Source organism: Streptomyces sp. NPDC051582 (assembly GCF_040681715.1).
GTDB lineage: Bacteria > Actinomycetota > Actinomycetes > Streptomycetales > Streptomycetaceae > Streptomyces.
The window spans coordinates 1-57671 of sequence record NZ_JBFAZJ010000036.1 but is presented as its reverse complement, the minus strand read 5'-3'; the positions used below and the strand labels follow the sequence as shown (position 1 = coordinate 57671).

The following is a 57671-nucleotide window of genomic DNA, read 5'->3' as shown; positions in this document are numbered from 1 at the left end:
TCCAACGTCCGCGACCGCGGCATCCGCACCACCGACATCTTCCTCTCCGGGCTGCTGGAGCACGGCGGCCTGCCCGAGGGCCTCGTCCTGACCCTCCCGAAGGTCACCTACGCCGAGCAGGTCAGCGCTTTCGTCAAGCTGCTGGAGGCCTTCGAGGCCGCCCGCGGCCTGCGCCCGGGCCGCATCGGCTTCGAGATCCAGATCGAGACCAGCCAGTCGATCCTCGCCTCCGACGGCACCGCCACCGTGGCCCGGATGATCGAGGCCGCCAAGGGCCGCGCCACCGGCCTGCACTACGGCACCTTCGACTACAGCGCCTGCGTGGGGGTCTCCGCCGCGTACCAGTCGAGCGACCACCCCGCCGCCGACCACGCCAAGGCGATCATGCAGGTCGCGGCCGCCGGCACCGGCGTACGGGTCTCCGACGGCTCGACCAACGTCAAGCCGGTCGGCACCACCGAGCAGGTCCACGAGGCCTGGAAGCTGCACTACGGCCTCACCCGGCGGGCCCTGGCCCGCGCGTACTACCAGGGCTGGGACATGCACCCCGCCCACCTGCCGACCCGCTACGCGGCGGTCTTCACGTTCTACCGCGAGGGCCTCGAAGCCGCTGCCGCGCGGCTGAAGGCGTACGTCGCGAAGATCGAGGGCGACGTGATGGACGAGCCCGCCACGGCCAAGGCCCTGGCCGGCTACCTGGTCCGTGGCCTGGACTGCGGCGCGGTGGGCGCCGAGGAGGTCACCGCCCTGACCGGCCTGACCCGCGCCGAGCTGGACGCGTTCGCGATCCCGCGCCGCTCGGCGACGCTGACCGCGACCGCCTGACCGCTCTCGCGCCGGCGAGGCCCGCCCGGGAACGCCCCCGGCCGGGCCTCGCCGCGTGTTACGGCGCGTGTCACGCCACGTGTCGGGGCGCCCTCTTCAGAGCGGGCCGATCACCCACCGGTTCAGGGTTCCGTCCCGGCCCGCGGTGAGGAGCAGGCTCCCGTCCGGGGAGAAGGCCACGGCGGTGACGGCGTCGTCGTGGCCGGCGAGCGGAGCGCCCACGGACCGGCCGGTGGCCGGGTGCCACAGCAGGACGAGGCCGTCCTCGCCCGCCGAGGCCAGTAGTCGCCCGTCCGGCGAGAACGCCACGTCGTACACCGCCGAGCGGTGGCCGGTCAGCGGGTTGCCCGCCGGCAGGCCGCTGACCGGATCCCACATCCGTACCGTGGCGTCACCGCCCGCCGTGGCCAGCAGGGTCCCGTCCGGTGAGAACACCGCCGACCACACCGCGCCCCGGTGGCCGAGCGAGGCGCCGTCGAGCAGCAGCGGCCTGCCGGGATCCCGCCACAGCACCCGGCCGTCGGCGCCGGAGCTGACCAGGCGCCGGCCGTCCGGGGCGAAGGCGAGCCCGACGACCTCGTTGGTGTGACCACCGAGGGGCTCACGGAAACGTGTGCCGGTGGCCGGATTCCACAGCTCCACGGTGCCGTCCGTGCCTCCCGTGGCCAGCAGTTGCCCGTCAGGGGAGAACGCGAGCCGCTTCAGGGGGCCGCGGTGGTCGGTCGCCAGCTCCCGGACCCTCGCGCCGGTCGCCGGATCCCGCAGGTACACGGTCCGGTCGGCGGATGCCGTGGCGAGCACGGTCCCGTCGGGAGAGAAGGCCAGGCACCAGGGCTGGGTGGCGAGTTCGGTCGGGGGCGGACCGACGGCCCGTCGGGTGACCGGGTCCCACACCTGTACGGACCCCGCACCGGTGGTCGCCGCGACCAGGCGGCCGTCGGGGGAGAGGGCCATCCGGATGAGGGGGGCTTCGGCCAGGACGGGCGGCAGCCGGACCGGCTGACGTTCCCGCAGGGCGACGGCCAGGGCCTCGGCGGCGAGCAGCGTCGTACGGCGCGTCCCGGACCGCTCGTACAGCAGGACCGTCTCGTCGGCGGACGAGGTGGCGAGGAGCCGTCCGGTCGCGGAGAACGCGATGTCCTCGATCCGTCCGGCGTGGTCGCTCAGCGGTGGACCGACGGGCACGCCGGTGGCCGTGTCCCACAGCCGTACGGTCGCGTCGTCCGAGCCCGTGGCGAGCAGCCGGCCGTCGGGAGAGAAGGCCAGTGTGCGGACCGGGCCGGAGTGGGCCCGCAGGGTCAGCGCCTCACGGCCGCCGGCCGCCTCGTACAGACACGTACGGCCGTCGCGGTGGCCGAGGGCGAGCACCAGCCCGTCGGGGGAGAGGGCGACGGCCTCCGCAGCGCCGTCGGCCGCGGCGCGGGGCGCGCCGGGGACGCCCCTGTCGAGCAGGTCCCAGACCCGTGAGCTGCGAGCGGCGGCGAGCAGCCGGCCGTCCCGGGCGAAGGCCACCGCGTCGATCGGGTCGGTGCCGCCGCCGTGCGTGAGGACGAACGGGAGGCCGCCGTTGGACAGGTCGCAGAGCCGTACGGTGCCGCCGCGTTCCAGGGTGGCGGCCATGCCACCGGTCGGGGAGCAGGTGATCTCGGTGACGGGGGAGGCGTGCCCGGTGAGGGGCGGACCTTCGGGGCGGCCGGTCGCCGGTTCGATCCGGTGGAGCACGCACGGGTCCCTGGCGTCCGCGGCCAGCAGCTGCCCCCCGGGGGTGAAGGCGAGGGGGTGCGTCGCGGTGAAGGGGGTGATGGTGCCGAGGCCCGTCGCGGTGTCCCACAGCTGGACGGTGTCGCCGCCGGCGGAGGCCAGCAGGCGGCCGTCGGGGGAGAAGGCCACGTCCCGGACGGGGGCGAGGTGCCCGACGAGGCGGCGCCGGAGGGCGTACGGGGCCCGGCCGGCGGGTGGTCCGGCGGGCTGCGCGGGGTCCGGTCCGGCATCGGGTCCGGCACCGGGTCCGGAGGTGGTCCGGGGAGCCGGACCGGGAGCGGGTTCGACAGTGGGTTCGGGGGCGGGCTCGGGAGTGGGTTCGGGAGCCGTACCGGCCGTCGGTTCGGCCGTGGCTTCGGCCGTCGGTTCAGGATGCCGGGGCGTGCGGGCCCGGTCGGCCGGGCCGGGGAAGTCCGCGGGTCGGTGGGGCTCGGCGGGGGCCCGGTGGCCGGTGGCCGCTTCCCCGGGGGCCTGTCGTGCCGCTTCCCCGCCGGCGGTGGCGCTCCGGGCGACGCGGGCCGCGCGGGCACGCGACTGCCCGGAGGACTGGAGCGCGGCCAGTTCCCGCCAGCGCCGCCGCCAGACGTCGAGTTCGGGCGCGGTGTGGGCGGGGACGGCGGTCGGGCGGCCGTACTCGTCGTACGACAGCAGGACCCGGACCAGCGCCATGAACGTGTCCAGACGGACGAGTCGCTTGCCGTTGAAGATGTCGCTCTGGGTGGCCACGGCCAGCCGGATCTGCGTCATGGATCCTGCCGCGCGCGCCCCCAGATCGCGGTACGAGGGCATGCCCCGCTCGATCCGTAATCGCGTCAGGTCACCGGCGAGCGCGGTGAGCGCCTCCTCGAAGGCGGCGCGCGGCTGCGGCTCCATATCCCCCATGTCCCCCCTCGGCCATGCGTGGCCGCCCAGGTTAGAACGCCGCGGGCGGAACAGTCCCGAACTTTCCCGAACAAGCGGGAACAGGCGCGGCGTTCGGCCGAACAACCCTGTCGTTCAAGGGAATTCCGGGGCGATCCGCCCGGACCGGATCCGTTCCGTACGTGCTGGTCGGCGGCCCGGGCGGGGGTGCAATCGAGCCATGACCACTCCACGCGAAACGCAGCAGCCGTTCCTGTCCCTGCACACCGCCGTCGTGCTCGTCATCGCCCTGTTGATCGGCGGCGTGGTCGGCGGGCTGAGCTTCCTGGGCGGGGTCCCCCTCGCCCTGTCCGTACTCGCCGGGCTCACCGCCGCCGGCGGGGCCGTGCCCGTACTGCGCGGGCTGATCCTCTGAAGCCGGACCCCTATGCGGCCGGCGGGAGTTCGCCCGAGCCGCGGGGGATCAGCCGCGTCGGGAGCTCGATGCGGGCCGGGGGGAGGGCGGCGCCCGCCAGGCGCTGGAACAGGCGGTCCGTGGCCACCCGGCCCAGGGCCGCCGCGTCTTGGGCCACCACCGTCACCCCGGGCCGCAGCAGGTCGGCCAGCTCGAAGTCGTCGAAGCCGACCAGGGCCACCGGCCGCGGGTGTTCCGCCAGCACCCGTACGAGCGTCACCGTCACCCGGTTGTTCCCCGCGAAGACCGCGGTGACGGGGTCGGGGCCCGCCAGCATCGCCCGGGCCGCCTCCCCGACGCGGTCCGGGGTGGTCGTGCCGAGGGAGACCCAGGGCTCGGCCACCGCAATCCCCGCGTCCGCCATCGCCGCCCGATAGCCGCGCAGACGCTCCGTCGCCGTGTGGATGTGCGGCTGGTCCCCGATGAAGCCGATCCTGCGGTGGCCGCCGCCGATGAGGTGCGCCACGCCCGCTCGGGCGCCGCCGAAGCTGTCCGACAGCACCACGTCCGCGTCGATCCGGCCCGCCGGGCGGTCCACGAACACCGTGGCCACGCCCGCCCGGATCTCCGGCTCCAGGTACCGGTGGTCGTCCCCTGCCGGGATCACGATCAGCCCGTCGACCCGGCGCGCGCACAGCGCCAGCGCCAACTCCCGCTCGCGGTCGGGGTCCTCGGCACTGGACCCGTTGATGAGCAGCGCCCCGTGGGCCCTGGCCACCTCCTCCACGGCGCGGTTCAGCGGCCCGTAGAAGGGGTCGGCGAGGTCCTCCAGGACCAGCCCGACGGTGGCCGTACGGCCCTTGCGCAGCACGCGGGCGCTGTCGTTGCGGCGGAAGCCCAGCGCCTCGATGGCCTCCTGGACCCGCCGGACGGTGTCGGGGGTGACCCCGGCCTCTCCGTTGACCACGCGCGAGACCGTCTTGAGGCCCACGCCCGCGTGGGCCGCCACGTCCTTCATGGTCGGCCGGTTGCCGTAGCGGGGGTCGGACGGGCGGCGGGTCTGCGGCACGGGACGGAAACCTCCGGATGTGGTGGTGGGCGGGGCTGGGCTGACCTTTCCGACCTTGAGGATAAGCACTGGGCCGGGCGGCGGGTTTCCGTGGCAGGGTGATGCGGGCAAGCCACTGGGGGCTCCGGACGAGCCATGGGGAGAGGGGTAGACGTGATTGTCTGGATCAACGGCACATTCGGCGCCGGGAAGACCAGCACGGCCCGCGAACTGACCGGGATCCTGCCGGACAGCACCCTGTACGACCCGGAGCTCGTGGGCGACTCACTACGCCAACTGCTGCCGCGCAAACGCCTCGCGGAGGTCTGCGACTACCAGGACCTGCCGAGCTGGCGGCGCCTGGTGGTGGACACGGCCGCCGCGATGCTCGCGGAGCTGGGCGGGGTGCTGGTGGTGCCGATGACGCTGCTGCGGCAGGAGTACCGGGACGAGATGTTCGGCGGGCTGGCGGCCCGCCGGATTCCGGTGCGGCATGTGCTGCTCGCCCCGGAGGAAACGATCCTGCGCGAGCGGATCGCGGCCCGGCAGGAGCCGGGAGACCCGGCCGACGCGGACGTGCGGGTGCGGCAGTGGGCGTACGACCACATCCCCGTCTTCCAGCAGGCGCTGGGCGGCTGGCTCGCGGCGGACGCGCACGTCATCGACAACGGCGCCCTGACCGTACGGGAGACGGCGGAGCGGATCGCCGAAGCCGTACGCACGGACGCGGCCCGGGTCTGCGACATCGTGCAGACCCCGGAGCCGACGCGCGAGACGGTCGCGGCCGGGGTGCTGCTCTTCGATGACGAGGACCGGGTGCTGCTGGTCGATCCTACGTACAAGCCCGGCTGGGAGTTCCCGGGCGGGGTCGTGGAGGCGGGTGAGGCACCGGGCTGCGCGGGGGTGCGAGAGGTCGCGGAGGAACTGGGCCTGGAACTGGAGGCCGTACCGGGGCTGCTCGTCGTGGACTGGGAGCCGCCGGTGCCTCCGGCGTACGGGGGGCTGCGGCTGCTGTTCGACGGGGGCCGGCTCTCGCCCGCCGCCGAGGCGGGGCTGCGGCTGCCCGGTCCGGAGCTGCGGGCGTGGCGGTTCGTCACGGAGGAGGAGGCGGCGCACCTCCTCCCGCCGGTCCGATACGAACGCCTGCGCTGGGCCCTGCGAGCCCGGGAACGGGGCCGCCCCCTCTACCTGGAGGCGGGCCGCCCGACGCCTTGACCGGGCGGGGCGGGGCCGGGCGGCCGGGGCGGGGGGACGGCCCGCGCGGGGGTCGCCCGGGGCCGGCGGCGGGGAGACCCCGCCCCGGCCGCCCGGCCCCGACTTCGGGCCCGCCCGCCCGCAGGCCGGCCGGTCCGCCGCTCAGCGGCGCTTGGACTCCGCGTAGTTGACCAGGAACAGGGCCTCCGCGATCGACAGCCGCTCCAGCTCCTGCGGAGAGACGCTCTCGTTCACCGCGTGGATCTGCGCCTCGGGCTCGCTCAGCCCGATGAGCAGCATCTCCGCCTCCGGATACAGCGAGTTCAGCGTGTTGCACAGCGGAATCGATCCGCCCATGCCACTGATCTGCATGTCCTCGCCCGGGTACGCCGCCTGCAGCGCCGCCGCCATCGACGCGTACGCCGGGCTGTCCGTGTCCGCACGGAACGGCTGGCCCTGGCCCACGACCTCCAGGCCGAGACGTGCCTGCCACGGGGTGTGCGCCACCAGGTGCGCCTCCAGCAGCTTGACGGCCTCGGCCGTGTCCACGCCCGGCGGCACGCGCAGGCTGATCAGCGCGCCGGCGCTCGCGTGCACCGAAGGGGTGGCGCCGACCACCGGCGGGCAGTCGATGCCGAGCACGGTGACGGCCGGGCGGGCCCAGAGCCGGTCCGCGACCGTGCCCTCGCCGATCAGCTCGACCCCGTCCAGGACCCTCGCGTCGGCGCGGAAATCCGCCTCCGGGTACTGCAGGCCCTCCCACACGGCGTCCGAGACCAGGCCGTCGACGGTCGTCGAACCGTCCGCCGCGCGCAGCGAGTCCAGCAGCCGGATCAGCGCGGCCAGCGCGTCGGGGGCCGCGCCGCCGAACATGCCGGAGTGCAGGTTGCCGCCCAGGGTGTCGATCTTCACCTTGATCAGGCACATGCCGCGCAGGGTCGCCGTCACCGTCGGCAGGCCGAGCCGGAAGTTGCCCGTGTCGCCGATGACGATCGTGTCGGCGGTCAGCAGCTCCGGGTGCGCCTCGGCGTACTGCTGGAGGCCGCCGGTGCCCTGCTCCTCCGAGCCCTCGACGATCACCTTCACGCTCACCGGCACCCCGCCGTTGGCCTTCAGCGCGCGCAGCGCCAGCAGGTGCATGATGAACCCGCCCTTGCAGTCCGCGGCCCCGCGCCCGTACCAGCGTCCGTCGCGCTCGGTCAGTTCGAAGGCGGGGGAGATCCAGGCCGCGTCGTCCAGCGGCGGCTGCACGTCGTAGTGCGCGTACAGGAGGACGGTCGGCGCACCCTCGGGCCCCGGCAGGAGGCCGTACACCGACTGCGTGCCGTCGGGGGTGTCGAGGAGCGCCACGTCCTGGAAGCCCTCGGCGCGCAGCGCGTCGGCCACCCAGTTCGCCGCGCCGTGGCTCTCGCTCTGCGGGAACTGTGCCCAGTCCGCCACCGACTGGAAGGCCACCAACTCGGTCAGCTCCTGCTTGGCGCGGGGCATCAGCGAGGCGATGGTCTCGGCGATCGGATTCTGGGACATGGGCACGCTCCTCTTGGGTGCGACGTTGTGTAGGTGTACGCCGTGTACGCCTACGCCGTGTATGTGTACTCGGCGGTACGTGTACGCCGCCCGCATCCGCGTGGTGGGCGCATGCCGGGTACGGCGAAAGACAGTCCCGATCCTCGCACAGCAGAACGGGCCGGACTCGCGCCGTAGGATTTGCCTGCATCGGAGCAACCGCATGATCAGGAGCAGCAGCACATCGTGAGCAGCGACGACAGCACCGTCGGGGGACCCGACTCAGCAGCAGGGCAGGCCGCTCAGGGGGCGGAGGACGGGATGGCCGAGGTGTCCGGGAGCACCGGTGACGTGTGGGACGTGGTGGTGGTCGGGGCCGGGCCGGCCGGTGCCTCGGCCGCGTTCGCGGCGGCGACGGCGGGGCGGCGCGTACTGCTGCTGGAGAAGGCCGAGCTGCCCCGGTACAAGACGTGTGGCGGCGGGATCATCGGTCCCTCGCGCGACGCCCTCCCGCCCGGGTTCGTCCTGCCCCTCCAGGACCGCATCCACGCGGTCACCTTCTCGCTGGGCGGGAAGCTGACCCGGACCCGCCGTTCGCGGCAGATGCTGTTCGGGCTCGTCAACCGGCCCGAGTTCGACGCCGGGCTGGTCGCCGAGGCCGAGAAGGCCGGAGCCACCGTCCGTACGGGCACGGCCGTCTCGCGGGTCGAGCAGCACGGGACGGCGGTGCCCGACCGGCGCACGGTCGCCGTGGTGCTCGCCGACGGCGAGACCGTCCTGGCGCGCGCGGTGGTCGGCGCGGACGGCAGCGCGAGCCGGATCGGGGCGCACGTGGGCGTCGAGATGGACCAGGTGGACCTCGGTCTGGAGGCGGAGATCCCGGTTCCGCGAACGGTCGCGGAGGACTGGAAGGGGCGGGTGCTTCTCGACTGGGGCCCGCTGCCCGGCAGTTACGGCTGGGTCTTCCCCAAGGGGGACACCCTGACCGTCGGGGTCATCTCGGCGAAGGGCGACGGGGCCGCGACCAAGCGGTACCTGGAGGACTTCATCGCCCGACTCGGCCTCGCCGGCTTCGAACCGGCCATCTCCTCCGGGCATCTGACCCGCTGCCGCAAGCCCGAGTCTCCGCTGTCGCGGGGCCGGGTCCTGGTCGCGGGTGACGCGGCCGGACTGCTGGAGCCGTGGACCCGGGAGGGCATCTCCTTCGCACTGCGCTCGGGCCGGCTGGCCGGGGAGTGGGCCGTGAAGATCTCCGAGGCGCAGGACGCGGTGGACGCGCGCCGCCAGGCCCTGAACTACGCGTTCGCGGTCAAGGCCGGACTGGGCGTGGAAATGAGCGTCGGCAAGCGGATGCTGACCGCCTTCGAGGCCCGGCCGGGGCTGATGCACGCGGCGATCACCGGCTTCCGCCCGGCGTGGCTGGCCTTCGCCCGCATCACGCGGGGTGCGACCACGCTGCCCGACCTGGTGCGGACGTACCCGCTCGCCCGCAAGGCGCTGCACGTCCTGGACGGGAAGCAGGCGCGGAACCGGACCGAGGGTCAGGAGCCCGAGCAGGGGCAGGGGCAGGGGCAGGGGTAGGGGTAGGAGCCCGAGAAGGAGTAACGGCATCCGGGGTCTGCGGTTCCTGGCCGGGCCGGGGTCGGGGCCGGGGTCGAAGCCGGGGCCGGGGTCGAAGCCGAAGCCGGGAGAACGGCAGGGGCGCGGGCCGGGCGGGTAGGGCCCGGGCCGGGGTGCGGGGTGCGGCGGCGGGGGGTTCTCCCTGGCCGGCGTACCGGTGCAAGGGGCGGTCTTGCCGGGCGTACGGGCAAGGCCGCCGCTGCTTTCGCACGGGGCGGAGCGGGTCGTACTGGCCGGCCGGGAGCCGGAGCCGGGGCGGTCCGCAGTGGGGGCCGGGGTCGGGGCGGGGCCGGGCGGGCGTGGATCGATCGGGCACGGCACGGGATGCCGCCCGCGGGTGGACGGCCGGACGGCCGGACGGACTCGGCCGGTGGCGCGATGCGACGCGGTGCGAGCCGGTCGTGGGGTGCTGCCTGCGCCGGGTGCGGCCGTGCGCGTCAGTTCGACACCGTGATGCGGAAGACCGGGTGGTCGCCGGCGGTGGCCTGGAGCTCAGCGTCGGAGGACTGGGCCGTGACGCCCTGGAAGAACCGGTTGACCTCCCAGCCCCACTTCTCCAGGTAGGTGCGCAGGAGGGCGGCCTTCATCACCGGGTCGGTGATCTCGGTGACCGTGAAGGTGCGCACCTTGCGGCCCACGCGCAGCTCGCCGCCGCCCGCCACCCGCATGTTGCGGACCCACTGGGAGTGGCCGCGGGCCGACACCAGGTACTGCTCGCCCTCGTACGTGTGCGGGTTGACCGGGATCCGCTGCATCTGGCCGGACTTGCGGCCGCGCACCGACAGCTCGGCCGAGCCGGCCAGGCTGATGCCGAGGCGGGCCAGCTTCCCGAAGAGCGAGTTGAAGCGGGTGGCGAGCGGGCTGGCCTGCACGTAGTACGGGGCGGGCGCGTTCATGACTTGCTCCGGGTGGTTGGGAGAGCGGTGCTCTCGCTTGAGATCAGTGTGCACGCATTGCTGCTCCAAAACAAGAGCAGTGCTCTCTAAATGGTGCGGCGCTCTGATTTTGGGGCGGTGCTCTACCTTCTGGCACACTGCTCGTATGAGTACCGTGCGCGGGGCCCGGGAGCGGGCCCGTATCGAGGTCACCGCCGCCATCAAGGACGAGGCGCGCCGCATGCTCGCCGCCGAGGGCGCCGCCAAGCTCTCGCTGCGCGCCGTGGCCCGCGAGCTGGGCATGGTCTCCTCCGCCCTCTACCGCTACTTCCCGAGCCGCGACGAGCTCCTCACCGCCCTCATCGTCGACGCCTACGACAGCGTCGGCGCCGCGGCCGAGCAGGCCGACGCCCGCGCCCTCGCCGCCGGCGCCGCGCCCCGCGAGCGCTGGACGGCCGTCTCTGAAGCAGTGCGCGCCTGGGCGCTGGACCACCCGCACGAGTACTCCCTCATCTACGGCTCCCCGGTTCCCGGCTACAGCGCTCCCATGGACACCGTCGGCCCCGCATCCCGCGTCGGCAACACGTTCATCGGCATCGTGCGCGCCGCCCACGCCGGTCGAGGCCTCGCGCTGCCGCCGCTGCCCGCCGTCCTGCGCCCCGAAGCCGTCCGGATGACCGAGGACTTCGCCGAGGGGTTGCCGCCCGAGGTCACCGCGGCCCTGGTCGCCGCCTGGGCGCAGCTGGTCGGTCTCATCTCCTTCGAGCTGTTCGGCCAGTTCAACCGGGTCGTCGAGGACCGCGCCGCCTTCTTCACGCATGCTGCGGGCCAACTGGCCCACGGGGTCGGGCTGCCCGCCGTATGACGGCTCGCGCCGCCGTGCGTATGACGGCCCGTGCCGCCGTGCGCATGACGGCCCGCGTGACTGTCCGCGGTCTCACGGCGCGCGTGATTCACATGATGAGGTGACGGATCGCTTGTCTGTTCCTCGCATCAATCCGAGTGGTTCGGCTTTCACCGAACGGGCGCCCGTCTAGTGTTCGTCGGGTCGTGCTCCCGCCCCCGCCCCGCCCCTCGCCGGAGGAACAGCCGTGGCCCGCGCCGTGAAGGCCCTGTACGCCGTCCTGGTCACCTCCTTACTGGCCGCACCGGCGCCCGCCGTGACCGCCTCGGCCGGCACCGCCGCCGAGGAGGCGGCCCCGGCCCCGAGACCCCGGGCAGCCGGCGTACGGGGTCTGGAGATCGGCGTCCCCGCCTACGCCTGGGCCGGGGACGACATGCTCGGCGACCTCGTCGCCACCACGCCCGCCGCCTCCGTGGTCGTCCTCAACCCGGGAAACGGTGACGCCCCCTTCGACGGCCGCTGGCAGGCCCGCGCCGATGAGCTGCGGTCCGCAACCACCGCCACCGGGGAGAAGACAAAGGTCCTCGGCTACGTCCACACCGACCACGGCGACCGCGACATCGCCGCCGTCAAGGCCTCCGTCGACAACTACCTCAAGACCCGTGACGGCCGCCTGCACGTGGACGGCATCTTCTTCGACGTCGTCAGCCGCGACTGCGGCCCCGGCAACGCCACCCGCGACCACTACGCCCGACTGCGCGAGTACGTACAGGAGGCCATGAGCGCCGTGGACCCCACCGCCGCCGACCTCGTGGTCGACAACCCCGGCACCGCCATCGCGGACTGCTACCTGGAGCCCGGCCACCGCACGGCGGACGTCTTCGTCACCTTCGAGGACACGTACGCCGCGTACACGGGAGGCGGCTGGCTCGGAGGGAACGTTTTCGCAGACTCGGGCGGCTATCGCACCGGTACGGAACTCGACCCGAGCGGCACCGCGTTCTGGCACCTCGTCCACGCCGTCCCGAACGCGACCGCCATGCGCGCCACGCTCCGTACGGCCTTCGGGCGCGGCGCGGGGTACGCCTATGCGACCGGCACGCGGATGCCCAACCCATGGGATGAGTCACCGAGTTGGAAGTACCGCAGTCAGACGCTGTACGCCGCCACCCTGGGCTGACGGGCGCGGCGGTCGGAGGGTCGGCCGAGGGCAGCCGACCACCGAGGGCAGCCGACCACCGAGGGCAGCCGACCACCGAGGGCAGCCGACGGCCGCCGACCGCCGGCGGCTGGTGGGGCCGGGGCACGGCCGTCAGGGGCCGCCGTTCTCCGGGCGGTGGGCGAAGCGCCACAGGACGTGCGTGATCCGGAGCAGGAACACGGCCCCCGCCAGGACTCCGGCCGCCAGCCTCAACGCGGCATCGGCGGTGGGAGAGACGTCGAACACCAGGGCGGGTCCGTACACCGCTCCGAAGACCAGCGCGGCCGCGAAGCCTCCGCTGACGAACGCGTAGCCGATCTCCAGCGTGATCGCGTCCCGGTCCGCCTGCGTGCGTCTCCCCATGCACGCATTGTCACAGTCCGTACCGCGCTGTCACAAGCGTGCCGGGAGCCGGCCCAGGCCGACCCACGGCGCCCTCCGCGGGCGGGCGCGCACCCCCGCCCGCCGGTCCCGCCCGCCGATCCCGCCCGCCCGCGGAGGGCGCCCGTCGGTGGACGCCGCCCGTCAGCCCACGCCGGCCGTCTCCACCCACCGGCGCGCCAGCGACTCGTCCCCGCTCACCCCCGGGCCCATCAGCGGAAGTCGGTTCCACAGGGCCTCGTACAGCCACGAAGCCGTCCCGATCACCTCGCAGTCCGCCGGGTCGCCCGTGTCCCCCGACACCGTGCGGGGCGGCTCCGCCGACAGGTGCACGGTCCACACCGCGCCCGTGTCGGCCGCGCGGACCCGCAGCACCCGCGGCTCCTCGGTCCGCATCCGGCTGCGCGGCCGCGCGTGGAAGCCGGTCAGCAGCTCGTCCACCCCGTCCTCAGCGAACTCCGGTGCCACCGGCGAATAGACCGCGCCGAGCGCCGCCTCCGCGTCCATCCGGTGCACGGCCGTCTCGTGGGCCTGCCGGCGGGCCCAGAACGCCAGTGGAGACGGCGCCGCCGTCGGCAGGAAGGTCCAGCACTGCACGTCGGCCGGAGCCTCTGTCAGTACCCGGACCAGGGCCTCGTGACCCTCCCGGTACCAGGCCAGCAGCTCGGCGCCGGCCAGCTCCGGGGCGTCCGGGAACGGGCCCGGCTCCAGGACGGCGTCCCCGACGTATCCGGCGGCCCAGCGGTGCACCGCCCCCGTGTGCCGCAGCAGGTCGGATACCCGCCACCCCGGACAGGTGGGCACGGGGGCCTCCGTACCCGTCCGCTCGGCCGTCTCGGCGAGCAACTCGCCTTCCCGCGCAAGGGTCTCCACGTACTCCGAGATCTTCATGCGGGCAGTGTCGCACCGGCCGCCGACAATGCCGGTGAGAATGGAGCCATGGACGGGGAACTCTTCCCGCGCGAGCGGACCGAGATCACCCCCGGCGCCGTGCACGTGCCCGACTGGCTCGGACCCGAGCGCCAGCGGGAGCTGCTCGACGCCTGCCGTGACTGGGCGCGCCCGCCCGCGGGACTGCGCACCGTACGGACACCGGGCGGCGGGACGATGACCGCCCGCCAGGTGTGCCTCGGGCTGCACTGGTACCCGTACGGGTACGCCCGCACCGCCGTGGACGGCGACGGGGCACCGGTCAAGCCGATGCCCGGCTGGCTCGCCGAGCTGGGGCGGGAGGCGGTGATGGCGGCGTACGGGCACCCGCCCTCGCCCGGAGCCTGGGAGCGCCCGGGCCCGGACTCGGACCCGGGCCCGGACTCGGACCCTGGCCGGAATCCAGGTCCGTACCCGTACCCGTACGCCTACGACATCGCGCTGATCAACTTCTACGACGGCGACTCCCGCATGGGCATGCACCGGGACGCCGAGGAGAAATCGGGGGCTCCGGTGGTCTCCCTCAGCCTCGGCGATACGTGCGTCTTCCGCTTCGGCAACACCGCCTCGCGCGGCCGTCCGTACCAGGACGTCCGGCTGCGCAGCGGGGACCTGTTCGTCTTCGGCGGCCCGGCGCGGCAGGCCTACCACGGGGTGCCGAAGGTCCTGCCCGGCACCGCCCCGCCGGGGCTCGGGCTGACCGGGCGGCTGAACATCACCCTGCGGGTCGGCGGCCTCGGGACGGCCCCCGACTGACCGGCGGCGCCGCGCACCCCGCCGATCATGCGAGGATCGCTGTCATGAACGGCAACGGGGCCCCGCCGCGGGTGGGGGATGCGACCACGGTGTCCGCGGCGTCTTCCGGTCCGGCCACGTCCTCCGGTCCGGCCGCGTCCTCCGGCTCGGCCGCGTCCTCGGCGCGCGCCAGGCTGGAGCGGGGCCGCGGCGCACTCGGCCCGGCGCTGGAACTCGTCCACACCGGCCGGGCCCCCACCCGCGCCGTCCTGACCGCGGAGCTGGGCGTCACCCGCGCCACCGCCGGGGCGGTCGCCGCCGAGCTGGAGGCGCTCGGACTGATCCGCGTGGACTCCCGCCCGGGCGGCGCGGGCGGCACCCAGGGCCGCCCCTCGCACCGGCTCTCCATCGACGAGAACGGCCCCGTGGCGCTGGCCGCGCAGGTGCACTCCGACGGGTTCCGGGCCGCACTGGTCGGCCTCGGCGGCCGGATCGTGGCCACCGCCCCCGGCAAGGTCACCGTGTCCGCCGATCCGGCGCAGGTGCTCGGCGCCGTCGTCGAGGCGGGCGCGGCGCTCCTCGCCGAGACCGGCCGCCGATGCGTCGGCGCGGGGCTCGCGGTGCCGTCGGCGGTCGCGGAGCCGGACGGTACGGCGCTGAACCCGCTGCACCTGGCCTGGCCGGCCGGGGCTCCCGTACGGGACATCTTCACGGAGTGCGTGGAGGCGGCCGGGATCGAGGGCCCGGCCCTGACCGGGAACGACGTCAACCTGGCCGCGCTCGCCGAGCACCGGCACGGCGCGGGGCGCAGCGCCCAGCACCTGCTGTGCGTGGCCACCGGCCACCGCGGGGTGGGCGGCGCGCTCGTACTGGACGGCCGTCTGCACAGCGGGAGTTCGGGACTGGCACTGGAGGTCGGCCACCTCACGGTGAACCCGGAGGGCCGCCCCTGCCACTGCGGCAGCCGCGGCTGCCTGGACGTGGAGGCCGATCCCCTGGCCTTCCTGACCGCGGCGGGCCGCGTCCCGGGGCCCGAGGTGTCGCTGCTCCAGCAGGCGCGCGACCTGCTGCGCGAGGAGTACGCGGAGCCGGCGGTGCGGGCGGCCGCCGAGGAACTCATCGACCGGCTGGGGCTGGGCCTCGCGGGGCTGGTCAACATCCTGAACCCGGACCGGATCATCCTCGGCGGGCTCCACCGCGAGCTGCTGTCGGCGGACCCGGAGCGACTGCGCGCGGTGGTCGCGGACCGCAGCCTGTGGGGCCGCAGCGGGGGAGTTCCGATCCTGCCCTGCACCCTGGACCACAACAGCCTGGTGGGCGCCGCGGAACTGGCCTGGCAGCCGGTCCTGGACGACCCCCTGGCCGCCCTGGGGGCGGCGGCGTAATCCCGCCCCGCCCCGCCCCGCGCCCGACGCCGGGTCGGGCCGGCGGGCGGGCCGGCGGGCCGGCGGGCGCCGGGCCGGGGGTGCGGCGGCCGGAGCCTACCCGGGCCTGGCGCCGACCGAGGCCGCCACCGGCATCGCTGTCGGGACGGCCGTCGGGTCGACGGCGACCACCACCGCGGGCGCGGGCTCTCGTACGGGCTTGGATCCGTTGCCCACCGGGGCGGCGCGGAGTGAGAACCACACCACCTTCCCGGGGCCGTCGGCCTGGTTCCGCGCGCCCCAGGCCTCGCTGACCGCCGCGACCAGCGCGAGACCGCGCCCGCACGTCTCCAGCGCGTCCGCGGCCGCCTCCCGCAGGACGGGAAGGCGCGGATCGCTGTCGTACACCGAGACGGTGAGCCGCCCCAGCCGCAGCTCGATCTCGACGGTGCACGTCTTGTCGGGCTGCGCATGGCGGTGGACGTTGCTGAGCAGCTCCGTCACGCCGAGCGCAGCCCGGTCTATGAGCGGATCGAGCTGCCAATGGCGCAATTGCGCTGAAACGATCCTTCGGATCTGTCCGATCCGGGACGGCAAGGCCTGCAGTTCGACGACGCAGTGCCTGCGGGAATGACTGATCACGGCTGCGACTCCCCGACATGAGTGTTACGGGTGCTGCACCCTCGGTAATGCTCCACCAGGGTCACCCACGGTGCCCGTGTATGCAACCGAACGCGATCGAAAGCGATCCGCATGGATACCCAAAGTGACTGTTTGTGCAGGTGGGGGAGGTACATTGCGAAAGCAGGGGGCGAAGAAACGCACGAAGGAGCCAGTCGCATGAGCACCACCCGTACCTCCGGTACGACGGCTACGACAATCGACGTCGACCGTAGCGACGCGGACTACCGCGCCTGGCTGAAGGAGGCCGTCCGCAAGGTCCAGGCCGACGCCAACCGATCCGCCGACACCCACCTGCTGCGCTTCCCGCTCCCCGAGGAATGGGGCATCGACCTCTACCTCAAGGACGAGTCCACGCACCCGACCGGCTCCCTCAAGCACCGCCTCGCGCGCTCGCTCTTCCTCTACGCGCTGTGCAACGGCTGGATCCGCCCCGGGCGCCCGGTCATCGAGGCCTCGTCCGGGTCCACGGCCGTGTCGGAGGCCTATTTCGCGAAGCTGATCGGCGTTCCGTTCATCGCCGTGATGCCGCGCACGACCAGCCCGGAGAAGTGCCGGCTCATCGAATTCCACGGCGGCGAATGCCACTTCGTGGACGACTCGATGAAGATGTACGAGGAATCCGCGGACCTCGCCGCCCGTACGGGCGGGCACTACATGGACCAGTTCACGTACGCGGAGCGGGCGACCGACTGGCGCGGCAACAACAACATCGCCGAATCGATGTACCAGCAGCTGCGGTTGGAGCGCTACCCCGAGCCCGCGTGGATCGTGGCGACGGCCGGTACGGGCGGTACCTCCGCGACGATCGCGCGCTACGTGCACTACATGCAGCACGACACCCGGGTGTGCGTCCCGGACCCGGAGAACTCCTGCTTCTTCGACGGCTGGACCAACAACGACCCGCACGCGAGCAGCGATTGCGGCTCGCGCATCGAGGGCATCGGGCGGCCGCGGATGGAGCCCAGCTTCGTGCCGGGGGCCATCGACCGGATGATGAAGGTGCCGGACGCGGCGAGCGTGGCCGCGTGCCGGGCGCTGGAGCAGGCGATCGGCCGCAAGGCGGGCGGCTCCACGGGGACGGGCGTCTGGAGCGCGCTGAAGATCATTTCGGAGATGGTGGCCGAGGGCCGCAAGGGCAGCGTGGTCACGCTGCTGTGCGACCCGGGCGACCGCTACCTGGACAAGTACTACTCGGACGAGTGGCTGGCCATGCAGGGCCTGGACATCGCCCCGTACACGCGGACCCTCGACACCCTGCTGGCTACGGGCGTCTGGCGCGAACCGGCCGCCTGACCGGCCGCCTGACCGGCGGCCCGGCCCGCGGCCCCGACCGGCCGCCTGACCGGCCCTCCGCTCCCGACCCGTGTCACTGACCGGCCGGGCGGCGTGCCGTCAGGCGGGCGTCCAGCGCCCGGACCGCCGACCGGAACGACCGCCCCAGGAGCGGACGGGCCGCGGTGAGGGCGAGCCGGAGCGGCGCCGGGGCGTCGACCGCGAAGGTCCAGCGCACGAGCGTGCCGGAGCGAGGGTCGGCGGAGGTGAGCAGCCACTCCTCCAACAGGGCCCGGATCCCCGGAGCGTTGGTCTCGTCGACCCGGTACGCGTAGCGCCGATCCGGGTCCGCCGCCATGATCGTCTCCTCGAAGCGGGTCCCGCCGACCAGCCGGACCTCTCGGCCCGCACCCCCGTGCGTCGGCCGGGCCAGGGTCACCGCCCCGAACCACCGCGGCCATCCCTCGACGTCCTCGGCCAGAGCCCGGTACACGGCCTCCGGCCCCGCGGTCGTCCGGGCGGTGAAGATCAGGCGGATCGGGGCGTTCTCGATGAAGTCCAGCCCCACCGGGCGGAGTCGGCGAGCCATGGCGGTCCCTCCTGGGGGTGTGCGATGGAACGTACGTCCGCGTACCCTAGCTGTCGCCCCGTCAGATGTCCGCCGCCCGGCCGCCTTCACATCGGGCAGGCGTACGGGGCCGGGGTACGGGGCCGGCGGGGCCGGAGTACGAAGCCCGAGTGCGAGCACCGCGTACGGAGCCCGCGTACGGAGCCCGCGTACGGGCCCGCGCACCCGCCCCCGGCTCCCAACGTCCCCCGGACAGGCCTAGGCAGGGGGTTCGGGGCGCGGGATGCTGGAGCGCGCCGATCCTGCCCCCGTGAGCGGAGGCCGATGTGCCGGACCCCTCCCAGCCCCCGCAGCCCTTCCCTCCCCTGGCCCTCGAACCCCTCACGCCCCCACGCCCCCTGGCCCTCGAACTCCGCGTGCACGGGGTCCACGGCGCACCCCCCGACGAGCTGCTCGGCGACCCGCGCACCGTCCGGATCACCGGGGACTCCACCGCCGCCGTCTTCCGTCGCGCCGCGGACGTCGACGCCGAAGCCCACCCCGAGCGGTACACCGGCCGGCCCGTCGTCGAGGCCTACTGCTGGTCCCGGCTCACCTCCGGCAACGGCGCCCGCGCCCTGTGGCTGCTGCTCCTGCCCTTCATGGTGGTCAACCTCGCGCACTGGGCCCGGCCGGCCGCGCCCGCCACCGGTCCGGCACCGTGCGCGGTGCGCACGTACGGGGTGCTCGTACGGGTCCTCGCGCTCAGCCTGACCCTGCTGCTGATCGCGGCCGCCTGCGAGGTCGCGCTCGACCTCCTCGCCTGGCAGTGCGCCGGTTCCGGCGCCTGCGCCGGCTCCCGGCCCTGGCTCGGATTCATGGAGCCGGGCCGGTGGTGGGGCCAGCCCGGCCGCCGGCTGGCGCTCGGCGCACTGGTCCCGGCCGCACTGACGGGGCTCCTGTGGTACCTGTCGAACCGCACGTGGAGCGCGTACGAGTCGCAGCCCCCGCCCGCGGGCGCGGCCGTGCCGGCAGCCCGCCCGGACGGTGCGCCCGCCCTCGGCCGGCCGGGATTCTGGTACGGGCGGCGCATCGTGGCCCGGCTGCGCGCCGCGCACACCGCCGCCGGACTGCTGATCGTCGCGGCCGCCGTCGCCGCGCCCACCGCCCGCCACGACCGCCGTGCCGGCGTCCCCGTGCTCGAAGCCCTCGGCTGGGCGGTGGAGGTGCTGCTGGCCGCCGGTGCCGTGGCCGTCGCCTGGGTCGTCTGCCGCCGCGGCCGCACCGAGGAGCGCGCCGACCACCGCCTCGACCGGGCCGCCGTCACCCTGCTGCCCGGCTCCGCCCTCGCGCTGCTCGCCGCCGTCCTGCTCTACGCGGGCTGGTCGCGCCCCGGCTGGACCTCCGCCGGGCGGTTGCCCGGTGACTTCGCCTTCGGGGGGCTCATGCTCGGCCAAGGCTGCTGCGTGCTGCTGCTCGCGGCCGTCGCCGTCCGCCTGTACCGGCTGGCCCCCGACCCGGCGACCGCCCTGTACGGGCTCGGCGGTCCCGCCATCGCCATGCTCGGCTGCGCCCTCGGCGGGGTGATGTCGGGCGGGGTCGCCCAGCGGATCGCGGACTGGCTGGGCGCAGCGGGAGGGGCGGGAGGAGCGGGCGGGGCGGCGGCTCCCGGGTCCCCGGCGCCCGCGCTGCCCGCGGTGCCCGCACCGCCCGTACTGCTGTCCTGGCAGGCCGCCGTACTGCCCCCGCTGCTCCTCGTACTGGCCCTGTTCGCCGCCTGCTTCGCCGTACGCGGGATCCTCGCCCGGCGCCGGCTCGCCGCGGGGGTGGCCGCCGAGTACCCGGGGGAGCCTCCCGACGTGAACCGCAGCCGCCGGATCGCCGGGGCCCGGGCGGCCGCCGCGCTCACCGACTCCGCGCCCTGGTTCGTGGCCACCGTCTCCGGGATAACCCTGCTGCTCGGCGCGGGCGCCCTCGCCGGAGCCTGGCTCAGCGGGCAGGTGCCGGGCGAGGCGGCGCGCGGCGCCCACCCGTTGCTGGAGTACGCCGCCCGGGCGGCGCAGGACGCCGGGTCCTGGCTGATCGGGCTCGGCATCGCCGCGTTCATCGCCTGGGGCCGCCGCGCCTACCGGGATCCCGCGGCCCGCCGCACGATCGGCGTGCTGTGGGACGTCGGCACCTTCTGGCCGCGGGCCGCCCATCCGTTCGCTCCGCCCTGCTACGCCGAGCGCGCCGTCCCCGACCTGACCTGGCGGATGACCGGCTGGACCGGCCGCACCGGCGGCCGCCTGGTCATCTCCGGCCACTCCCAGGGCAGCGTCCTCGCGGCCGCCGCCGTCTGGCAGCTGCCACCACAGGTCCGCCGCCGGGTCGCCCTGCTCACGTACGGCTCCCCGCTCCGGCGGCTGTACGGGCGCTGGTTCCCGGCGTACTTCGGCCCGGGCCCCCTCGCCGCCCTGCACGCCGACATCGACTGCTGGCGCAACCTCTGGCGCGCCACGGACCCCATCGGAGGCCCGGTCCTCCCGGGGGCCCAAGCAGCCCCGGCCCCTGAAGCGGCTCCGGCGGCCACGGCCCCCGCCCCCGCAGCCGGCTCCGTCGACCGGGGACCGCTCGCCGATCCGCTCGCCTACGGGCGCAGCGCCCGCCACCCGCTGCCCGCGCCGATCCTCGGGCACTTCGACTACCAGGCGGACCCGGCCTTCGCCGCCGAACGCGACGCCCTCCTGGTCCGGCTGGCCGGTCCCGCCAGCCGCCGCGCCCGGTCCGCCACAGCCGCGTCTCCCGCACCCGCCGCACCCGCCGTACCGGCCGCACCCGCCGTACCGGCCCCGGCGCCACCGGTCGCACCCATCACATCCGTCACACCAGTCCCGGCCCCGGCCATCCCGGCCGCGACCGCCCTGCCCGCCCCCAGGATCAGCAAGGAGCCGGCAGGACCGGAAGGGTCGGGAGATCCTCCGGGAACAGGAGAGTGAGTTCGTCCGTGCCCGGGTCCGAGAGCTGGGCCACCCGGCCCGCGTGGCGCTCGACCATCGACTCGAAGGTCTGCCGCGCCGTGCGGCCGTTGCCGAACGCGGGGCCCTTCGGGAGTTCGGCGAAGTACGTCAGCAGCGCCTTCGCCGTGCCCTCCCCGAGCCGGTATTCGTGCTCCTCGGCCTGCTGTTCCACGATGCGCAGCAGCTCCTCCGGCCCGTAGTCCCCGAACGTGATCGTCCGGGAGAACCGCGAGGCCACGCCCGGGTTGACGGTCAGGAAGCGGTCCATCTCCGCCGTGTACCCGGCGACGATCACCACCACCGCGTCCCGGTGGTCCTCCATCAGCTTCACCAGCGTGTCGATCGCCTCGCGCCCGAAGTCCCGCCCCGAGTCCTCGGGGGCCAGCGCGTACGCCTCGTCGATGAACAGCACCCCGCCGCGGGCCCGGTCGAACGCCTCCTGGGTGCGGATCGCCGTGGAACCGATGTGCTCGCCGACCAGGTCCACCCGCGAGACCTCGACCAGGTGGCCGCGCTCCAGGACCCCGAGGGAGGCCAGGATCTCCCCGTAGAGCCGGGCCACCGTCGTCTTGCCCGTACCGGGGCTGCCCGTGAACACCAGATGGCGCCGGACCGAGGCGGCCTTGAGGCCCGCCTGCTGACGGCGCCGGCCCACCTCGATCATGTCCGTGAGCGCCCGCACCTCGCGCTTGACGCTGTCCAGGCCCACCAGCGCGTCGAGCTGCCCCAGCACCTCGCCGGAGCCGCGCGCCGCGCCCGCAGGCTCCCGGTCCGCCCCCTCCGCGCCCCGCGGGGCAGGCACCGGAAGCGGGGCCGCCTCGGCCGCCGCACCCCGGACCGCGCCGACCGTACGGATCCCCGTGCGCTCGGCGGCGAGAGCCCCGGCCCCGGCCGACTGGGCGGCGAGCCGCGAGCCCGACTCGTCGCTGGTGCAGTCGTCGGCGACCGGGCCGTCCTCCGCGAACTCGTACCCCCCGCGCGCGCAGCGCTCGGTGTGGCAGCGGGTCAGCGTGGTGCGGCAGCCGTCGATCACGTGGAAGCCGAAGCCCGAACTGCCCGTCACCCGGCAGGACTGGAAGCTGCCGCGGCCGCCCGCCGACACGTAGAAACCCGCCTCGGACGGGGAGCTGACCGTGCACCGCTCCAGCGCGGGATCGGCTCCCTTGGTGACGATCACTCCCGTCTGGACGGCGTCGATCGTGCAGTTGGCGAGGGTGCCGCCGCTGCCGTGGTCGCGGAACCAGGCCCCCGTCGCCGCCTCCCGGATCCGGCAGTCGTCGACCTGTGCGGTGGCCCCGTCGCTCACCGACACGGCCGTGTTGCGCACCTGGGACAGATCGCTGTCGACGACGTCGGCGCGCGAGCCCCGGTCCAGGACGAACACCGCGTCCGGCACGTCGTGCACCCGGCAGGAACTCAGCGAGGCGGTGGCCCCGTCGCTGATCCACACCGCCGGATAGTCGCCCGTACTGTCGTGGATCTCGCAGGACTCGGCGTCCACCCGGGTCCCCGGATCCCACACCGACAGGCCGTTGCGGCCGAACCGGCGGACGGTGGTCCGGCTGAGCGTGAGCACCGAACGGGAGCGCAGGTCCACCGCGTTCTCCGGGATGTCGTGGATGTCGCAGCCGGCGAGCGTGAGCACCGCGTCGGTGTCGAGGGTGACCCCGTCCGCGGACGTGCGGTGCACGGCGCAGTCCGTGAGGCGGGCCGCGGCCCGCGCGGCGATCTGCACGCCCGTGCCCTTGATCTCGTACACCTCGCAGCCCAGCGCCTCCAGGCCCGAACCCTCGCCGGTGACCGCGATGCCCGCGCCCGACGCATGGTGGATCCGGCAGCGCTCCAGCCGCGGCCGCCCGCCCCCGCGCACGGAGACCCCGGTCTGGCCGGCGGCCACCACCTCGCACTCCTCGAACACCCCGCCGCCGCCGTCCAGTACGGCGATCCCGACTCCCGCCGGGTTCTCCACCGTGCACCGCCGCACCAGGGGGCGCGCGGCCCCGCCGCGCACCTCGATGCCCGCCGCCGACCGGGTGCTGACCCGCAGATCGGTGAGCTCCGGCGAGCCCTCCTCGACCAGCAGCGCGGGCGCGGCCCGGTCCTGACCTTCCAGGTGCAGGTCCTGGACCACGGCAGAGGCGCGCACCGTGAGCGCGACGCCGTCGAGCGGGGCGATCCGCACCGAGCCCACCGAGCCCTCCGGCCCGCGCAGGGTCACGGCATGGTTCAGTACCAGGTTCTCCCGGTAGGTTCCGGGAGCGATGGACAGCACATCCCCGTCGCCCGCGACGGCGAGCGCGGCGGCCAGCGTCGGATACTCACCGGAGCGGCGCCGCCACCGCGAAGACCCGCCGTGCGTCACCTGGACCGTGCCCTGTGCCATGGTGCTGTCGTGCCCCCGCCCTCGTGCTCGTGCCGTCGAAGCGGCTGAAACCACCGCCGCCGCCCACCGCCTTGCCGGCGACCGACTCTGGCCGCTCCACCGTAGCGCGCGCGGGCCCGGTGAGATGCCAGGTCAGCTGCCCGCGCCCGCCCGGCCCCAGTCCGGCCCGGCCGCCGCCCACGCACGGTCCAGCCGTATGTACCGACGATGCATGAGCCTTCGTACGACGAGTCGGCGGACCGTCTCCGCCAGCGCGGCCGCGCCGAGGGCGGCGGCCAGGCCCACCACCGCCGCGTGGGCACTCGCCGAGGAGGCGTCGAGGGGACGCCCCACCAGCCGGCCCCGCGTATCGGTCCATATCCGGAACCGGTCGCCCGCCCGCGGCGGTTCCTCCGCGGCCGGAACCGTGCCCTGGTGGTTGCTGCCGTCGGGCGCCGTCCAGGACGCGACGATCTGCGTGCGCTGCGGGGCCTGCCGCTGCGCCGACGGATCGGCCTCCGTCCCCGTGGGCGGGGCCGCGGCCGGCCGCACCACCACCGCCGGTACGAGGTACCGCTCCTGCCGCTGTTCGCGCGCGGCCCGCTGCAGCGTGCCGTCCACCTCCAGACCCGCGACCGTGCCGACGGCCGGAGCCACCAGCAGGACGCAGATCAGCGCGGCGAACGCCACCCATGCCTCGAAGAGATCAGTCGGCCGGCGCAGTGGATTGCGCCGCCAACGCCACACACCCGTTACCGTCCACACGGTCCGGCACCCCCTTTGCCTCCGTCTGCCTGCGGTCCAAGCCTCCCGCACCGCCCGGCGACACGCATTCCGGGAAGCGCGGCAGCCGTGTCACCCGATCCGGTGCATGAAGTCCTGGCAGCGAGACCGTCGCCTTGGTCGTGGCATCGGTCCCGGCCTCGGTCGTGGCCTTGGTCCTGGCCCCGGCCGAAGCCGCGCTCGCTCCCGCACCTTCCCGTCACAGCCGTCGAATGCTCCAACGGCCCGCTCACGGTGCTTGGTTCCAGCGTTCCCCCACAGCCCCTCGAAGGTGTCATTCCGAGGGGCCGGTCCCGCCCGCTACTCCAGGATGCGGACCTCGTCGCCCACCCGCACCGTGCCCGTCCGCACCGGCACCAGCTGCCGCCCGAAGGCCAGGGACTTGCCGATCCGCCGGTGCCGGGCCAGGGTCTTGAGGGGCTCCTTGCCGCGCTCCGCCGTCGCCTGGTCGGTGGTCGTCACGATGCACCGTCCGCACTCGCGGACCCCGCGGAAGACGGCGTCGCCGATCGCGATGCGCCGCCAGCCGTCCTCGGCCCACGCCTCGGCGCCGGCGACCACGACATTCGGGCGGAAACGATTCATCGGCAGCGGACCCTCCTCGGGATGGTCCCCCTGCGCGATCAGCGAGTTGAGCGCGTCCAGTGACGCGAGGGTCACGAGCAGCACCGGATAGGCGTCGGCGAGGCTCACCGTCTCGCCCGGCAGCGCGTACGCCGGGTCGACGGGCCGCCGCACGGCGGGATCGTCCATGTGCACCAGCCGCGCCGGCACCCCCAGGTAGGTGCTGAACCAGTCCGCCGCGGCGCCCGCCGCGACCACGGTCTCGACCTTCTTCCCGAACAGGGTGACCGGCTCCAGCGGACCCGGCTCCGGCACCTCCACGGCCAGCTCGGCCATACCCGGCGCCGACAGGGCGACCGCGCCGCCCCCCAGCGGACGCGCCGCGGCCAACGCCAGCCGGGGCTGCTGGCGTTGGGTGATGACCGTGCCCTCGGTGTCCACCACGGCCCACCGCCGGTCCCCGGACAGGCCCCAGGGCTCCACGGCCATCTCGTCGGGAGCTGTCCCCGCTACCGACTTGACGGGATGGACGTGGAGCGCCTGGACATACAAGTTCGACATGGGAGCATCCTGCCAGGACCCCCCGTGCCCGCCCTAGTGGGCGTTCCCGGATCTGTCAGTAGCCGCGCCCCTGGTACGGGCGGCCGTACGGGTCCTCGTACGAGGCGGCCGGAACCGGAGCCGGAACCTGCATCGGGCGCGGGGCGGCCGGCCGCATCGCCTCGTACCCGGTGCCCGTGGCCATCGGCCGGGGCTGCTGCGGCTGGGCCTGCTGCATGTAGCCCGCACGGGCCACGGCCGGCTGCTGCTGCGGGATGTACGGAGCGGGCGCTTGCTGCAGCGGCATCGGCGCGGGCGCCGCCTGCTGCTGGTACGGGTACCCGTACGCCGGGGCTTGCTGCTGCTGCGGCATGGCCGGGGGCAGTGCGGGCAGGGAGGAGGCGAGGGCCGGGAGGTATCCACCGCTCGAATAGCCCGAGCTGGGGGAGTCGTAGGCGGCCGGAACGCGGATCGGAGCGATCTGCGGGGTACCCCGTTCGGCGACGAGCGAGTCGTAGATGGGGGTGTCCGGGAAAGAGGGCGCGGAGTAGTAACCGCCGCCATAAGTGGAGCGGGGGGAGGTCATGGGACCTAAGTTAAGCCCACGACTTCACCGGGTCCATAGCGAGGTGTGACGAACACCGCGCTGACCTGCATATTCCCAGGTCAGAGCCACACCCTTCACTTCTCGTTCACGTGCACGTTTTAGTCCCTTCCGCACCGTGTTGTTCCTACTCGTACTCACCGGTTGGCTGTTGCACCGACTTGGCGCTGACGTAGCGTCACAAGGCGGTGACCTGGGATGACATCGGTGAGGGGGGGCGGTCTGGGGTGACCATTCGTTTCACGCGTCACTCGGGCGGGCATAGGTGCGGCCCTTCCACGCCGCGCCGCGCCCGCGGTAGTGCTGAAGGGCGGAGTCGACGGTCATCAGGAGGTACAGGAGGGCCGTGAGCGGAAGGAGTGGCGCGAGTGCCATGGGCTGGCGGTAGTAGCGCAGCATCGGCAGATAAGTGCCCGCCATCAGCAGCCACGCGAGCCCGCCCGCCCACGCGGTCGCGGCATGCCCGGTCGCCAGCCCCGCGAGCAGCGCGGCCGGGGGGACCAGGTAGACGAGCACGAGCCCGGCCACCGTCCCGGCCAGCAGCAACGGCTGGTGGCGCAGCTGCGCGTACGCGCTGCGCGAGACCATGCGCCACAGGTCCCCGAGCGCGGGGTAGGGACGCACGCTGTCCACCCGCTCCGCGAGCCCGAGCCAGATCCGCCCGCCCGAGCGGCGGACGGCGCGGGCGAGGGACACGTCGTCGATGACGGCCTGCCGGATGGAATCGGGGATGCCGGCGCGGACGGCGACCTCGGTGCGCAGCAGGACGCAGCCGCCGGCCGCCGCCGCGGTCCGGCCGGTCGGGCGGTTGATGCGGCGGAAGGGGTAGAGCTGCGCGAAGAAGTACACGAAGGCCGGTACGACGAGCCGCTCCCAGACGCTGACGGCGCGCAGACGGGCCATCTGCGAGACGAGGTCGAGTTCGGCGCTGGTTGCGGCGGCGACCAGCTCGCGCAGGCTGTCGGGCTCGTGCGCGATGTCGGCGTCGGTGAGGAGCAGGTACTCGGGCTCGGTGGCGTGGGCGGTCCGGGCGAGCGCGATGCCGTGGCGCAGTGCCCACAGTTTCCCGGTCCAGCCGGGGGCCGGCTCGCCGGGGGAGGTGAGGGTGAGGGGCAGCCCGGGGTGCTCCCGGGCCAGCCGCAGGGCGAGCTCGCCGGTGCCGTCGGTACTGCCGTCGTCGACCAGGACGACCTCGGCTTCGCCGGGATAGTCCTGGGCGATGAGCGAGGGCAGGCTGCGCGGCAGCACCTCGGCCTCGTCCCTGGCCGGGACCACGATGGCGACGGACGGCCACCGCCCGGGATCGCTGCGCGGCGGGAGCCGCACGTCGGTCCGCCAGAACATGCCCTGGGCGAACGTGAGCCAGATCCAGGCGAGGAGGGAAGCGCAGGCGGCGCAGAGAAGGCCCATGCGGGCAGTGTGCCGAAGATGGCGGGGGGTGTGGTGGATTTGGGGGGAGTGGGGGGGAGTGGGGGGATGGCGGGTGGGGGCGGGGGCAGAGGCGGGGGTGGGTGGCGGCGGGGGTGCGGTGGGGCGGGGTCTGGGTTGGGCGGGGTCTGGGTTGGTCGGGGTCGGGAGGGTTGGTCGGGGTGGTGGGGCGGAGCCTCGGTTGGCCGGGGTCGGAGTGGTTCGGGGGTTTCCCGGCAGTCCACTGTCCTTCCGTGTCGGTCCGGGCCGTCAAGGGCGCTCCCTGCGGTCGCGTCGCTGCGCGATGTCGCTGCGCTCCACCCTTGACTGCCCGGCCCGCCCCGGAATGCCATAAGACTGCCGGGAAGCCCCCGAAGGAACGGTCAGGGGGACAGTCCTCCACACGGGTGCGTCAGGGATCCTGACCTCCCCACCCGGTCCAGCCACCCCCACCCCACCGGGCCCACCGAGCCGGACCAAGATGACGCCCGGGGAGGCCGCAGTCTCCGACAGGGCCCTGGCGAAGGCCTTTCCGCACCACACTGGCCCACCCCACACCAGACAGCGACCAGGTGCCCATCCCCCTACCCCTGCGCACCGGATCGCTGTGTGCTCCTCACCTCTCGGCGTCCGACGATCGCCTGTGGCCGGACATGAGCCGCCCACCACCCACACAGACACCTCACGGCCCGCGACAGCGGACTGTTTGTCCCTTTCATCCCGCGACCGAGATCCTCAACAAGCCCTGGCGGAGTGAGAGGTTGAGACACCCGGCATCAGGCTCCACCTCGCCCCTCCTCACCCGCTCTTCGCCCTTCTCGGCCGCCGCCTGCTCCCCTGAATGGGCCGCAGACGCCCGAAAGCAGCCCCGGAACATCGTCTGGGCGGCTTATGTCCGGCCACAGGCGGTCGTCGGGCGCTAAGACGGGAGGAGCGCACAGCGATCTGGTGCGCAGGGGTGGGGGACGGGGATCTGGTCGGCGGCTGATGCAGGTTGGGCGCACCCGTCCCTGGCCGGGCTCGGTGGGCCTGGGGAGTGGGGGCGCCCGACCGGGGCCCCGATCGGCATCGCTGAGAGGCCCTTCCGGGACACGAACCCCCCGGCCATCCTTCGGGGGCTTCCCGGCAGTCTGTTGTCTTTCCGGGGCGGGCCGGGCAGTCAGGGGTGGCCGAAGGCCATCGCGCAGCGACGCGAACGCAGTGAGCGCCCTTGACGGCCCGGACCGACACGGAAGGACAGTGGACTGCCGGGACGCCCCCGGACCCATCCCGACCCCGACGACGGGGATCCCGCCCCCCGAAGCCCCCGCCAGCCCATCCGACCCCGCGTCGGCAGCGCCTCCTCGCGGCGCCCCCGACGGCTCCCTCCGGCCCCGACTCGGCGAGTCCCGTCGCCGAAGCCTCGGGTGGGCTCCCGGCTCCGAGTGCAGGAGCCCCGTCACCGAAGCCCCGCCCCGCCCCGCCTCGCGGCCCCGCCCCGCCCCCGCCCTTTCCGACCCCCGTCCCCCGACCCGTCGGCCTCCCCCGAGCCCCCGCGGGCTTCGCTTCCATTAAGGTGACCAGGTGAAGATCGCCCTCATGGACTCCGGAATCGGCCTCCTCGCGGCGGCTGCCGCGATGCGGCGGCTGCGGCCCGACGTCGATCTGGTCCTCTCCTCCGACCCGGTCGGCATGCCCTGGGGGCCCCGTACCCCCGCCGATCTGACCGGGCGCGCCCTCGGCGTGGCCCGGGCCGCCGCCGAGCACCGGCCGGACGCGCTGATCGTGGCCTGCAACACCGCCACCGTGCACGCCCTGCCCGCCCTCCGCGCCGCACTGGAGCCCGGCATCCCGGTGATCGGGACCGTGCCGGCGATCAAGCCCGCCGCCGCCCCCGGCGGGCGCGTGGCCATCTGGGCCACCCCCGCCACCACCGGCAGCCCCTACCAGCGCGGGTTGATCCGTGACTTCGCCACCGGGGCCCGGGTCACCGAGGTGCCCTGCCCCGGACTGGCCGACGCCGTCGAGGCGGGCGACGCCACCGCCATCGCAGCGACCGTCGCCGCGGCCGCCGCGCTGACCCCGGCCGACGTCTCCGACGTCGTCCTCGGCTGCACCCACTACGAGCTCGTCGAGACGGCCATCCGGGCCGCCCTCGCCGAGCGGACCGGTGGCGCCGAGCTCCGCTATTACGGCTCCGCCGAGCCCGTCGCCGTACAGGCGCTGCGCCGCCTCGGGGCACTCCCCGAGCCGGGCCTGCCCCGTACCGGAACCCTGACCGTCCTGCTCAGCGGGCAGGAGGGCGCGCTCCCCGCCGCCGCGCTCGGTTACGCCGAAGGGCGGCTGCTGGCCGCAGAGGGCGCTCCCGTCGGGCGCTGACCCCGCGCCCCTCTTCCCCTCGTCGCGGTCGCCGACCGCTACGTCCGGGCGCCCGCCAGGGACCGGGCGAGCGCGCGCAGCCCGTCCGCGTCCAGTACGCGATCCCCGAACCCGGGCAGCGGTACGTGCAGCGGAGCCGTCCACTGCGGGGGGATCGCGGCCTGGCCGTAGAGGGCCCCGGCCAGGGTGCCGGTGACCGCGGCCACGGTGTCGGTGTCCCCGCCCAGGTCCACGGCGGCCCGCACGGCCGCGGCGAACCCGGTGGTGGTCCGCAGGGCCCACACCGCAGAGCCGAGGCAGGGCCAGACGGCCCCGTTGAACTCGGTGGCCTGCCCCGGATGCCAGTGGGGGCCGAGGACGACCCCGTACCGCTCGCGGTGACCGGGGTGCACCGCGCCGAGCGCCTCGGGGAGCGCGGCCAGCGGATCGCCGCCGTCGAGTGTCACCCGTACGAGCTCGTGCAGTACGGCCGTACCCTCCCAGGCCGCCCGGTCGCCGTGCGTCAGGGCCGCGATCCGGCGGGCGGCGTCCATGGTCCCCTCCCGTCCGGCGGGGGCGAAGTACACGGCCGAGGTGGAGGCCCGCATCAGGGAACCGTTGCCCGCCGCCCGCGCGTTGATCTGGAAGTGCAGTGCGGCGGCCAGGTCCCAGGCCTCGCCGTTGGTCAGCACGTCCTCCGTCTGGAGGCCGATGTCCTTGGGCTCGGCGGCAGCCCAGCGCTGGAACCGCCCGAATACGTCGGCGGGTTCGAGGGCGCCGTGATCGAGCAGGGACTCGCCGACCAGGACGGCCATCTGAGTGTCGTCGGTCGCCTCGCCCGGATCCCAGCCGCCGCCCCCGCGCATCTCCTCGCCGCGCGCGGTCAGTTCGCCGGCGGGCCCGAACTCGTACGGCGCGCCGAGCGCGTCGCCGACGGCCGAGCCCAGTACTGCGCCGATGGCGCGGTCGAGTCGAGTGATCACGAGTCCTCCTCGGGCGGTTCGGGACATGCGCACGCCAGTCCATCGACACACCGTCACACCGTCACACCGCGTGCGCAGCCGTCGCGGTCGTCGAGGGCCGGTGGCGGCGAGGGTATCCGGTGACCTGGAGACCCCGTGACCCCGTGACCCGGTGAACGACCTAGGCGTCCGTCGGCCGGAGGTCGGACAAGGGAACGTCCTTCAGGTGGGTCAGCAAGACCCAGAGGTGGCCGAACGGGTCGCGGAGGACGGCGGTGCGGTCGCCGTGGAACTGGTCCGCCGGGGGCTGGAGGAGTTCCGCGCCCTCCGACACCGCGGTACGCACGACCGCGTCCACGTCCGGTACGAACACGTGCAGTGCCGTCGACGTGCCGCCGAGCGCGGTCGGGGCCGTGAAGGGGCCCTCGGAGACGTCGCCGAGCATCAGGACGGCTCCGGCGATACGGATCTCGGCGTGCAGCACCCCGCCCCCGGGGTGGTCGAGGCGGAAGTCCTCGACGGCGCCGAAGGCGCGGCGGTAGAAGGAGAGTGCGGCGGGCGCGTCGGACACCATGATGTGCGCCACCACCGCCGTGCGGTAGCGCTCCGGGACGGGGCGGGGCGCGGACGGGTCTGCCTCGTGATGCGTCGTGTGCCGTGTCGTGTGGCCGGTCGTGTGGCCGGTCGTGTGGCGTGTCATGTCCGCGACCGTAGAAACTCAAGTTTGGTTGGGGTCAAGGGCGGGCAGGGGCGGGTTGCCGGAGCGGGGCGACGCGCTACGAGAGGCAGTGGCGCACATGCGTAACGTGAGTACGCTGCTACACATGACGGTTCACCCCCCGGGTCCGCTGTGGACCGGACGGGCCTCCAACCGCGCCCAATGGCTGCTCGCAGCGGCCGGCGCGGCCTGCCTCGCGCTCGGCGTCCAGCTCGCCGTGGACTCGAACTGGACCTCCGGCATCGTCCCGCTGCTCATGTCCGTGATCGGCTGCCTCGCCGTCGGACTGCTGATCCTCTTCGGAACCCTCGCCTTCGTGCACGTCGCCGTCACCGTCGACGCCGAAGCGCTGGAGGTCCGCTGCGGCCACATCGGACTTCCGCGGCGCAAGATCCGGCTCACCGAGGTGGCCTCCGCCGAGTTCGTGCCCCGCATCACCCCCCAGCAGTGGGGCGGCTGGGGCTACCGCTGGCGGCCCGAAAGGGGAACCGCCGTCATCGTCCGGCGCGGCGAGGGAGTGGAGCTGCGGCTCGGCGACGGCAAGGTGTTCACCGTCACCGTCGACGACGCCGAGAACGCGGTCCGCGTCATCCGCACCCACCTGCGCGCCCTCGCCCGCTGAGGGTCTCCCGCCGGCCGCGGCCGGGCACGTACACTCCGGCAAATGAGCAGCAGCATCACCGCAGAGCCCGGATCCGGCGTCGCCGGAGAAGCGGAACCCGCAGGCCCGGACACGTCCGCCGGCTGGAAGGGGTGGCCGCTGCGCGCGGCCATCGCCGTCGGCTCCGGCGCGCTGCTCTACCTGAGCTTCCCTCCGCGTCCGCTGTGGTGGCTGGCCCCGTTCGCCCTCGCCCTGCTCGGCGCCTGCCTCCGCGGCCGCCGCGCCCGCGCCGGCTTCGGCCTCGGTTTCCTGCACGGCCTGGGCTTCCTGCTCCCGCTGCTCATCTGGACCAGCGAGGGCGTCGGCCCCGTCCCGTGGCTGGCCCTCGCCACCGTCGAAGCCCTCCTGATCGGCCTCACCTGTCTCGGGATCGCCCTCGTCAGCCGGCTCCCCGCCTGGCCCCTGTGGGGTGCGGCCGTCTGGGTCGCGGGCGAGGCGCTGCGCGCCCGGGCCCCGTTCGGCGGCTTCCCCTGGGGCAAGCTGGCCTTCGGCCAGGCCGACGGCGTGTTGCTGCCGCTCGCCGCCCTCGGCGGCACTCCGCTGCTCTCCTTCGCCGTCGCCCTGTGCGGATTCGGGCTCTACGAGGCGGTGCGCGTGGGCGCCGACACCCGGCGGGCCGCCGCCGCGCTGCTCGCCGCGACCGCCGTGGTCGCCCCGCTCGCCGGGGCCCTCGCGTCCCGGCCGCTGGTCTCCGACGCCGCCGAGGAAGGGACTGCGGTGGCCGCCGTCGTCCAGGGCAACGTTCCGCGCGCCGGGTTCGACTTCAACGCCCAGCGCCGCGCGGTCCTCGACAACCACGCCAACCGCACCCTCCAGCTGGCCGCGGACGTCAAGGCCGGCCGGGTCCCGAAGCCCGACTTCGTGGTCTGGCCGGAGAACTCCTCCGACATCGACCCGTACACCCAGCCCGACGCGTACGAGGTCATCGACAAAGCCGTCAAGGCCATCGGGGTCCCGGTCGCGATCGGCTCCGTACTGGCCCCGGAAACCGGCCCGCTGCGCAACACGATGATCTTGTGGGACCCGGTCAAGGGGCCCGTCGACACGTATGACAAGCGCAAGATCCAGCCCTTCGGCGAGCGCATCCCGATGCGGTCCTTCGTCCGGCTCTTCAGCGCGGACGTGGACCGGGTGCAGCGCGACTTCGGCCCCGGCAAGGAGCCGGGAGTCTTCGCCATGGCGGGCAGCGGGGTCGGCATGGTGACCTGCTTCGAGGCCGCGTTCGACGACGCCGTGCGCTCCACCGTCCAGGACGGCGCGCAGGTGATCGCCGTACCGAGCAACAACGCCACGTTCGGCCGCTCGCAGATGACGTACCAGCAGCTCGCGATGGACCGGGTGCGGGCGGTCGAGCACAGCCGTACCGTGCTGGTGCCCGTCACCAGCGGTGTCAGCGCCGTGATCCGCCCCGACGGGCAGATCGTCCAGGAGACGAAGATGTTCACGGCGGACGCGCTGGTCGCCGAGATCCCGCTGCGCTCCACGCAGACGCCGGCCACCCGGTTCGGCCCGCTGCCGGAGTACGCGCTGCTCCTGGTCGCCGCGGGCGGCCTCGGCTGGACCCTCGCCCGCCGGATCCGGTCCCGCCGCACCGCCGCCTGACCCGGGCCCGGCGGACCGCCGGCCCCGGACACCGCCCGCGGCCTCGTAGGGTCGGGGCATGACCACACCCGAGTTCATCCGCCAGATCCGTGCCTCCGCAGGGAACCAGCTGCTCCTGCTGCCCGGGGTGACCGCCATCGTCTTCGACGACGAGGGGCGGGTGCTGCTCGGCCGCCGCTCCGACACCGGCCGCTGGGCGGTGGTCGGCGGGATCGCGGAGCCGGGGGAGCAGCCCGCGCAGACCGCGGTGCGCGAGGTGTACGAGGAGACGGCGGTGCACTGCGTCCCGGAGCGGGTGGTGCTGGTCCAGATGCTCGAACCGATGACCTACCCGAACGGCGACGTCTGCCAGTTCCAGGACATCACCTTCCGCTGCCGCGCCACCGGCGGCGAGGCCCGCGTCAATGACAACGAGTCGCTGGAGGTGGCCTGGTTCGAAGTGGACGACCTGCCCGAACTGGAACCCTTCGCGGTGGACCGCATCCTGCGCGCCCAAGGCGAAGAATCGACCTGGTTCGCGCCGCCGGCGGGCCCGGCGGGGGACGAGGCGCTGACGGCCGAGGGCTCGGGCGCCCCGGGCACGGAACTGGAACGGACCCGCGCCGAGCGCGACGCGGCCCTGAGGGACCTCGCCCGGCTGCGGATCCAGGTCGAGTCCCTGAAGGGGGCGAGTGACGCCACGGCGGCCGGCTGGTCGCGGATCGATCACCTGATCCTCGGGGGCCGCAGGATCCAGGCCGTGCAGAAGATCCGGGAGGAGTTCGGCAGCAGTCTTCCCGAGGCGGTCGGACTGCTCGGCAACCGCGTCGCACGCCTCCAAGAGGAGCGTCCGGACGATTTCCACACGGACGGGGTCGGCCGGACCGACGACCGCGGGGAAGGTCAGCCGGCGGAGACCGCCGCCTCGCGGTAGAGCTCCAGGGCCTGGTCGTCCATGACCGCGCTGTACGAGACCTCTGGGACCGTGCCGCCGCCCTCGTAGCCGCCCAGGACCCCGGCCAGGGCGCCGTTCACCAGCCAGGGGCTGCCGCTCGTGCCGCCGCTGAGGTCCGGGCAGTCGATCCGGCGCTGCGTGTCGGAGAACAGGCTCGTGGTGTTCGCGCAGCGCAGCGGCTCTTCCTCGATGCTCGGGTAGCCGAGGATCGTGACCGTCACGTCGTCCGGCTGCTCGGTGGCCACCGGGAAGCCGCCCACCGCGTCCTCGATGCGCCCGGTGCCGCCGTCCGCCGGGGCGACCGTCGCGAAGGCGACGTCCTCGTCCGGGTCCCTCCCGTCCGTCCAGCCCGGGGCGAGGGACACGCCGGTCAGCTTCCACACCCCGTACGGGGCCTTGCCGTCCCGGTAGCCCGGCGCGAAGACCGTGGCGTCCGGGTTGTCCAGGCAGTGCGCGGCGGTCGCGATCACGTCGCGGTCGTCGCTGTGCACCACGGCCGCGGTGCAGAAGTGCCCGCCGTCGAGGGAGCCCGCGAAGAGGGCGCCGATCCGGTTCGACGTCGCGTCGGACCCGGCCTGCGCGGTCACGCCCAGGGGCGGCACGGCCGCCGCGTCGGGCAGGTCCACGCTCAGCAGCGCGGCCATCGCGGCCAGCGCCAGCAGGATCCGGGACGTCCGCCGGGTGCGGGCGCTGTGTGCCGGTCGGGGAAGCATGCGCTGGATCATGCCCCGAGCCTCCCCGCAGAAGCTATGGCCGGAGCACGGTATTCCATATGAATGTCCTGTGAATCCGGGCTCCACAGGCGGCCGCGCCCCGCGCGGGCGAGACTGACAGGGGCGGCAGGGGGGTCCAGGAGGTGTCCGCGCATGACCGCACAGCACCGCACGCCCGTGGTGTTCATCCACGGCCTATGGCTGCATTCCACCAGCTGGGAGGGGTGGGCCGACGCCTTCCGCGAGGCCGGGTACGAGCCCGTCCTGCCGGAGTGGCCCGGGGTCCCCGACACCGTCGCCGAGGCCCGCCGCCGCCCCGACGACCAGGACGGGGTCGGACTCGTCGAAATCTCCGACGCCCACGCCAAGGTCATCCGCGACCTGCCCGTCCGGCCCGTTCTCGTGGGGCACTCGGTCGGCGGGTTCATCGCCCAGCACCTGCTCGGCCAGGGTCTCGCGGAGGCCGCCGTCGCCATCTGCCCCGGACAGATCAAGGGCGTCAAGGCCATCGCCCCCGCCCAGGCCAAGTCGACGTTCGCCGTACTCCACAACCCCGGCAACACCCGCCGGTCGGTCTCGCTCAACCGCGAGCAGTTCCGCTACGGCTTCGCCAACGCCGTCTCCGAGGAGGAATCCGAGGAGCTGTACGACGAATGGACCATCCCGAGCACCGCCCGGCCGCTGTTCCAGCTGGCCCTCGGAAACTTCACCCCGCACTCCCCGGCCAAGGTCGACACCGGGAACGAGACCCGGGGTCCGCTGCTCCTGCTCTCCGGCCGGCTCGACCACACCGTTCCGGACCTGCTGACCCGCTCGACCTACAAGCAGTACCGCCACTCGCACGCGACCACCGAGTACCAGTGCTTCGAGGACCGCGGCCACTCGCTGATCGTCGACCACGGCTGGCCGGACCTGGCCCGCGCCTCGCTGTCCTGGCTGGACTCCCACACCGCCGGGGCCCACGCGGCATAGGGCCGGCGCTCCTCGGCTACCGGCGTTCGTACACCGTCACGCGCCGGCCCCGGACCTCGCGGTCCTCGACCGCCGTGAACCGCTCCTTCAGGACCGCCGCCTTCGCCGCGTCCCGGGCCGCCCCCGACGGCTTCGCCACCCGCGCCGCGTCCGTCACCAGCAGCACCCGCTGCTGCCCGAGCAGCGCCGCCCGGATCCGCGCCGGGTCCGCCTCCTCGCCCTTGAGGGTGGCCGAGGCCACCGGGCTCCGCTCCAGGGCCACGTCCGACAGCCCCGCGAAAGCGCCGGGGGAGACCAGCGCCGTGTCCCGGCGGGCGGCCGGTACGAAGAGCACCGCGTCCCCGGGCCGCCCCAGCCGGGCCACCTCTCCGGCCACTGCCAGTACGTCGTCGACCCGGCTGGCCGGGGCCCGCTTGGCCAGCGACACCGGCAGCATTGCCAGTACGGCGATCCCCACCACGCCCGGCACGAGCGCGTCCGCCGCCCTCGGGAACCGGGGGCGGGCCGCCCGTACGGCCGCGCCCAGCCCCGCGCCGATCAGCAGGGCCAGCCCCGCCATGCTGAACAGCACGTACCGGTCCAGGAACAGCGGCTGCACCAGGGAGATCCCGATCAGCCCGAGCTGCGGCACCGCCAGCAGCGGCAGCCCCACCGCGGCCGCCGACAGCCGGCCCGCCCGGGGCCGGTCGAGCCGCGCCCCGAGCCCGCCCACGGCCAGCAGGAGCGCCGGGCCGATCATCATGTGCCAGGTCAGCGGCGGGATCCAGGACACCTGGTCGGACTGGCTCCGGCTGAACAGCACCAGCGGCAGCGCCCCCAGGGCCGCGCAGGCCCCGTACGCCGCCCAGCGCAGCCACACCCCGCGCCCGGCCCGCACCCACCACAGGGACGCCGCGTGCGCGGGCAGGACGAGCAGCGAGAGCCAGTTCAGCAGCGCGCACACCAGCACCGTGACCGCGTACGCCGTCCACCTCGGCCAGGCCCGCCGCCCCGGCCCGGGCGGCGCCGACAGCAGCGACACCAGCAACAGCGTGGAGAGCCCGGCACCGGCCGCGACCAGCGCGTACGGGCGGCCCTCCTGGAGGTAGAACTGCACGGCCGGCAGCAGCCCGAGCGCCAGACCACCGCCCAGCCCCGCCCAGAACCCGGCCAGCCGCCGCCCGGTCAGGGCCACGCACGCCGCGGCGGCCGCCACGGCGAGGACCGACGGGAGCCGCAGCGTGGTCGTACTCGCCCCGAAGAGCTCGAAGAGCCCGTGCATCAGCAGGTAGTACAGCCCGTGCACGGCGTCGACGTTGCCGAGCATCTCCACGATCTCGCCCGCCGAGCGGCCGGCCACCTGCCAGGTCGCCGCCTCGTCCCGCCACACGCTGTCCTGCCGCGAGAGCCCCCACAGACCGAGGGCGACGGTCCACAGGACCGGGACCAGCCACACGAGGTGGCGGCGTCGGCGGGTCGGCAGGACCGGAGCCTGCCGCACGATGTGCGGGCGCCGGGCGGTCGGTATTCGGGATATGTCGGAGGTCATGGGAAGACGTGCGGTCCTCGATCGACTGTTCGGGTGAAGCCGCCAGTCTATGGACGACGCGGACGGTTTCCGCACCGCCTGTTGTGCACCGCGGAGCGTGATCGCCGGGCCCGCTCGCCCCTAGCCTCGCCGCAGGAGCACGAACGAGGGGCGGTACCCGGTGAACTGGCTCATCCACGACTACCGCGAGAGCGATCTCGCGGCCGTAGTCCACCTCATCGACACCACGGCGGAACTCGGCCAGGAGTCGGTCTTCTCACTCGCCGAGTGCATCAGCGCCCTCACCGACCGGCAGCCCTGCGTGGTCGCCGTCCACCAGGGCGTCCCCATCGGCACGGCCCTCGCCTGCGTCACCGGCGAGCGCGCCTGGGTCATGCGGATCGCGATCGCCGCCGGCTGGCGCGGCCGGGGCCTGGCCAGCGCCCTCCTCGTCGAGTTGGAGCGGCGGCTGATCGCGGCCCGGGTCGGGCGCATCGCGTACGTCCTGCCCGAGGAGGACCTGCTCGGCGAGGGCCTGCTCAACGCCGGGTACACGCGCCAGCCCGCCGTCGCCTACTTCGAGAAGACCGAACCGCTGCACGGACCGGCGGCGGGCCTGCTCGACGACCTCGGCGGCCGCTTCCTCCAGGGCGACCTGTGGACCAAGGTCGCCGGCATGGAGCACGAGAAGGACCTCATAGAACGGCGGGTGGTCCTGCCGCTCGCCGAGCCCGAGCGGGCCGCCGCGCACGGGGTGCGGCCGCCGCGCGCCATCACCCTCTTCGGCCCGCCCGGCACCGGCAAGACCACCTTCGCCCGGGCGATCGCCTCCCGGCTCGGCTGGCCCTTCGTGGAACTGCTGCCCTCGCGCCTCGCCGACGAGGGCAACCTCGCCGCCGCCCTGCGGGACGCGTTCGCCCGGATCGCCGAGCTGGAGCGGGTCCTCGTCTTCATCGACGAGGTCGAGGAGATCGCGCCCGTACGCACCGAGCCCGCGCAGCCCGGCGGGATACACGGGGTCACCAACGAGCTGCTGAAGCTGATCCCCGGGTTCCGCGAGGGCGACGAGCGGCTCCTGGTGTGCGCCACCAACTCCGTCCGTTCCCTTGACCCGGCGTTCCTGCGGCCCGGGCGCTTCGACTACCTGATCCCGATCGGCACCCCGGACGCCGGGGCGCGGGCCGCGATCTGGTCCCGCCACACGGCGGGCCGCACCGACGTGGAGGTGGCGGCGCTGGTGGCGGCGAGCGAGCTGTTCACCCCGGCCGACATCGAGCACGCGGCGCGGATCGCGGCGCAGGTCTCCTTCGAGCGGGACTTGGAGGCGGTGGGCGCGCGCGGGGCGGCAGCGGCGCAGCCCGGCGCCTCCACGCGGGACTACCTGGCGGCGATCGCGCAGTGCAGGCCGACCGTGACCCCTGCGATGACGGGCGAGTTCGAGGCGGACATCACCGCCCACGCCCGCTTCTGAGCGGCCTGCCACGGACGGGTCGAGCGGGGCGGCCCGCAGCCGGACGAGGCGTGCACGACGCCTGCGGCCCCTAGGGGGTGCCCGCGCAGCGGTACGTGAACTGCGTCGCCGCGGTGCGCTGCGCGGGCGAGACCAGCTGGAGCTTGGCCTCCGCCGCGTACGTGCCCCGGCCCTGGAAGGTCCACAGCAGGTGCAGCCGGGCCTCCTTCCGCCCGCTCGGCACCCGCTCGGTGAGCTGCTCCGACTGCGTGCCGTCGGAGCGGATCCACCGGTACGTGAGGGTCCCGGCCCGCCCGTTGGTCCGTACGACGGCCACCACGTCGGCGGTCGAATCGCAGCCGGGACCCTGCGGGTCGGCGGTCGCGACCGTCACCCCCCGTACGTCGATGGCCGGGCCGTACCGCTGCCAGGCCAGGTACGCGAGCACCGCGAGCAGGATCACGACGGCCAGCGTGTACCGGCGCCACTCCCCGGACCGGCGGCGCACCACCGGCTCCGCGACCACCGGGAACGGGGCCGGCACGGCGGCCGTCACTCCGGGCCCGAAGCGCAGGACCGAGCCCTCGACCCGGTCGGGCACGGCGTCCCGCGGCTCGACCCGGGTCTGCTGCGCCGTCTGCTGCTCCGTCTGGTGGGCCGTCTGCTGCGGACCGCTGAACCAGTGGCTGCCGAGGACGGTGGCGCTGTAGTCGTCGTCGCTGTTGCTGTCGCTCATGTGATCGTGCACCGCCTGATGAAGACCTGGCTGGTCGAGGAACCGTTGCCGGCGGCGGGCCTGGTCGTGGCGCGCACGCCCCAGTAGCAGCCCGCGCCCGAGAAGGTGTGGGTCTTGACGAGCGGCGCCGCGGCGCCCGGCTGGTACGTGAGGGTGTCCGCGGCGCCGTCCGCCTTGCCCAGCCGGCCCTCCACGTCACCCGTGAACCATTCGAGAACCACCGTCACCGGGGCGGTGCCCTTCGCATCGACGCTCACGGTCGCCTGGCCGACGGAGATTCCCGTCTGGCGGATGGTGACGGACACCGCGCCGACGACCACCGTCGGCTTCGGCGAGGGCGGCGCCGTGGTGGGCGGTGCAGTGGTCGGAGCGGTGATCGTGGGCGTCGTCGTCGGTGAGTAGACCGGGCTCGGAGTGGACGAGGGCGACGCCGACGGGGACAGGGAGGCGGAGGGGGAGGGGGAGGCGGACGGGGAGGGGCTCGCCGACGCGCTCGGTCCCGGCACCGGCGCAGGGCCCGTACCGCCCGGGCTCGCGCTCGACGTCGCGAAGGCGTTCAGCGCGGCGGCCCCGCCGGCCTCCCCGCCCGCCGCGCTGTAGGTGAGCGCCGTCAGCACGCCGAGGACCAGGGCCACCCCGCCCGCGATCAGCCCGCGCCGGCCCGGCGCCCAGCGCGAGGGCGGCGTGATCATGGTCGTCGCCACCGCGGTGGTCCCCGCGGCCGGAGCGCCCGCGGAGGGGAACAGCAGCGGCAGCAGCGCGGCGAGGGCCGCCAGCTTGCGCTGCCCGCGCTCCTCCCAGTCGGCCCCGTACGCGGCGAGCGCCACGCCCTCCAGCTCCGCCACGAACGCCTCGGCGTTCTCCGGCCGCTGCTCCGGGGCCTTGGCCAGACCCCGCCGGATCAGCGGGCGGACCGGCTCCGGGGCCTCGGTCTCCGGGACCGGAGCCTCGATGTGCTGGACCGCGAGCTCCGCGAAGTTCTCGCCGGCGAACGGCTTGCGGCCGGTCAGGCACTCGAAGAACGTCGCCGTCGCCGCGTACACGTCCGCCGCGGGCGAGGCGGGCCGGCCCTGCCACTGCTCGGGGGCCATGTACGCCGGGGTGCCGGCCACCCCGGGCGTCGTACCGCGGCGCGCCGCGATCCCGAAGTCCACCAGCTTCGACGAGCCGTCGGCGGAGACCAGTACGTTCTCGGGCTTGTAGTCGCGGTGGACCACGCCCGCCCGGTGGGCGGCCGCGAGGCCCAGCAGCGATCCCTTCAGCACCACGAGCGCGGCCTCGGGGTCGGCCTGACCGGCCTGTTTCAGCAGGGCGCGCAGGGAGATCCCGTCGACCAGCTCCATCACGATGGCGGCGCCGCCGGGACCCGCCGTGTGCTCGACGTATTCGTACAACCGGACCACGTACGGGGTGTCCAGCCCGCCCAGGAGGCGGGCCTCGGCCCGGAACTCCGCGACGAAAGCCGGGTCCTCGCGCAGTCGGTCGCTCAGGTACTTCACCGCGACCGGCGTGCCCGTCGCCTCGTGGACGGCGAGGACCACGCGGCCGCTGCCGCCCGAGCCGAGCTCGCGGACCTGCGCATAGCCGGGCACCGTCCACGCGTTCTTCATCGTCATGCCCCCGTCCCCGTCCCAGTCCCCGTACTCGTACCCGTGTCCCCGTCGGCCGCGGCCCCGGGCGGCCCGCTCGTGCCGAGCGGCCACACCCAGGGACACGGTTTCCGCCACGGCCGGTTCCCCACGGCGCGGAGCATTTCACAAGGTGGTCGGGGTGGATTTACGGGGGTTGTACACGGGTTCTCAGGGGATCACGCCGCGGCCGCCGCCGCGCCGATCATGGTGTGCAGCCGGTCGGCCGCCGCCCTCCCGAAGCCCGGGTCGTTGATGTGGGTGTCGTAGTCGTAGAGCCGGGCGGAACTGCCCCGCAGCCCCTCGCGCAGTGCCGAGAACAGGGCCCGGTCCGCGTTCGGGTCGTGGTAGGTGCCGCCCGGGGCGCCGAGCGTGGACAGCCCGCGGAGCGGGACGCAGACGGCCGTGGGGCCGGTGGCGACGCGGAGTTTGGCGGCGACCCGGCGGCCGAGCTCGGCGCACTCGGCGGGGGTCGTACGGACCACCGTGATCGACGGGTTGTGGACGTGGACCCGGCGGTAGCGGGCCCGTTCGGGCAGGGTCTCCAGCGGGCCGAACTTGACCATGTCCAGCGCCCCCAGGCTCACCACCTGCGGGACCCCGGCCCGCCCGGCGGCGCTGAGCCGGTCGGGGCCGGCGGTGAGGATGCCGCCGCACAGGTCGTCGGCGAGCTCGCTGAGGGTGAGGTCCAGGACGCCGGCGAAGATGCCCTGGCCGGCCAGGGTCTCCAGGGTGCGGCCGCCGGCGCCGCTGACGTGGAAGACGAGCACCTCGTAGCCCAGTTCGGTCAGCCTTTCACGGGCGGCGTCCACGCCGATCGTGGTGACGCCCGCCATGCTCGCCGCGATCAGCGGGCGGGAGCCGGCGCCGAGGCGGGCCGGGCGGCGCAGTTCCCGCGAGGACCGCTGGAACGCCTTGGCCATTCCGGCCGCCGCCTCGACCGCGTTCGCCATGACCGGCGCGGAGATGCTGTTGATCCCCGCGATGTCCACGACGCTGTACATCATCGTGATGTCCGAGGATCCGACGTACGGGGCCACGTCCCCGGACGCCATGGACGAGACCATCAGCTTCGGCACGCCCAGGGGCAGTGCGCGCATCGCCCGGGTGGCGATGGAGGTGCCGCCGCTGCCGCCTATGGCGAGCACCGCGTGCAGCCGGCCTTCGGCGTGCAGGCGTAACAGCGTCGCCTCCGCACCCTTGGCCATCGTCGTCACGGCCGCGCCCCGGTCGGCGGCCGCGCGCAGTTGCGACAGTTCCGCCCCCGCTGCCCGGGCGACCGCTTCGCGCGGTACGTCCGCGGGCACGCGGGGAGCGCCCATGATTCCTGTGTCGACCATGATCACTTCGACGCCGGTGCGCAGCAGCCTCTCGCGCAGCCAGCCGTACTCGACACCCTTGGTGTCCAGGGTTCCCACCAGCACGACGTTCGTCATATGTGCAATGTCCATGCAGGTGGGGTTTGTTGGCAAGTCAAGGTCGGGTCAATCCAACGGCAGTCCCAACAGCCTCTCCAGGAAAGGAATTTGAGAGGGAATCAGCTTGGTTTTGGCCACGGGGGGAGTGAACCAGGCCACCCGGTCCAGCTCGGGGAATTCCTGGGTCCGGCCCGAGTGCGGAGGCCACTCCATCGTGAAGGTCCCGGGCACCATGAGCGCCGGATCCAGGTCCGCCCGTACCGCCCAGATCGTCACCAGCTTGCCGTTCGGGATCCGCAGTTCTCCCAGCGGGAGGTACGGTCCCTCCGGCGGCGGCAGGCCGATCTCCTCGGTGAACTCCCGGCGGGCCGCGGCGATCGGGGTCTCGTCCTCCTCGTACTCGCCCTTGGGGATGGCCCAGGACCCGTCGTCCTTGTGCTCCCAGAACGGGCCGCCCATATGGCCGAGGAGCACCTCGATGCCCCCGTCGGGCGGGTCGGCGGGCCCGGGGGCCGGGCGGAACAGGAGCAGTCCGGCGCTGCGCTTTTGCGTCATACGTCCATGCATGCCCCGCGCGCGGGCCGCTCAGTGATCGTGCGGGCCCTGCCGGTGCACCGGACCGTGCGCGTCCGCGCAGTGCGGGTCGGCCGGGTCCTGTCCCGGACGCCCGACCGTGAGCAGGGCTTCCTGTGCGTGGTCCACCTGGAGGGTGGTGTGCGTGATCCCGTACTCCTTCTCCAGCAGCCGCTCCAGATCGCGGCGTACGGCGTGGCAGTCGCCGGCCGGCTCGACCAGGACGTGCGCGGAGAGCGCCGCCTGCCCGGAGGTGATGGTCCAGATGTGCAGGTCGTGCACCTCGGTGACCGGCGGGTGCCCGACGAGGCGGTCGCCGACCGCGTCCGGGTCCATGTGCGCCGGGGCGGCCTCCAGGAAGATCCGCCCGGACTCGCGGACCAGCCCGTAGCCCGCCTTGACCATCAGGACCACGACCACCAGCGTGGCGATCGCGTCGGCCTGGACGAAGCCCGTGGTGAGCACGATCAGACCGGCGACTGCGGTGCCGATGAAGGCGAACAGGTCGTTCAGGACGTGCTGGTAGGCGCCCTCGACGGCGAGCGAGGAGCGGTTCGCCTTGGAGATGCACCAGGCGGCGGCCACGTTCACGACGATGCCCGCGAGAGCCGTCACGAGGACCAGCCCGCCCGCCACGGGAGGCGGGTCGAGCAGCCGCCGGACCGCCTCGTACGCCAGCCAGAGGGCGAGCAGGAGCAGGGTGAGCCCGTTGGCCTGGGCGGAGAGTATCTCCGCCCGCTTGAGTCCGTACGTGAACCCGCCCCGCGCCGGGCGGGCCGCGAGCCGCATCGCGATCAGTGCGAGCACGATCGAGACGGCGTCGGTCAGCATGTGGGCGGCGTCGGAGATCAGCGCCAGCGACTGGGCCACGACGCCGATGACGACCTCGACGGCCATGAACGTGCCGATGAGGCCGAGCGCGATGGCCAGCCAGCGGCGGTCGGCGTCCGCGGAGACCCCGTGGCCGTGCCCGGCGTGCCCGCCGTGATCGCCGTGCCCGCCGTGATCGTGGCCCGCGGCGTGGCCGTGCTCGTCGTGCGCGTGGTCGTGCCCACTCATGGCGTCCCCCGTGTGTTCGGTTCCGACGCGTGAAGTGAAGCGCACCGTGACGCAATGGGCAAAGGCTGCAACGGGGACCGTTGTCATTACCCATAAGAGGCCGCTGACCTGCGGTGATGCAGATCCCTGCCGAGCCGGACGGATCGTGGGAAAATTTGCGCATGGCCCAGCGCCCCGGTGTGCCGACCGCGCCCGAGCTCGTCCTGGAAACCGACGCCGGTACCACCGCGATGGTCCCGGGCCGGACGTACCACGTCGGCCGCGACCCCCTCTGCGAGGTCTGCCTCGACGACGCCCGCGTCTCCTGGCACCACGCGATCCTGCGCCCCGACGGCGACCACTGGACCGTGGAGGACGAGGGCAGCACCAACGGCACCTGGGCCGACGGGCACCGCATCCACGAGTGGAGCGTCGGCGCGGGCAGCGAGCTGCGCTTCGGCAGCGCCGCAGACGGTCCGCGCGCCCTGCTGCTGGGCCCCGCCCCGACCGCCCCCGCCCCGGCCGCCCCCGCGCCCTCCGCCCCGGCCGCCCCCGTCCCCGAGTCCGCCGGAGCCCGGCCGTCCGCCGTGTCCCACCCGTCCCTCACCGGCACCTTCCGCCGGCCCACCACCGTGCGCCCGCTGCCCGCCCGGGCCGCCGTGAGCATCGGCCGCGCCCCCGCCAACGACCTCGTCATCGACGACCTCATCGTCTCCCGCCGCCACGCCGAACTGCGCGCCCTCGCCGACGGCACCTACGAGATCGCCGACCTCGGCAGCCACAACGGCACCTTCCTCAACGGCACCCGCACCGACCGGGCCCCCGTCACCGAGGGCGACGTCATCGGCATCGGCCACACCGCCCTCTGCCTCGTCGGCGACCAGCTCCAGGAGTACGTGGACACCGGCGAGGTCTCCCTCGACGTCCAGGAACTCGCCGTCGCCGTCGACCACGGCCGCAAGACCCTCCTCGACCACGTCTCCTTCCCCGTCGGCGCCAAATGCCTGCTCGCCGTCGTCGGCCCCAGCGGAGCCGGCAAGTCCACCCTCCTCGGCGCCCTCACCGGACTGCGCCCCGCCGACCACGGCACCGTCCTCTACGACGGCCGCGACCTCTACCGCGACTACGCCGAGCTGCGCAGCCGCATCGGCCTCGTCCCCCAGGACGACATCCTGCACGCCCAGCTCACCGTCCGCCGCGCCCTCACCTACGCCGCAGAACTGCGCTTCCCGCAGGACACCGCCGCGGCCGAACGCCAGGCCCGTGTCGACGAGGTGATCGGCGAACTCGGCCTCGGACAGCGCGCCGACCAGCCCATCCACAGCCTCTCCGGCGGCCAGCGCAAACGCGTCTCCGTCGCCCTGGAGCTGCTCACGAAGCCGTCGCTCCTCTTCCTCGACGAACCCACTTCCGGGCTCGACCCCGGCATGGACCGCTCGGTCATGCACATGCTGCGCGGCCTCGCCGACGACGGCCGCACCGTCATCGTCGTCACCCACAGCGTGCTCAGCCTCGACGTCTGCGACCGGCTGCTGGTCCTCGCCCCGGGCGGGCGCATCGCGTACTTCGGGCCGCCGGGGGAGACGCTCGCCTTCTTCGGCTTCGACCAGTGGCCCGAAGCCTTCGAAGCCTTCGAGAACGAGCGGGACCGCGACTGGGCGGGGGAGTACCTCGCCTCCCAGCAGCACCGCACGTACGTACGGAACGCCGCACGGCAGCCCCGGCAGGAGGAGGACCGGTCCAAGGCGGCGGACTTCGTCGCCCCGCCGCCCAAGGCCCAGAGCTGGGGCTCCCAGCTCTCCACGCTGATGCGCCGCTACGCCGCCGCGCTCAGCGCGGACCGCACGTTCCTCGCGATCATGATCGCGCTGCCGTTCGTCATGGGCGCCATGGCCCGGGCCCTCGCCGGCAGCGCCCTCACCGCGGAGACCGCGATCAACGCCCTGCTCATCCTGTGCGTGGGCGGCGTGCTGACCGGCGCCGCCAACGCCGTGCGCGAGCTGGTCAAGGAGCGCGTCATCTACCAGCGGGAACGGGCCGTCGGCCTGTCCAGATCCGCCTACCTGATGTCGAAGGTGCTGGTGCTCGGCGCCGTCACCGTCGCCCAGGCCGTGGTGCTGACGCTCGTCGGCCTCTACGGGGTCGATACGAACGCACCGGGCGGCAAGGGCGTCTTCATGCCGCCCCTCGTCGAAATCACCCTCGCCGTCGCCCTGCTGTCCTTCACCGCGATGATGCTGGGCCTGCTGGTCTCCGCCCTGGTCCGCAAGGAGGAGGTCACCATGCCGTTGCTGGTCCTCCTCGCCATCGTCCAGGTGGTGTTCTGCGGGGCCCTGCTCCAGCTCGACGGCGTACCGGTGATCGGACAGCTGGCCTGGCTGGTGCCCTCCCGGTGGGCGCTCGGCGCCATGGCGGGCACCATCGACCTCGGCGCGATCGTGCCCGGGAAGCTCACCGACGACCCGCTCTTCGCGCACAGCCCCGGGGTGTGGCTGCTGGACATGGGGATGCTGGTCGCCCTGTCCGTCCTGTTCGGGGTGCTGGTCCTGCGGCTGCTGCGCCGCCACGAGCCCGCGATCATGCGGAAGTAGCCGCCGATGACCACCACGGCCGGTCCCGCCGACTTCCACCCCACCCACGTGGTCCCCCGGGAGGGTCTGCCCGCATGGGAGGGGCCCGACGTCTCCCGGCCCACCGTGGCCCTGGACCCCTTCCTGCCCGTACGACTGCTGGCCCGGCGCGGCGAGTGGGGGGAGGTCCTGTGCGCCAACGGCTGGTCCGCCTGGGTGGACGGGCGGCTGCTGGTCCCCGTGCCCGAGCCTGCGCCGGCCGGCGGGCGGCCGACGGCGCGCGCCGAGGACCCCTTGCCGCTGCTCGCGCGCACCGCCGAGGCCCTGGAGCGCTACCGGCAGGCCGCCGGGGAGCTGGCCTCCGGGCGCACCGGAGCGGATGACTTCCGGCAGGCCGTCCGGGGGCTGCGGGCGGGCATCGTGGTCGACGGGGAGTCCGTCTGGCTGTACGAGGAGGACTCCGGGCGCTGGACGTACGGGGACGGCGCCGGCTTCGTGACGTACGCGGTCGACGAGGGCCCCGGGGTCCCGTCGGAGCCACCGTCTTCGGAGCCACCGTCTTCGGAGCCACCGTCTTCGGAGCCGCACCACGCGGCGCCGCCGCAGCCGTCGGAGCCGCAGCACTCCGGGTCCGAGTCGCCGACGCCGCCGGCCGGACACGAGCCCACGCGGATCGTGACCCCGCCCGAGGGCGGGGGCGGGCCGTGACGGCCGCCGGGTCCCCGGGCGGGCGCCCCTGCGATCTGCGCGGGAAGCGGATCGCCGGATACCTGGTGGAGAGCGAGATCGGCCGCGGCGGCATGGCGGTCGTCTACCTGGCCCGCGACCTGCGCCTGGACCGACCGGTCGCCCTCAAGCTGCTGGCCCCCGAACTCGCCCGCAACGACGTCTTCCGGCAGCGCTTCGCCCACGAGTCGAAGGTCGCCGCGGCCATCGACCACCCGCACATCGTGCCGGTGTTCGAGGCGGGCGAGACCGACGGACTGCTGTACATCGCGATGCGCTACGTCCCCGGCCAGGACCTGCGGGCCCTGCTGGACCGCACCGGGCCGCTGGCGGTGGAGACCGCCGCCCGCATCGCCGGACAGGTGGCCTCCGCGCTGGACGCGGCGCACGCCCACGACCTGGTGCACCGGGACGTGAAACCGGGGAACATCCTGGTCGCGGAGGGGACGGACAGCGAGCACCCCGAGCACGTGTACCTCACGGACTTCGGGCTGACGAAGAAGTCGCTCTCGCTGACCGGGTTCACGAGCGTCGGGCAGTTCGTCGGCACCCTGGACTACGTGGCGCCCGAGCAGATCTCCGGCAAGCCGGTCGACGGCCGCTGCGACGTCTACAGCCTGGGCTGCGTCGTCCACGAGACGCTGACCGGGAGCCCGCCCTTCCGGCGGGACGACGACATGGCACTGCTGTGGGCCCACCAGTTCGATCCGCCGCCCCCGGTCAGCTCACTGCGGCCCGGGCTGCCGGCCGCCGTGGACGAGGTGCTGGCCAAGGCCCTGGCCAAATCCCCGGAGGACCGGTGGAACAGCTGCCTGGAATTCACGGGGGCACTGCGCCGCGCCGGCGCGGCGGCGGCCCCGCTGCCCGGCGCCCTGCCTCCGCCGCCGCGCTGGGCACTGCCGGTGTTCCGGGAGGAGGACCCCGGCTGACGGCCGGTCATCCGGCTGACCGGTCATCCTCCGGCGGCCGCGGGCGGCTTCTCGACGAGACCGCGCCGGTGCACGGGCCGGGCCAGGAGCGCGCCGAGGAATCCTGCGAGGGCGCCCCAGAGCAGGGCGAGGCCCACGTTGCGCCACAGCACCGGGCGCAGCTCCGCGGCGCCCCCGAGCCCGCCGGCGTCCCCGATGCCCAGCAGCGACAGGCCGAACCGGGCCTGGACTCCGGCCAGCAGGCACACCACCAGGGTGGCGAGGGCGAGGGCGACGCCCAGGTGCAGCGCGTGCTGCCAGGCGCGGACGCCGGCCGGGGAGCGCACGGCGGCCAGGAAGCCCGTACCGAGCAGCAGGACGGCGGCGACGGCCACCAGCCACCAGGCGCGGGAGTCGTGCTCGGCGAGCGAGGCCACGTCGACCCGCGACAGGTCGGGCCCGCGCAGCACCTCGTCCAGCAGCCGGGGCACCGGCAGCCCGAACGGCCCCTGGGCCCTGCCCTCCCAGGCCCCGCCGAATCCCACGGTGAGCGCGGGCCAGGCCAGGTTGGGCAGGCCCAGCAGGATCACCGCGAAGGTCCGGTCCGCGTGCCCCCGGGTGGCGGCCACCACCAGACCGACGCCGATGCCGATGACCACGTACGCGAGGAGCAGCGCCACGGTGGCGAAGGCGGCGGGCCGCACCGCCGTGTGGAAGCGGACCAGCCCCGCCGGGAGGGGGGCGCGGCGCGAGACCAGCAGGGCGATCAGCAACAGGCCCAGGATCCACAGCAGTCCGAAGCCGAGGGTCGCGGGCAGGGCGGCCCGGAAGCCTGCCGTCGGGGAGACGTCGAGCAGTTCGCCGAGGTCGGCGATCGGCGAGTCGCCCGTGGCGATCGCGAAGCTCTGGCGGGCCAGGAGCGCGGCGCCGGTGAGGGCGAGCAGCCACAGCAGGACCAACGGGCCGGCCCGGGCCAGGAGTTCCCCCGGCCGGGTCACCGCCCGGTTGTGCAGGGGCCGCAGGAACAGGCAGCCCGCCGTGAGGGCCCCGGCGAGGCTCACCGAGAGCGGGAGTACGGACAGGCTCGCGTCGGCCTCGGCCAGGAAGCCGGCCCCGCCCGTCACCTCGACCGATCCGCCGGCCGCCATCACGACGACCGCGGCGACCACCCGGGGGAACGCACCGCCCGGCAGACCGGTCGCGCCCGCGCAGGCCAGACCCGCCGTCGCGACGGCGGCCATCACGGCGAAGCCCGCCACGACGGCGACGAGGGCGTCGCGCCAGGACCGCGCGGAGCCTGCGGACGGCGAGTGCGCCGATGCCGGTCGGGGGGATGACGGACTGCTCACGCTCACGCCGCAACCGTAGGCATGCTCGGCTTGCGGCCACCACCGGGACGACGCACACAATGGTCCGCAGGGACCGGAACTCCGCCGCCTGGAAGAAGAGCCCGTGACCACGCAACCTTCCGGCCCCGGCCAGGAGCCGCAGCGACCCACCGAGTCCGCGCGGCCGCCGGGCCCGCGCCCCACCGGTCCGCCGTCCGGCCCCCTCTCGGGCGGGCGGCAGGGCCCGCCGCCGACTCCACCCGCTCCACCGACCGGGGGCCCGCCGCCAGGACCGCCCCCCGAGGGGCACTGGTGGCGGTCCGTGCCCAGGCTGGCCACCGCTCTCGTCGCGGTGGCCGCCCTCGTGGCCCTGGTGGTGGTGCTGACCCGGCCGAGCGGCTCCCCGTCCGCCCGCGGCGAGGTGTTCCTCCAGCCCGCCTCCGCCACCGGCCCCGACCCCTTCACCGAGTCCACCGCCGCGCGCGAGGCCGTACCGCCGCCGCAGAGCGCGGCTCCGTCACCGCAGGGCGCCACGCCCAGCACCGGCGCCACCGCCACCCGCAGCATCAGCGGTGCGGCGCCCGGCCTGTACGGAGGCACGCAGTCGGTGACGAGCTGCGACGTCGAGAAGCAGATCCGCGCGCTGTCCGCCCAGCCCGCCAAGAACGAGGCCTTCGCCTCGGCGCTGGGCATCCGGCCGCAGTCGGTCCCCGGATACCTGCGCTCGCTCACCCCGGTGCAGCTGCGCACGGACACCCGGGTCACCAACCACGGCTATCGCGACGGCAAGGCCACCGGCTACCAGGCGGTGCTCCAGGCCGGCACCGCGGTCCTGATCGACGACCGGGGGGTGCCGCGGGTGCGGTGCGCCTGCGGAAACCCGCTCGGACCCCCGGTGGCGCTGCCGGCCGACCCGAAGCGGCACGGGCAGCCGTGGAGCTCTTACCGGCCGTCGAACGTGGTGGTCATCGCCCCGTCGGAGCAGGTCGTCCACAAGTTCGTGATCTACGACCACCACGACCGCCGCTGGTTCGAGCGGGACCGGGGCGACCACCAGGGCAAGCACGACAAGCCCGTGCCGCCGCCGGTGCTCCCGCCCGCGCCGGTCACTCCCTCGCACTCCGCCCCCGCGACCTCCACGGCGCCCGCGTCCCCGCCGGCCACCTCGCACTCCCCGGCCGGGGAGGCGCCCGTGTCCTCGCCCCCGCCGGCGTCCCCGCCCCCGTCCGGTCCGTCACCGAAGCACCCGTCGGAGCCTGCGTCCAAACCGGCGTCGGAGCCCGCGTCGAAACCGGCGTCCAGGCCGACGCCCAAGCCCGCATCGAAGGAGGCGTCGAAGCCCGCCTCCGAACCCGCGTCCCAGCCCCCGCCCGGGAGCCCGCCGGACTCCGCCACGCCGTCCGCCCCCGGCACCGCCGAATAGCCGACGGCCGGCTTGTGCGGGCACGCGTACGGGAACGGTGAGACCCTGGCAGCATGGCCGAAAGGGGAGCGAGCCCCGAGGTCGACTGGCCCGCACAGCCGGACATGAGCCTCGCGCTCAACCACATGGGCACCTTCGACTGGGACCTCGACAGTGGGCAGATGCATCTGGATCCCACCGCCCTCGGGGTCCTCGACCTGCGCCCGGAGGAGTTCACCGGAACCCCCGAAGGGCTGCGGGCGCGGGTCCCGCCGGGTGAGGGGGCCAGGCTCGACGCCCGGGTGGCCCAGGCGCTGAAGGACGGCCGCAGCCACTACGGGGCGTACGTACGGACCCGCCTGCGCGACGGGACCCCCGTCTGGACCCACATCCAGGGCCACATCCTGCGCGAGGCGAACGGACGCCCGTACCGGATCATCGGGATCCTGCGCGACGCCGCCCACGACCCGGGCGAGCCCGGCGCCGGCGGGGAGCAGGACGAGGGGCGCCGCCGGATGACCGGGGTCGTCGAGCGGACCAGCGCGATCCTGGCCCACGCCCGCACCGTCAACGACGTGACCGACGTCCTCAAGGACCCCGAGGCGCTCGGGCACCTCGGCGCGGTCAGCGTGATGCTCGGCATCGTCGACGGCGGCCGGATCCACCTCGTCGCGGAGGGCCAGCTCGGCAGTTACGTCCCGGAGATCGAGTACACCCGCATCGACGCGCGGTTCCCGATGAGCGAGGCCGTACGGAACCTCCAGCCGGTGTTCATCGCCTCGCGCGAGGAGTTCCAGCAGCGCTACCCGCAGCTGTGGCCGTACATCGAGCCGCTGTCCGTGCGCAGCGGCGTCTACCTGCCGCTGATCGCCCAGGGCCGGGCCATCGCCGCGCTCGGGCTGCTGTACCGGCGGGACGGGGACTTCACCGCCGAGGAGCGGAACCTGCTCGTCGCACTCGGCAGCGGCATCGCGCAGAGCCTCCAGCGGGCCATCCTCTTCGAGCAGGAGCACGATCTGGCGGAGGGCCTGCAGCGGGCGATGCTGCCGCGCCGGATCCCGGAGGTGCCGGGCGCGCGGATCGCCGTACGGTACCGGGCCGCCCGGATGGGGCGGGACATCGGCGGCGACTGGTACGACGTGGTCCAGCTCGGCGAAGGACGCGTCGGGGTGATGATCGGCGATGTGGAGGGGCACGATACGGACGCCGCGGCCGTCATGGGCCAGCTGCGGATCGTCCTGCGGGCCTACGTGTCCGAGGGGCACACTCCCGGCACGGCCATGGCCCGGGCCTCGACCTTCCTGCGGGAGCTGGAGACGGAGCGGTTCGCCACCTGTACCTACGCCGAGGTGGACCTGAACACCGGCATGCTCCAGCTGGTGCGCGCCGGACACCTCGACCCGGTGGTGCGGCGCGGCGACGGCAGCTGCCACCGCATCCCCGTGGCCGGCGGGCTCCCGCTCGGGCTGCCGCCGCGCGAGGGGTCGGGGGCGGGCGCCGGCTATCCCGTGACCAGCCTCGAACTGCACCCCGGGGACACCCTGGTGCTGTGCACGGACGGCCTGCTGGAGCGGCCGGGCGGCGCCCCCGGGGCCGGAATGCAGGAGCTCATGGAGGCGGTCCGCGGCGGGCCCGTGGACGTCGAGGAGCTCGCCGACGTGCTGTGCGACCTCGTCGGCGACGCGGGCGCCGGCGACGACATGGCCCTGCTCCTGCTGCGCCGCCGCGGCACCCCCGCCCCGCGCGGCGGCGGCCCGCTGCGCCTGCCGCTCACCCCGGGCGATCCCGACGGACCGGCGATGGCCCGCCACCTGATCCGCGCGGCGGTGGCCGCGTGGGGCGCCGGGGACCGGGCCGACGAGATCGAACTGGCGGCGGACGAGCTGATGACCAACGCCCTCGTGCACACGGACGGCGGCGGCCACCTCAACGTACGGCTGACCTCGGAGGGCCGGATCCGGATCGAGGTCGAGGACGCCAGCAGCGCCCTGCCGCGCCGGCGCGAGGCGGGCGACTGGGCGGTGTCGGGACGCGGGCTGCTGCTGGTGGACCGACTGGCCGAGGAGTGGGGCGTGGAGCCCCGGGGCGGCGGCAAGAGCGTGTGGTGCGAGTTCGCCGTACCGGGGCGTGGGGCGGCGCCGTGAGCGGCGGGGCGGCCGGGGTCAGACCGACGCGTACGGGCCCTGCTCCGCCTTCGCGGTCTGCATGGCCGTCAGCTTGCGGACGAAGACGATGGCGAGGACGGCCGCGGCGACCGTGAGCAGGTCGCAGACCATCCCCACGGAGGACGCGTCGCGCAGGGCCTCGGGGGTCTCGGCCCGCCCGTACAGGGTGCTGAACAGGCGGTCCGACAGCGCCGAAAGGACCCACACGGCCCACCAGGCGTTCACGGGCGCGGCGGAGACCTCGCGGAGCGAGCCGTCCGGTGCGAACCGGGTGCTGGCGGTCCAGATCTCCTTGGCCGTCCGGTACGGCAGGAACAGGTTGCCGATCGGGATGAACCAGCCCCCGATGGCCCAGCCGCGGGTCTGGGAGAAGACGTCGGGACGCATGATCTCGCCGTTCACACGGACGCGGTGGAACCAGATGATGAAGACGACCGCCGTCGCCAGCAGGATCACGACCTGGAGCCCGCCGGCGATGCCGGTGAGGATGTCCGAGCGGTCGAGCGCGTCGTCGCCGACGCCCGCCGGATCGGCGATCACGCGCCGCATGAGCGAGTGGACGTACCCGCTGACGGCCGCCGAGAACAGGTTGACCGCGGCCGCGACCCCGAGCAGTACGCAGACGGCGAGGGCCAGGCCGCGCGGGGAGCGCAGCACGTCGGCGGGGGGCCGGGGCGCGGCGTACGGCATACCGGGGTACGGGGCGGCGGGGTACGGGGCGGCGGGGTGGCCGGGCTGGGGCCCGCCGGCGTACGGCGGGCCGGGGTAGGGCTGGCCGGGGTAGGGCTGAGCCGGGTACGCCGGAGGCGGAGGCGGAGGCGGAGTCGGCGGGCCCTGCGGCTCGTTGAAGGACATGCGGTGTGTACCCCCCACGGGAACATGCGATTGAGCTGCGGGTGCCCGCTGACCTGCGGCGAGCACGCTCGAACCTTGCCAGCCCGGCATGCGGCGGCCAAATCCTTATCCGGAGCCGGACGGCGGGCGAATGGCTGAATCCTCGGGGAACGGACGGTCGTGCCCGTCCCGGGCGGGCCGAGTGGCCGATCCTGCCTGGGTGCTGAGCCTGCGTCCGCTGCTGCCCGTCCTGCTCGCCGTCGTCCTCGTCGCCCCGGCCCCCGCGCTCGCCGCCGCTCCCGCGCAGGCCGCGGCCGCGGGTCCCGACGGGATCGAGACCGCCCGGACCGGCCGGCAGATCGCCCCCGGGATCCGGCTGGAGTCGTACGACCGGCTGGAGGCCGACCGCTGGCTGCGGATCGACGAGCTCCTCGTCGACCTCGGGGGGAGCGCCGGGGTGCGCGCCGAGTACCTGGGCGGCCGCGGCCCGGCCACCGTCGCCGAGTCCGCCGCCGGCCACCCCGCGGGGCCCGGGCGGCGCGTGGTCGCCGCCGTCAACGGCGACTTCTTCGACATCCGGGGTACGGGCGCACCGCTCGGCCCGGGACTGGGCCGCGGCCGGCTGCTGCACTCCGCGGGCCCCGGCCCGGCCGCGGCCCCGGCCGTCGCGTTCGGCGCGGACGGCACCGGCCGGGTCCTGCGGATCGGGCTCGACGGGAGCGTCACCCTGCCCGGTGGGGCGGTGCGCCCGCTGGCCGGATACAACGCGGCCCGGTCGGCCGCCGGGGGCCTTTCCGCGTACACCGCCGACTGGCCGGGGACGCGGCTGCCCGAGCTGGGTACCGCCGTGGCGCTCCGGGACGGCCGGGTCACGGCCGCCGCCCCCGCCGCCCCCGTGGCGGCCCCGCGGACGGGCGCGCCGGTCCGCCGGGGGCGTCCGGAGCCCGGTACGACCCTGCTGGCGGCGGCCGCGGGGGACGTGGCCGCCGCCGCCGAACTCGCCGCCCTGCGGCCCGGGGACGCCGTGGCCGTCGCCGCCCGGGCCGTCGCGGGCGGCGGACCGGGCCCGGTGGCGGCCGTCGGCGGGCGCGAGGCCCTCGTCGTGGCCGGCGTCCCGCAGGACCACGACGGCGAACCGAACAACACCGCCGCCCCGCGCACGGCCGTCGGGTTCTCGCGGGACGGGCGGCGGATGCGGATCCTCGCCGTGGACGGCCGCCAGCGGGACAGCGGCGGCCTCACCCTGACCGCGCTGGGCGCGCTGATGCACCGGCTGGGCTCGTACGAGGCCCTGAACCTCGACGGCGGCGGCTCCACCACCCTGCTCGCCGGGCTGAGCGGGGCGAAGGACCTGGCCCTGGAGAACGCCCCTTCGGACGGACGGCTCCGGCCCGTGGCGAACGGGCTGGTCCTCACGGCGCCGGCGGGCTCCGGGCGGACCGCCGGGTACCGGGTCGAACCCGTCGGCGGCACCGCCGAGGAACTCACCCGGGTCTTCCCCGGGCTCACCCGGAGCCTCGCGGCCACCGGGTACGACGCCCTGCTGGGCCCGGCCCAGGGAGCGCCGGTGTGGTTCGGGGAGGGGGCGGGCACGGTCGGTTCGGACGGGGTGTTCCACGCCGTGCGCCCCGGTCGTGCGACGGCGCACGCCCGGCGCGCGACGGCGCACGGCGCGCTCCCACTCACAGTGCTCGGTCCGCTGACCCGCATCCGGCCCACCCAGCCCCGGATCGGGTTCGCGGCGCAGGGGGAGAAGGCGGGATTCCGGCTGACCGGGTACGACGCGCAGGGCGCGGCCGCGGTCGTGGAACCCCGGGACGCGGCCCTGGAGTTCGACCGGTCGCGGTGGAGCGTCGCCGATGACGGACGGGGCGGCTTCACCGTCACCGCGCTCGTCCCCCGGGCCACGGGCCACCTCCGTGCCGCGGTCGGCGCCGCCCGCGTGGAGATCCCGCTCGGCGTCGGGTCCGTCACGCTGCCCGTCACCGATCTGGCCGACGTCGGGGACTGGACGGGACCGGGTGCCTCCGTGGCCGAGGGGCATCCGGGGGCAGGCCTCGCCCTGGAGCTGCCCGGGGCCGGGGCACGGGGCAGCGCCGCCCCGCCGCGGCCCCTGCCCGTGCCGGAGCTGGCCCGTTCGCTCACGCTCTGGGTGGGCGGCGACGGCTCCGGGGCCCGGCCCGCCGTCGAACTGGCCGACGCGGACGGGGCCGCCGTCACGGTGCCCGGGCCCGCCGTGGACTGGACCGGCTGGCGGGAGGTCACCCTCGCGCTCCCCGCCACCGCGCGGCCGCCGTTCACCGTGACCCGGCTCTCGGCGGTCGGGGGTACCGGTCCCGGACGGCTCGCGCTCGACACGCTCGGCGCCCGGACCCCGCCCACCGGACCCGCCGCCGGGCCCGTGGTCCGGGATCCGATGGTGGCCGGCGAGGCCGTGGTCCGGGCGCGGCCCTGGCGGTTCGCCGTCGGGGAAGGCGGCCCCGGCGCCGACTTCGTGCTGACCGGCACCGGCCGGCGGCCCGCCTTCGTGCACCGCGGCGTACGGTTCCTGCCGCTCGACACCGCCGAGCCCACCTTGGCGGGCGGCGGTCTGTCCCGGATGCGGGCCCTGCGCGAGGCTCTGGCGGCGGCCGCCCGGGAGCCGGCGACGGGCGCGCTGGCCGTCGTACGGACGTATGCGCCGGGCACCGTGGACCGCAAGGAATCGGCCCTGACGGACCGGCTGCTCGCCGAGTTCCACCGCGCCACCGGCAAACGCGCCGCCGTCCTCACCCTCGCCGCCCCGGAGTTCGCGGCCACCCGCTCCGAGGGGGTCCTGTCCGTCGCCGCCCCGCGCACCGGTCGGACCCTGGTGGGAGTGGACGCCTTCGCCCGCGGCGACTGGCTCGCCGTCCGGCACGGGCCCTGACCCGAAAGGCGCCCCCTAAAGGGTGTTGCAGAAGGCTGAGTTCCGGGCATTTTCCGTGTATGGGTGGGGTGTTGCGGGTTGAGCCGGTGTGGGTGGAGACGTTCACGGGCTTGCGGATCGACCGGTTCGCGAAGCTGGTGAAGGTGGTGCGGGAGCGGGGCGGGAACGGTCCCGGTGGCGGCCGCCCGTGGTGCCTGCCGCTGGCCGACCGGGTGCTGCTGGTGGCCGTCTACTACCGCACCAACCTCACCATGCGCCAGCTCGCCCCGCTCTTCGGGAT

Annotated in this window: 46 protein-coding genes and 1 pseudogene (1 of these 47 running past the window's edge); 23 read left to right on the top strand and 24 right to left on the bottom strand. The window is 74.6% G+C overall.

All coding sequences use genetic code 11. The features are described 5' to 3' along the window. Positions 1–825 carry the 3' portion of an aldolase gene (locus AB0M92_RS33460; RefSeq protein ID WP_366106108.1) on the top strand. The gene continues 474 nt to the left of window position 1, outside the view, so 825 of the gene's 1299 nt are visible here — the last part of the coding sequence; the start codon falls outside the window, past its left edge; its stop codon occupies positions 823–825. 96 nt (positions 826–921) lie between these two features. Here AB0M92_RS33460 and AB0M92_RS33455 read toward each other — a convergent pair whose 3' ends face one another. Further along, positions 922–3468 (bottom strand): hypothetical protein, encoded by a 2547-nt coding sequence (locus AB0M92_RS33455; protein WP_366106107.1) that lies wholly within the window; start codon positions 3466–3468, stop codon positions 922–924. Positions 3469–3667: 199 nt separating this feature from the next. On the opposite strand from AB0M92_RS33455, the gene AB0M92_RS33450 reads away from it, so the two are divergent. Further along, the gene (locus AB0M92_RS33450) at positions 3668–3862 is read left to right on the top strand and encodes a hypothetical protein (RefSeq protein WP_366106106.1); all 195 of its coding nucleotides are present in this window, start codon (positions 3668–3670) and stop codon (positions 3860–3862) included. Positions 3863–3872: 10 nt separating this feature from the next. Here AB0M92_RS33450 and AB0M92_RS33445 read toward each other — a convergent pair whose 3' ends face one another. Further along, complete coding sequence (locus AB0M92_RS33445) at positions 3873–4910, bottom strand: LacI family DNA-binding transcriptional regulator (RefSeq protein ID WP_366106105.1); 1038 nt, start codon at positions 4908–4910, stop codon at positions 3873–3875. Between the two features lie 153 nt (positions 4911–5063). Here AB0M92_RS33445 and AB0M92_RS33440 point away from each other — a divergent pair, with 153 nt between their 5' ends. After that, positions 5064–6104, top strand: a complete 1041-nt coding sequence (locus AB0M92_RS33440) for an NUDIX domain-containing protein (RefSeq protein ID WP_366106104.1) — start codon at positions 5064–5066, stop codon at positions 6102–6104. Between the two features lie 141 nt (positions 6105–6245). Here AB0M92_RS33440 and AB0M92_RS33435 read toward each other — a convergent pair whose 3' ends face one another. After that, positions 6246–7610 carry a dipeptidase gene (locus AB0M92_RS33435; protein ID WP_366106103.1) on the bottom strand — a complete coding sequence of 455 codons (1365 nt, stop codon included), beginning with the start codon at positions 7608–7610 and terminating at the stop codon, positions 6246–6248. Between the two features lie 300 nt (positions 7611–7910). Between AB0M92_RS33435 and AB0M92_RS33430 the strand changes: the two genes are divergently transcribed. Beyond that, the gene (locus tag AB0M92_RS33430; RefSeq protein WP_366106133.1) at positions 7911–9170 is read left to right on the top strand and encodes a geranylgeranyl reductase family protein; all 1260 of its coding nucleotides are present in this window, start codon (positions 7911–7913) and stop codon (positions 9168–9170) included. 476 nt (positions 9171–9646) lie between these two features. Here the strand turns inward: AB0M92_RS33430 and AB0M92_RS33425 are convergent, their stop codons facing one another. Beyond that, complete coding sequence (locus AB0M92_RS33425; protein WP_366106102.1) at positions 9647–10105, bottom strand: nitroreductase/quinone reductase family protein; 459 nt, start codon at positions 10103–10105, stop codon at positions 9647–9649. Between the two features lie 145 nt (positions 10106–10250). On the opposite strand from AB0M92_RS33425, the gene AB0M92_RS33420 reads away from it, so the two are divergent. Next, complete coding sequence (locus AB0M92_RS33420; protein ID WP_366106101.1) at positions 10251–10949, top strand: TetR/AcrR family transcriptional regulator; 699 nt, start codon at positions 10251–10253, stop codon at positions 10947–10949. 226 nt (positions 10950–11175) lie between these two features. After that, entirely contained in the window at positions 11176–12108 is a 933-nt protein-coding gene (locus AB0M92_RS33415; RefSeq protein WP_366106100.1) for a spherulation-specific family 4 protein, read from the top strand. Between the two features lie 132 nt (positions 12109–12240). Here the strand turns inward: AB0M92_RS33415 and AB0M92_RS33410 are convergent, their stop codons facing one another. Further along, positions 12241–12492, bottom strand: a complete 252-nt coding sequence (locus AB0M92_RS33410) for a DUF6332 family protein (RefSeq protein ID WP_366106099.1) — start codon at positions 12490–12492, stop codon at positions 12241–12243. 162 nt (positions 12493–12654) lie between these two features. Then, a complete protein-coding gene (locus AB0M92_RS33405) occupies positions 12655–13401 on the bottom strand; it encodes a maleylpyruvate isomerase family mycothiol-dependent enzyme (RefSeq protein WP_366106098.1) in 747 nt (248 codons plus the stop codon). A gap of 48 nt (positions 13402–13449) precedes the next feature. Between AB0M92_RS33405 and AB0M92_RS33400 the strand changes: the two genes are divergently transcribed. Both AB0M92_RS33400 and AB0M92_RS33395 read left to right on the top strand, forming a co-directional pair. Then, positions 13450–14196, top strand: coding sequence for an alpha-ketoglutarate-dependent dioxygenase AlkB (locus AB0M92_RS33400; protein ID WP_366106097.1), 747 nt, complete (start codon positions 13450–13452; stop codon positions 14194–14196). Positions 14197–14240: 44 nt separating this feature from the next. Next, positions 14241–15560 carry an ROK family protein gene (locus AB0M92_RS33395; protein ID WP_366106096.1) on the top strand — a complete coding sequence of 440 codons (1320 nt, stop codon included), beginning with the start codon at positions 14241–14243 and terminating at the stop codon, positions 15558–15560. A gap of 96 nt (positions 15561–15656) precedes the next feature. Here AB0M92_RS33395 and AB0M92_RS33390 read toward each other — a convergent pair whose 3' ends face one another. Beyond that, on the bottom strand, positions 15657–16181 hold the full coding sequence (locus tag AB0M92_RS33390) for an ATP-binding protein (protein WP_366106095.1): 525 nt from the start codon (positions 16179–16181) through the stop codon (positions 15657–15659). 198 nt (positions 16182–16379) lie between these two features. On the opposite strand from AB0M92_RS33390, the gene AB0M92_RS33385 reads away from it, so the two are divergent. Further along, complete coding sequence (locus AB0M92_RS33385; protein WP_366106094.1) at positions 16380–17516, top strand: PLP-dependent cysteine synthase family protein; 1137 nt, start codon at positions 16380–16382, stop codon at positions 17514–17516. 73 nt (positions 17517–17589) lie between these two features. Here the strand turns inward: AB0M92_RS33385 and AB0M92_RS33380 are convergent, their stop codons facing one another. Then, a complete protein-coding gene (locus tag AB0M92_RS33380) occupies positions 17590–18084 on the bottom strand; it encodes an SRPBCC family protein (protein ID WP_366106093.1) in 495 nt (164 codons plus the stop codon). Positions 18085–18428: 344 nt separating this feature from the next. Between AB0M92_RS33380 and AB0M92_RS33375 the strand changes: the two genes are divergently transcribed. Next, positions 18429–21020, top strand: a complete 2592-nt coding sequence (locus AB0M92_RS33375; RefSeq protein ID WP_366106132.1) for a hypothetical protein — start codon at positions 18429–18431, stop codon at positions 21018–21020. Here the strand turns inward: AB0M92_RS33375 and AB0M92_RS33370 are convergent. The 5 genes from AB0M92_RS33370 to AB0M92_RS33350 all read right to left on the bottom strand — a co-directional run bounded on the left by AB0M92_RS33370 (position 20962) and on the right by AB0M92_RS33350 (position 27304). Continuing rightward, complete coding sequence (locus tag AB0M92_RS33370) at positions 20962–23424, bottom strand: right-handed parallel beta-helix repeat-containing protein (RefSeq protein ID WP_366106092.1); 2463 nt, start codon at positions 23422–23424, stop codon at positions 20962–20964. The genes AB0M92_RS33375 and AB0M92_RS33370 overlap by 59 nt on opposite strands. Positions 23425–23556: 132 nt before the next feature. Further along, the gene (locus tag AB0M92_RS33365) at positions 23557–24150 is read right to left on the bottom strand and encodes a hypothetical protein (RefSeq protein WP_366106091.1); all 594 of its coding nucleotides are present in this window, start codon (positions 24148–24150) and stop codon (positions 23557–23559) included. A gap of 336 nt (positions 24151–24486) precedes the next feature. Then, entirely contained in the window at positions 24487–25311 is an 825-nt protein-coding gene (locus AB0M92_RS33360) for an MOSC N-terminal beta barrel domain-containing protein (RefSeq protein ID WP_366106090.1), read from the bottom strand. A gap of 55 nt (positions 25312–25366) precedes the next feature. Then, entirely contained in the window at positions 25367–25876 is a 510-nt protein-coding gene (locus tag AB0M92_RS33355) for a DUF6643 family protein (protein WP_366106089.1), read from the bottom strand. A 258-nt stretch (positions 25877–26134) separates the two neighbouring features. After that, complete coding sequence (locus AB0M92_RS33350; RefSeq protein ID WP_366106088.1) at positions 26135–27304, bottom strand: glycosyltransferase; 1170 nt, start codon at positions 27302–27304, stop codon at positions 26135–26137. Between the two features lie 1560 nt (positions 27305–28864). On the opposite strand from AB0M92_RS33350, the gene AB0M92_RS33345 reads away from it, so the two are divergent. Beyond that, the gene (locus tag AB0M92_RS33345) at positions 28865–29659 is read left to right on the top strand and encodes an aspartate/glutamate racemase family protein (RefSeq protein ID WP_366106087.1); all 795 of its coding nucleotides are present in this window, start codon (positions 28865–28867) and stop codon (positions 29657–29659) included. A gap of 38 nt (positions 29660–29697) precedes the next feature. On the opposite strand, the gene AB0M92_RS33340 is transcribed toward AB0M92_RS33345, so the two are convergent. Both AB0M92_RS33340 and AB0M92_RS33335 read right to left on the bottom strand, forming a co-directional pair. After that, positions 29698–30618 carry an ADP-ribosylglycohydrolase family protein gene (locus tag AB0M92_RS33340; protein WP_366106131.1) on the bottom strand — a complete coding sequence of 307 codons (921 nt, stop codon included), beginning with the start codon at positions 30616–30618 and terminating at the stop codon, positions 29698–29700. Positions 30619–30781: 163 nt separating this feature from the next. Beyond that, complete coding sequence (locus AB0M92_RS33335; protein WP_366106130.1) at positions 30782–31174, bottom strand: VOC family protein; 393 nt, start codon at positions 31172–31174, stop codon at positions 30782–30784. Positions 31175–31424: 250 nt separating this feature from the next. On the opposite strand from AB0M92_RS33335, the gene AB0M92_RS33330 reads away from it, so the two are divergent. From AB0M92_RS33330 to AB0M92_RS33320, 3 genes and pseudogenes are all read left to right on the top strand, one after another. Next, positions 31425–31940, top strand: a complete 516-nt coding sequence (locus AB0M92_RS33330) for a hypothetical protein (protein WP_366106086.1) — start codon at positions 31425–31427, stop codon at positions 31938–31940. Positions 31941–31982: 42 nt separating this feature from the next. Next, positions 31983–33581 carry an apolipoprotein N-acyltransferase gene (lnt, locus tag AB0M92_RS33325; RefSeq protein ID WP_366106085.1) on the top strand — a complete coding sequence of 533 codons (1599 nt, stop codon included), beginning with the start codon at positions 31983–31985 and terminating at the stop codon, positions 33579–33581. A 58-nt stretch (positions 33582–33639) separates the two neighbouring features. Further along, positions 33640–34110: pseudogene (locus AB0M92_RS33320) on the top strand (NUDIX domain-containing protein); the annotation flags it as partial. A 353-nt stretch (positions 34111–34463) separates the two neighbouring features. On the opposite strand, the gene AB0M92_RS33315 reads toward AB0M92_RS33320, so the two are convergent. After that, entirely contained in the window at positions 34464–35240 is a 777-nt protein-coding gene (locus AB0M92_RS33315) for a trypsin-like serine protease (protein ID WP_366106084.1), read from the bottom strand. Between the two features lie 141 nt (positions 35241–35381). Here AB0M92_RS33315 and AB0M92_RS33310 point away from each other — a divergent pair, with 141 nt between their 5' ends. Next, entirely contained in the window at positions 35382–36200 is an 819-nt protein-coding gene (locus AB0M92_RS33310; protein WP_366106083.1) for an alpha/beta fold hydrolase, read from the top strand. A 16-nt stretch (positions 36201–36216) separates the two neighbouring features. Here AB0M92_RS33310 and AB0M92_RS33305 read toward each other — a convergent pair whose 3' ends face one another. Next, positions 36217–37728, bottom strand: a complete 1512-nt coding sequence (locus tag AB0M92_RS33305) for a hypothetical protein (RefSeq protein ID WP_366106081.1) — start codon at positions 37726–37728, stop codon at positions 36217–36219. Positions 37729–37888: 160 nt separating this feature from the next. On the opposite strand from AB0M92_RS33305, the gene AB0M92_RS33300 reads away from it, so the two are divergent. Then, positions 37889–39178 carry a bifunctional GNAT family N-acetyltransferase/ATP-binding protein gene (locus AB0M92_RS33300; RefSeq protein WP_366106080.1) on the top strand — a complete coding sequence of 430 codons (1290 nt, stop codon included), beginning with the start codon at positions 37889–37891 and terminating at the stop codon, positions 39176–39178. Between the two features lie 70 nt (positions 39179–39248). Here AB0M92_RS33300 and AB0M92_RS33295 read toward each other — a convergent pair whose 3' ends face one another. The 5 genes from AB0M92_RS33295 to AB0M92_RS33275 all read right to left on the bottom strand — a co-directional run bounded on the left by AB0M92_RS33295 (position 39249) and on the right by AB0M92_RS33275 (position 44571). After that, a complete protein-coding gene (locus tag AB0M92_RS33295; RefSeq protein WP_366106079.1) occupies positions 39249–39893 on the bottom strand; it encodes a hypothetical protein in 645 nt (214 codons plus the stop codon). Further along, positions 39890–41503: a serine/threonine-protein kinase gene (locus tag AB0M92_RS33290; RefSeq protein ID WP_366106129.1), complete on the bottom strand. Its 1614-nt coding sequence runs from the start codon at positions 41501–41503 to the stop codon at positions 39890–39892. The genes AB0M92_RS33295 and AB0M92_RS33290 overlap by 4 nt, the downstream gene beginning before the upstream one ends. A 197-nt stretch (positions 41504–41700) precedes the next feature. Next, positions 41701–42957, bottom strand: a complete 1257-nt coding sequence (locus AB0M92_RS33285; RefSeq protein ID WP_366106078.1) for a Tm-1-like ATP-binding domain-containing protein — start codon at positions 42955–42957, stop codon at positions 41701–41703. 48 nt (positions 42958–43005) lie between these two features. Continuing rightward, on the bottom strand, positions 43006–43494 hold the full coding sequence (locus AB0M92_RS33280) for an NUDIX domain-containing protein (RefSeq protein ID WP_366106077.1): 489 nt from the start codon (positions 43492–43494) through the stop codon (positions 43006–43008). A gap of 30 nt (positions 43495–43524) precedes the next feature. After that, positions 43525–44571 (bottom strand): cation diffusion facilitator family transporter, encoded by a 1047-nt coding sequence (locus AB0M92_RS33275; protein ID WP_366106076.1) that lies wholly within the window; start codon positions 44569–44571, stop codon positions 43525–43527. A gap of 161 nt (positions 44572–44732) precedes the next feature. Between AB0M92_RS33275 and AB0M92_RS33270 the strand changes: the two genes are divergently transcribed. Genes AB0M92_RS33270 through AB0M92_RS33260 form a run of 3 tightly spaced genes read left to right on the top strand, consistent with a single transcriptional unit; the run spans position 44733 to position 48775 of the window. Beyond that, entirely contained in the window at positions 44733–47141 is a 2409-nt protein-coding gene (locus AB0M92_RS33270) for an FHA domain-containing protein (RefSeq protein WP_366106075.1), read from the top strand. Between the two features lie 6 nt (positions 47142–47147). Then, on the top strand, positions 47148–47828 hold the full coding sequence (locus AB0M92_RS33265; RefSeq protein ID WP_366106074.1) for a hypothetical protein: 681 nt from the start codon (positions 47148–47150) through the stop codon (positions 47826–47828). Continuing rightward, entirely contained in the window at positions 47825–48775 is a 951-nt protein-coding gene (locus AB0M92_RS33260) for a serine/threonine-protein kinase (RefSeq protein WP_366106073.1), read from the top strand. The genes AB0M92_RS33265 and AB0M92_RS33260 overlap by 4 nt, the downstream gene beginning before the upstream one ends. Before the next feature lie 23 nt (positions 48776–48798). Here the strand turns inward: AB0M92_RS33260 and AB0M92_RS33255 are convergent, their stop codons facing one another. Further along, positions 48799–50109, bottom strand: a complete 1311-nt coding sequence (locus AB0M92_RS33255) for a streptophobe family protein (RefSeq protein ID WP_366106072.1) — start codon at positions 50107–50109, stop codon at positions 48799–48801. Positions 50110–50404: 295 nt separating this feature from the next. Here AB0M92_RS33255 and AB0M92_RS33250 point away from each other — a divergent pair, with 295 nt between their 5' ends. Together AB0M92_RS33250 and AB0M92_RS33245 are read left to right on the top strand one after the other, a co-directional pair. After that, entirely contained in the window at positions 50405–51505 is a 1101-nt protein-coding gene (locus AB0M92_RS33250) for a DUF6777 domain-containing protein (protein WP_366106071.1), read from the top strand. Between the two features lie 53 nt (positions 51506–51558). Next, positions 51559–53628, top strand: a complete 2070-nt coding sequence (locus tag AB0M92_RS33245) for a SpoIIE family protein phosphatase (RefSeq protein WP_366106070.1) — start codon at positions 51559–51561, stop codon at positions 53626–53628. 18 nt (positions 53629–53646) lie between these two features. Here the strand turns inward: AB0M92_RS33245 and AB0M92_RS33240 are convergent, their stop codons facing one another. Beyond that, the gene (locus AB0M92_RS33240) at positions 53647–54504 is read right to left on the bottom strand and encodes a DUF4328 domain-containing protein (RefSeq protein WP_366106069.1); all 858 of its coding nucleotides are present in this window, start codon (positions 54502–54504) and stop codon (positions 53647–53649) included. Positions 54505–54703: 199 nt separating this feature from the next. On the opposite strand from AB0M92_RS33240, the gene AB0M92_RS33235 reads away from it, so the two are divergent. After that, complete coding sequence (locus tag AB0M92_RS33235) at positions 54704–57391, top strand: phosphodiester glycosidase family protein (protein WP_366106068.1); 2688 nt, start codon at positions 54704–54706, stop codon at positions 57389–57391. Positions 57392–57450: 59 nt separating this feature from the next. Then, the coding region (locus AB0M92_RS33230; protein WP_366106067.1) for a transposase family protein at positions 57451–57671 on the top strand (221 nt) is incomplete at its 3' end.

Coding starts and splice junctions, on each gene's coding strand:
- AB0M92_RS33455 (WP_366106107.1), bottom strand. CDS start 3,468: ATGGGGGATATGGAGCCGCAGCCGCGCGCCGCCTTCGAGGAGGCGCTC.
- AB0M92_RS33450 (WP_366106106.1), top strand. CDS start 3,668: ATGACCACTCCACGCGAAACGCAGCAGCCGTTCCTGTCCCTGCACACC.
- AB0M92_RS33435 (WP_366106103.1), bottom strand. CDS start 7,610: ATGTCCCAGAATCCGATCGCCGAGACCATCGCCTCGCTGATGCCCCGC.
- AB0M92_RS33430 (WP_366106133.1), top strand. CDS start 7,911: ATGGCCGAGGTGTCCGGGAGCACCGGTGACGTGTGGGACGTGGTGGTG.
- AB0M92_RS33425 (WP_366106102.1), bottom strand. CDS start 10,105: ATGAACGCGCCCGCCCCGTACTACGTGCAGGCCAGCCCGCTCGCCACC.
- AB0M92_RS33420 (WP_366106101.1), top strand. CDS start 10,251: ATGAGTACCGTGCGCGGGGCCCGGGAGCGGGCCCGTATCGAGGTCACC.
- AB0M92_RS33410 (WP_366106099.1), bottom strand. CDS start 12,492: ATGGGGAGACGCACGCAGGCGGACCGGGACGCGATCACGCTGGAGATC.
- AB0M92_RS33405 (WP_366106098.1), bottom strand. CDS start 13,401: ATGAAGATCTCGGAGTACGTGGAGACCCTTGCGCGGGAAGGCGAGTTG.
- AB0M92_RS33400 (WP_366106097.1), top strand. CDS start 13,450: ATGGACGGGGAACTCTTCCCGCGCGAGCGGACCGAGATCACCCCCGGC.
- AB0M92_RS33395 (WP_366106096.1), top strand. CDS start 14,241: ATGAACGGCAACGGGGCCCCGCCGCGGGTGGGGGATGCGACCACGGTG.
- AB0M92_RS33385 (WP_366106094.1), top strand. CDS start 16,380: ATGAGCACCACCCGTACCTCCGGTACGACGGCTACGACAATCGACGTC.
- AB0M92_RS33380 (WP_366106093.1), bottom strand. CDS start 18,084: ATGGCTCGCCGACTCCGCCCGGTGGGGCTGGACTTCATCGAGAACGCC.
- AB0M92_RS33370 (WP_366106092.1), bottom strand. CDS start 23,424: ATGGCACAGGGCACGGTCCAGGTGACGCACGGCGGGTCTTCGCGGTGG.
- AB0M92_RS33360 (WP_366106090.1), bottom strand. CDS start 25,311: ATGTCGAACTTGTATGTCCAGGCGCTCCACGTCCATCCCGTCAAGTCG.
- AB0M92_RS33355 (WP_366106089.1), bottom strand. CDS start 25,876: ATGACCTCCCCCCGCTCCACTTATGGCGGCGGTTACTACTCCGCGCCC.
- AB0M92_RS33350 (WP_366106088.1), bottom strand. CDS start 27,304: ATGGGCCTTCTCTGCGCCGCCTGCGCTTCCCTCCTCGCCTGGATCTGG.
- AB0M92_RS33335 (WP_366106130.1), bottom strand. CDS start 31,174: ATGGTGTCCGACGCGCCCGCCGCACTCTCCTTCTACCGCCGCGCCTTC.
- AB0M92_RS33330 (WP_366106086.1), top strand. CDS start 31,425: ATGACGGTTCACCCCCCGGGTCCGCTGTGGACCGGACGGGCCTCCAAC.
- lnt (WP_366106085.1), top strand. CDS start 31,983: ATGAGCAGCAGCATCACCGCAGAGCCCGGATCCGGCGTCGCCGGAGAA.
- AB0M92_RS33315 (WP_366106084.1), bottom strand. CDS start 35,240: ATGATCCAGCGCATGCTTCCCCGACCGGCACACAGCGCCCGCACCCGG.
- AB0M92_RS33310 (WP_366106083.1), top strand. CDS start 35,382: ATGACCGCACAGCACCGCACGCCCGTGGTGTTCATCCACGGCCTATGG.
- AB0M92_RS33305 (WP_366106081.1), bottom strand. CDS start 37,728: ATGACCTCCGACATATCCCGAATACCGACCGCCCGGCGCCCGCACATC.
- AB0M92_RS33295 (WP_366106079.1), bottom strand. CDS start 39,893: ATGAGCGACAGCAACAGCGACGACGACTACAGCGCCACCGTCCTCGGC.
- AB0M92_RS33290 (WP_366106129.1), bottom strand. CDS start 41,503: ATGAAGAACGCGTGGACGGTGCCCGGCTATGCGCAGGTCCGCGAGCTC.
- AB0M92_RS33285 (WP_366106078.1), bottom strand. CDS start 42,957: ATGACGAACGTCGTGCTGGTGGGAACCCTGGACACCAAGGGTGTCGAG.
- AB0M92_RS33280 (WP_366106077.1), bottom strand. CDS start 43,494: ATGACGCAAAAGCGCAGCGCCGGACTGCTCCTGTTCCGCCCGGCCCCC.
- AB0M92_RS33275 (WP_366106076.1), bottom strand. CDS start 44,571: ATGAGTGGGCACGACCACGCGCACGACGAGCACGGCCACGCCGCGGGC.
- AB0M92_RS33270 (WP_366106075.1), top strand. CDS start 44,733: ATGGCCCAGCGCCCCGGTGTGCCGACCGCGCCCGAGCTCGTCCTGGAA.
- AB0M92_RS33265 (WP_366106074.1), top strand. CDS start 47,148: ATGACCACCACGGCCGGTCCCGCCGACTTCCACCCCACCCACGTGGTC.
- AB0M92_RS33245 (WP_366106070.1), top strand. CDS start 51,559: ATGGCCGAAAGGGGAGCGAGCCCCGAGGTCGACTGGCCCGCACAGCCG.
- AB0M92_RS33240 (WP_366106069.1), bottom strand. CDS start 54,504: ATGTCCTTCAACGAGCCGCAGGGCCCGCCGACTCCGCCTCCGCCTCCG.